General features: G+C 61.2%; 52 protein-coding genes. 27 read left to right on the top strand and 25 right to left on the bottom strand.

Annotated elements, in window-relative coordinates; translation table 11 throughout:
* Positions 1-336: 336 nt before the first annotated feature.
* Genes QP363_RS10185 through QP363_RS10175 form a run of 3 tightly spaced genes read right to left on the bottom strand, consistent with a single transcriptional unit; the run spans position 337 to position 2494 of the window.
* Positions 337-1326 (bottom strand): hypothetical protein, encoded by a 990-nt coding sequence (locus QP363_RS10185; protein ID WP_236659367.1) that lies wholly within the window; start codon positions 1324-1326, stop codon positions 337-339.
* On the bottom strand, positions 1323-2123 hold the full coding sequence (locus QP363_RS10180) for an ATP-binding cassette domain-containing protein (RefSeq protein WP_070711336.1): 801 nt from the start codon (positions 2121-2123) through the stop codon (positions 1323-1325). Before QP363_RS10180 ends, QP363_RS10185 begins: the two co-directional genes overlap by 4 nt.
* A complete protein-coding gene (locus QP363_RS10175) occupies positions 2120-2494 on the bottom strand; it encodes a GntR family transcriptional regulator (RefSeq protein WP_070444724.1) in 375 nt (124 codons plus the stop codon). Before QP363_RS10175 ends, QP363_RS10180 begins: the two co-directional genes overlap by 4 nt.
* A 225-nt stretch (positions 2495-2719) precedes the next feature.
* Here QP363_RS10175 and QP363_RS10170 point away from each other — a divergent pair, with 225 nt between their 5' ends.
* Entirely contained in the window at positions 2720-3937 is a 1218-nt protein-coding gene (locus QP363_RS10170) for an NYN domain-containing protein (RefSeq protein WP_070444722.1), read from the top strand.
* Between the two features lie 107 nt (positions 3938-4044).
* On the opposite strand, the gene QP363_RS10165 is transcribed toward QP363_RS10170, so the two are convergent.
* The gene (locus tag QP363_RS10165) at positions 4045-4860 is read right to left on the bottom strand and encodes a PspA/IM30 family protein (protein ID WP_070444720.1); all 816 of its coding nucleotides are present in this window, start codon (positions 4858-4860) and stop codon (positions 4045-4047) included.
* A gap of 157 nt (positions 4861-5017) precedes the next feature.
* Complete coding sequence (gene trxA / locus QP363_RS10160; RefSeq protein ID WP_070644737.1) at positions 5018-5383, bottom strand: thioredoxin; 366 nt, start codon at positions 5381-5383, stop codon at positions 5018-5020.
* 147 nt (positions 5384-5530) lie between these two features.
* Here trxA and QP363_RS10155 point away from each other — a divergent pair, with 147 nt between their 5' ends.
* From QP363_RS10155 to QP363_RS10140, 4 genes are read left to right on the top strand one after another with little or no spacing between them, the layout of a single operon-like run.
* A complete protein-coding gene (locus QP363_RS10155) occupies positions 5531-5731 on the top strand; it encodes a heavy-metal-associated domain-containing protein (RefSeq protein ID WP_010187886.1) in 201 nt (66 codons plus the stop codon).
* A gap of 5 nt (positions 5732-5736) precedes the next feature.
* Positions 5737-7908, top strand: a complete 2172-nt coding sequence (locus tag QP363_RS10150; RefSeq protein WP_284764447.1) for a cation-translocating P-type ATPase — start codon at positions 5737-5739, stop codon at positions 7906-7908.
* A gap of 11 nt (positions 7909-7919) precedes the next feature.
* On the top strand, positions 7920-9254 hold the full coding sequence (locus tag QP363_RS10145; protein ID WP_284764445.1) for an MFS transporter: 1335 nt from the start codon (positions 7920-7922) through the stop codon (positions 9252-9254).
* A 28-nt stretch (positions 9255-9282) separates the two neighbouring features.
* Entirely contained in the window at positions 9283-9747 is a 465-nt protein-coding gene (locus QP363_RS10140) for a VanZ family protein (RefSeq protein WP_070444714.1), read from the top strand.
* A 1-nt stretch (position 9748) separates the two neighbouring features.
* On the opposite strand, the gene dnaB is transcribed toward QP363_RS10140, so the two are convergent.
* From dnaB to QP363_RS10100, 8 genes are all read right to left on the bottom strand, one after another.
* Positions 9749-11173 carry a replicative DNA helicase gene (gene dnaB, locus QP363_RS10135; RefSeq protein WP_010187892.1) on the bottom strand — a complete coding sequence of 475 codons (1425 nt, stop codon included), beginning with the start codon at positions 11171-11173 and terminating at the stop codon, positions 9749-9751.
* Positions 11174-11816: 643 nt separating this feature from the next.
* Positions 11817-12269 carry a 50S ribosomal protein L9 gene (gene rplI, locus QP363_RS10130; protein ID WP_010187895.1) on the bottom strand — a complete coding sequence of 151 codons (453 nt, stop codon included), beginning with the start codon at positions 12267-12269 and terminating at the stop codon, positions 11817-11819.
* A 46-nt stretch (positions 12270-12315) separates the two neighbouring features.
* Positions 12316-12903, bottom strand: a complete 588-nt coding sequence (locus tag QP363_RS10125; protein WP_070644734.1) for a single-stranded DNA-binding protein — start codon at positions 12901-12903, stop codon at positions 12316-12318.
* Between the two features lie 51 nt (positions 12904-12954).
* The gene (rpsF, locus tag QP363_RS10120; RefSeq protein ID WP_210384564.1) at positions 12955-13245 is read right to left on the bottom strand and encodes a 30S ribosomal protein S6; all 291 of its coding nucleotides are present in this window, start codon (positions 13243-13245) and stop codon (positions 12955-12957) included.
* 147 nt (positions 13246-13392) lie between these two features.
* The gene (locus QP363_RS10115) at positions 13393-13575 is read right to left on the bottom strand and encodes a hypothetical protein (RefSeq protein ID WP_070644733.1); all 183 of its coding nucleotides are present in this window, start codon (positions 13573-13575) and stop codon (positions 13393-13395) included.
* On the bottom strand, positions 13572-14927 hold the full coding sequence (locus tag QP363_RS10110) for a glycosyltransferase family 87 protein (RefSeq protein WP_141750575.1): 1356 nt from the start codon (positions 14925-14927) through the stop codon (positions 13572-13574). The genes QP363_RS10115 and QP363_RS10110 overlap by 4 nt, the downstream gene beginning before the upstream one ends.
* Positions 14928-14990: 63 nt before the next feature.
* Positions 14991-17219: a transglycosylase domain-containing protein gene (locus QP363_RS10105; RefSeq protein ID WP_284764435.1), complete on the bottom strand. Its 2229-nt coding sequence runs from the start codon at positions 17217-17219 to the stop codon at positions 14991-14993.
* Between the two features lie 76 nt (positions 17220-17295).
* Positions 17296-17655, bottom strand: coding sequence for a DUF5318 family protein (locus tag QP363_RS10100; protein ID WP_070644730.1), 360 nt, complete (start codon positions 17653-17655; stop codon positions 17296-17298).
* Positions 17656-17825: 170 nt separating this feature from the next.
* Between QP363_RS10100 and QP363_RS10095 the strand changes: the two genes are divergently transcribed.
* From QP363_RS10095 to QP363_RS10085, 3 genes are all read left to right on the top strand, one after another.
* Positions 17826-18305 carry a MarR family winged helix-turn-helix transcriptional regulator gene (locus tag QP363_RS10095; RefSeq protein ID WP_070644729.1) on the top strand — a complete coding sequence of 160 codons (480 nt, stop codon included), beginning with the start codon at positions 17826-17828 and terminating at the stop codon, positions 18303-18305.
* An 83-nt stretch (positions 18306-18388) separates the two neighbouring features.
* Positions 18389-19372 (top strand): universal stress protein, encoded by a 984-nt coding sequence (locus tag QP363_RS10090; protein WP_070444700.1) that lies wholly within the window; start codon positions 18389-18391, stop codon positions 19370-19372.
* 11 nt (positions 19373-19383) lie between these two features.
* Complete coding sequence (locus QP363_RS10085; protein WP_070444698.1) at positions 19384-19866, top strand: hypothetical protein; 483 nt, start codon at positions 19384-19386, stop codon at positions 19864-19866.
* Here QP363_RS10085 and QP363_RS10080 read toward each other — a convergent pair.
* Together QP363_RS10080 and QP363_RS10075 are read right to left on the bottom strand one after the other, a co-directional pair.
* On the bottom strand, positions 19863-20792 hold the full coding sequence (locus tag QP363_RS10080; RefSeq protein ID WP_070444696.1) for a rhodanese-related sulfurtransferase: 930 nt from the start codon (positions 20790-20792) through the stop codon (positions 19863-19865). The two genes, QP363_RS10085 and QP363_RS10080, sit on opposite strands and share 4 nt — an antisense overlap.
* Before the next feature lie 221 nt (positions 20793-21013).
* Positions 21014-22510 carry a DUF1846 domain-containing protein gene (locus tag QP363_RS10075; protein ID WP_284764433.1) on the bottom strand — a complete coding sequence of 499 codons (1497 nt, stop codon included), beginning with the start codon at positions 22508-22510 and terminating at the stop codon, positions 21014-21016.
* Between the two features lie 77 nt (positions 22511-22587).
* Here QP363_RS10075 and QP363_RS10070 point away from each other — a divergent pair, with 77 nt between their 5' ends.
* Both QP363_RS10070 and QP363_RS10065 read left to right on the top strand, forming a co-directional pair.
* Positions 22588-23403 carry an Fpg/Nei family DNA glycosylase gene (locus QP363_RS10070; RefSeq protein WP_070644727.1) on the top strand — a complete coding sequence of 272 codons (816 nt, stop codon included), beginning with the start codon at positions 22588-22590 and terminating at the stop codon, positions 23401-23403.
* Between the two features lie 10 nt (positions 23404-23413).
* Positions 23414-24994, top strand: a complete 1581-nt coding sequence (locus QP363_RS10065; protein ID WP_070644726.1) for an NAD(P)H-hydrate epimerase — start codon at positions 23414-23416, stop codon at positions 24992-24994.
* 165 nt (positions 24995-25159) lie between these two features.
* Here QP363_RS10065 and QP363_RS10060 read toward each other — a convergent pair whose 3' ends face one another.
* From QP363_RS10060 to QP363_RS10050, 3 genes are all read right to left on the bottom strand, one after another.
* A complete protein-coding gene (locus QP363_RS10060; RefSeq protein WP_284764431.1) occupies positions 25160-25936 on the bottom strand; it encodes a TIGR02206 family membrane protein in 777 nt (258 codons plus the stop codon).
* Between the two features lie 101 nt (positions 25937-26037).
* Positions 26038-26688 (bottom strand): ABC transporter ATP-binding protein, encoded by a 651-nt coding sequence (locus QP363_RS10055; protein ID WP_070444688.1) that lies wholly within the window; start codon positions 26686-26688, stop codon positions 26038-26040.
* Positions 26688-27683, bottom strand: a complete 996-nt coding sequence (locus tag QP363_RS10050; RefSeq protein ID WP_070444686.1) for an ABC transporter permease — start codon at positions 27681-27683, stop codon at positions 26688-26690. The genes QP363_RS10055 and QP363_RS10050 overlap by 1 nt, the downstream gene beginning before the upstream one ends.
* A 115-nt stretch (positions 27684-27798) precedes the next feature.
* Between QP363_RS10050 and QP363_RS10045 the strand changes: the two genes are divergently transcribed.
* From QP363_RS10045 to QP363_RS10035, 3 genes are read left to right on the top strand one after another with little or no spacing between them, the layout of a single operon-like run.
* A complete protein-coding gene (locus tag QP363_RS10045) occupies positions 27799-28965 on the top strand; it encodes a histidine kinase (RefSeq protein ID WP_070444684.1) in 1167 nt (388 codons plus the stop codon).
* Positions 28940-29560: a response regulator transcription factor gene (locus QP363_RS10040; protein ID WP_070444682.1), complete on the top strand. Its 621-nt coding sequence runs from the start codon at positions 28940-28942 to the stop codon at positions 29558-29560. The genes QP363_RS10045 and QP363_RS10040 overlap by 26 nt, the downstream gene beginning before the upstream one ends.
* Positions 29561-30577 carry an NAD(P)-binding domain-containing protein gene (locus tag QP363_RS10035; RefSeq protein WP_070444680.1) on the top strand — a complete coding sequence of 339 codons (1017 nt, stop codon included), beginning with the start codon at positions 29561-29563 and terminating at the stop codon, positions 30575-30577.
* A 3-nt stretch (positions 30578-30580) separates the two neighbouring features.
* Here QP363_RS10035 and QP363_RS10030 read toward each other — a convergent pair whose 3' ends face one another.
* On the bottom strand, positions 30581-31153 hold the full coding sequence (locus QP363_RS10030) for a VanZ family protein (RefSeq protein ID WP_070444679.1): 573 nt from the start codon (positions 31151-31153) through the stop codon (positions 30581-30583).
* An 86-nt stretch (positions 31154-31239) separates the two neighbouring features.
* Here QP363_RS10030 and QP363_RS10025 point away from each other — a divergent pair, with 86 nt between their 5' ends.
* Entirely contained in the window at positions 31240-32205 is a 966-nt protein-coding gene (locus QP363_RS10025) for an MDR family oxidoreductase (protein WP_070444677.1), read from the top strand.
* A gap of 46 nt (positions 32206-32251) precedes the next feature.
* On the opposite strand, the gene metS is transcribed toward QP363_RS10025, so the two are convergent.
* From metS to QP363_RS10000, 5 genes are all read right to left on the bottom strand, one after another.
* The gene (metS, locus tag QP363_RS10020) at positions 32252-32419 is read right to left on the bottom strand and encodes a methionine/alanine import NSS transporter subunit MetS (protein WP_070444675.1); all 168 of its coding nucleotides are present in this window, start codon (positions 32417-32419) and stop codon (positions 32252-32254) included.
* 25 nt (positions 32420-32444) lie between these two features.
* The gene (locus tag QP363_RS10015; RefSeq protein WP_284764426.1) at positions 32445-34064 is read right to left on the bottom strand and encodes a sodium-dependent transporter; all 1620 of its coding nucleotides are present in this window, start codon (positions 34062-34064) and stop codon (positions 32445-32447) included.
* A gap of 279 nt (positions 34065-34343) precedes the next feature.
* Complete coding sequence (locus QP363_RS10010; protein WP_216381851.1) at positions 34344-35669, bottom strand: MFS transporter; 1326 nt, start codon at positions 35667-35669, stop codon at positions 34344-34346.
* Positions 35670-35777: 108 nt separating this feature from the next.
* Positions 35778-37088 (bottom strand): AMP-binding protein, encoded by a 1311-nt coding sequence (locus tag QP363_RS10005; protein ID WP_070444669.1) that lies wholly within the window; start codon positions 37086-37088, stop codon positions 35778-35780.
* A gap of 322 nt (positions 37089-37410) precedes the next feature.
* On the bottom strand, positions 37411-38031 hold the full coding sequence (locus QP363_RS10000) for a TetR/AcrR family transcriptional regulator (protein ID WP_246822960.1): 621 nt from the start codon (positions 38029-38031) through the stop codon (positions 37411-37413).
* A 110-nt stretch (positions 38032-38141) separates the two neighbouring features.
* Between QP363_RS10000 and QP363_RS09995 the strand changes: the two genes are divergently transcribed.
* From QP363_RS09995 to QP363_RS09950, 10 genes are all read left to right on the top strand, one after another.
* On the top strand, positions 38142-38600 hold the full coding sequence (locus QP363_RS09995; protein WP_070444665.1) for a hotdog fold thioesterase: 459 nt from the start codon (positions 38142-38144) through the stop codon (positions 38598-38600).
* A 111-nt stretch (positions 38601-38711) separates the two neighbouring features.
* A complete protein-coding gene (paaA, locus tag QP363_RS09990; protein ID WP_284764423.1) occupies positions 38712-39698 on the top strand; it encodes a 1,2-phenylacetyl-CoA epoxidase subunit PaaA in 987 nt (328 codons plus the stop codon).
* Between the two features lie 48 nt (positions 39699-39746).
* Complete coding sequence (paaB, locus tag QP363_RS09985; protein ID WP_039672784.1) at positions 39747-40034, top strand: 1,2-phenylacetyl-CoA epoxidase subunit PaaB; 288 nt, start codon at positions 39747-39749, stop codon at positions 40032-40034.
* Positions 40031-40867, top strand: a complete 837-nt coding sequence (gene paaC, locus QP363_RS09980; protein ID WP_284764414.1) for a 1,2-phenylacetyl-CoA epoxidase subunit PaaC — start codon at positions 40031-40033, stop codon at positions 40865-40867. Before paaB ends, paaC begins: the two co-directional genes overlap by 4 nt.
* 27 nt (positions 40868-40894) lie before the next feature.
* Complete coding sequence (paaD, locus tag QP363_RS09975; protein WP_070711348.1) at positions 40895-41434, top strand: 1,2-phenylacetyl-CoA epoxidase subunit PaaD; 540 nt, start codon at positions 40895-40897, stop codon at positions 41432-41434.
* The gene (paaE, locus tag QP363_RS09970; RefSeq protein ID WP_070711349.1) at positions 41434-42594 is read left to right on the top strand and encodes a 1,2-phenylacetyl-CoA epoxidase subunit PaaE; all 1161 of its coding nucleotides are present in this window, start codon (positions 41434-41436) and stop codon (positions 42592-42594) included. The genes paaD and paaE overlap by 1 nt, the downstream gene beginning before the upstream one ends.
* A gap of 11 nt (positions 42595-42605) precedes the next feature.
* Positions 42606-43382 carry an enoyl-CoA hydratase/isomerase family protein gene (locus tag QP363_RS09965; protein ID WP_070729687.1) on the top strand — a complete coding sequence of 259 codons (777 nt, stop codon included), beginning with the start codon at positions 42606-42608 and terminating at the stop codon, positions 43380-43382.
* A gap of 56 nt (positions 43383-43438) precedes the next feature.
* Entirely contained in the window at positions 43439-44635 is a 1197-nt protein-coding gene (locus QP363_RS09960; protein WP_070444653.1) for an acetyl-CoA C-acyltransferase, read from the top strand.
* Positions 44636-45403 (top strand): enoyl-CoA hydratase/isomerase family protein, encoded by a 768-nt coding sequence (locus QP363_RS09955; RefSeq protein ID WP_070444651.1) that lies wholly within the window; start codon positions 44636-44638, stop codon positions 45401-45403.
* A gap of 28 nt (positions 45404-45431) precedes the next feature.
* Entirely contained in the window at positions 45432-46283 is an 852-nt protein-coding gene (locus QP363_RS09950; protein ID WP_284764407.1) for a 3-hydroxyacyl-CoA dehydrogenase family protein, read from the top strand.
* Positions 46284-46316: 33 nt separating this feature from the next.
* Here QP363_RS09950 and QP363_RS09945 read toward each other — a convergent pair whose 3' ends face one another.
* Complete coding sequence (locus QP363_RS09945) at positions 46317-46724, bottom strand: PaaI family thioesterase (protein ID WP_070444647.1); 408 nt, start codon at positions 46722-46724, stop codon at positions 46317-46319.
* A 102-nt stretch (positions 46725-46826) separates the two neighbouring features.
* Between QP363_RS09945 and paaZ the strand changes: the two genes are divergently transcribed.
* The 3 genes from paaZ to QP363_RS09930 are packed head-to-tail and all read left to right on the top strand — an operon-like array spanning position 46827 to position 51977.
* Entirely contained in the window at positions 46827-48905 is a 2079-nt protein-coding gene (gene paaZ / locus QP363_RS09940) for a phenylacetic acid degradation bifunctional protein PaaZ (protein ID WP_284764406.1), read from the top strand.
* A 60-nt stretch (positions 48906-48965) separates the two neighbouring features.
* On the top strand, positions 48966-50666 hold the full coding sequence (locus QP363_RS09935) for an FAD-binding dehydrogenase (protein ID WP_284764404.1): 1701 nt from the start codon (positions 48966-48968) through the stop codon (positions 50664-50666).
* Positions 50667-50693: 27 nt separating this feature from the next.
* Positions 50694-51977: a hypothetical protein gene (locus QP363_RS09930; RefSeq protein WP_284764402.1), complete on the top strand. Its 1284-nt coding sequence runs from the start codon at positions 50694-50696 to the stop codon at positions 51975-51977.
* Positions 51978-52372: the final 395 nt, after the last annotated feature.

Raw genomic sequence — 52372 nt, 5'->3', positions numbered from 1 at the left:
ACACATACGGCACAACACGGCCAGAACAAATAAAATCAACCAACAAAAAAGTACATTGGCACACTATTGAGTTCTCAGACATCGTCACCACACAGCCATACGGCCCGCTTTAAGCGAAACGCAGTACTGCGAGTAAGGAAAATATTTGTTGTCAGGGCCTGTTTTCCTACCGCCTCTCTCCAAGAACCTCTGTTCCTGTGGGGCGCTGTCGGTCGCGCTGACTCATATAAAGTTACATACGGCCTTGAAAAAACACAAATATGCACTTCAAAGAAGGTTTTTATCCCTTCTTGAAGTGCACAAAGACAACCGTTTAACGCCGACATTGGTTGGCGCTCAGCGTGACCCAAACCAGCCCATGAGGCCCGGGCTAAACACGTTGGTCTTTTTAGCCATCCGGGGATACGCGGCAACCCACACAACGTAGATGATTGCCATCCCTGTGAACGTCCACCCCATCGCAACGCTGGGATTGATAAGCCACGCTATGAACAGTATGGCGATTGCTCCCGCTAGCGCAGTTGTGTAAAGCCACGTCGGTTTGTCGGTAATGGCGAAACTTAAAAGTAGTGACGTTGTAGCAAGACACACGATGGTGAACCCCGCTGGATTGCCGGTCCACATCATCGCTACCAGATCGGCCACGAGCGATAGGACCACGGGGATTGCCGTGCACAGCACAGTGGCCTTAGCCCAGGCACCGCGCGGCAGCCCAAAGGCCACTGCATCTTTGAGTGAGCTGCGGATTGAATCAGCAACTAGCGGCAGGACAATCAACGTAACAATGACACCCACGATGCCCACGGCGGCATCCCACAGCTTGCTCACCACGATGGTTATCGCTATTGCGATGGCTACACCGATCGCAGTCCACATCCACGCGCGGACCTGGGGACGCAACACAATTTGGGAGACCGGGGACGCTGAGAACCAGCCCGTCGAAGAATCACCATCGCTGCCTACGATGAGGGAGCTCGCGGTCATGCGCGATGGCTCGACGCGCTTGGCCACGCAGAATATCCACGCTGCCGTTGGCGCGATGAGAGTCCACCACGGAAAGGCGAAGGGCGCGCTAACAAGAATGAGCACAAGCGTCAGGGAAGCATTGATTCGCCGGTGCCCATTCCACACCCGGGTGCTCAACCCAAAGGTCAGATAACGCGTGAAATCAGGCTGCGAAAGGTAAACCATAAGGACCATAAAGAGTGAGTAACCAATGGCCCACCCTTGCCCGCGATCCATTCCCAGCACCGGAAGGACAACAATCCACAAGGCAAAAAAGAAGCTGTTCCAGCTCAGCGCCATATGTCTATAGATCTTCATCATGCCTCCCCCAATGCCAACACTGCCTGTTCGAGGGATACCTCGCTGGCACGCAAACCCATTTCCTGGGCCATGTCGAAGACGTTGGTGGTGTGGCTGGGGCGGGCGTCGACAAGCGCGCGGTCTGCCACGGCTGAGGTTTCGCGCTCAAGGACCGGAAGCTGCAGGCGCCCCAGCGCGCGATCGAGGGCTTCGGCAGAGCCGGTGAGTTGGACGACGCCCTCAATGAACTCATCGATGGGTCCGGAGATCGGGCTCTCCCCCATCAAAGCCACGGTATCGAGCAAACCGGATAACTCGTTGAGGTGGTGGGTGGAGACAATGATGGTGCGGCCATGCTCCTCGCGTAAGACTTCGTAGAATACTTCCCGCTTGGAAGCGTCGAGGCCGAGATAGGGTTCGTCGAGAAGCATGTACGGCACCCCCGAAGCCACCGCGACAATGAAGCTCGCCGCCGACTTCTGCCCGCGGGAAAGCCCCGAGTAGTTCTTCATCGGGAGCTCGAAACGCTCCACCAATTCCTCGGCGCGCTCCTTGTTCCAGGTGGGCCAGCGCAGGCTGGCTACGGTGAAGACTTTCTTCACGTTCCAGCCTTCGGGCAAGGGGTTGTCGATACCCATAAGCACAACCTTGTTGAGCACCTTTTCATTGTCATAGGGCTTGTCGCCATCGACCTTGATGCCGGAAGCATTCAGCTGTCCGGCAATCTTGCGTAGCAACGTGGTCTTACCAATACCGTTGGGGCCGACGAGGCCATGTGTGAGGCCGTCGCCGAAGGTGAAGTGTGGGGTGGAAATCATGAGTAGAGTCCTCGGCTTTCTGCGACAAGATCAATGAGGTCATGGAGCTGCTGGCGGGTATAGCCCAGGTGCACGGCTTCGTCGATCAGCGGCGCGGCGTACTCGGCTGCAAATTCTTGGCGACGCCGCGCGCGAATCATTTCGGCTGCACCTGAAGTGACAAACATCCCGATGCCTCGGCGCTTTTCGAGGATCCCCAGATCCACGAGAAGAGAAAGGCCTTTACGGGCGGTGGCGGGATTGATGCTATGGAAGGCGGCCAGCTCGTTCGTGGACGGCGCCTGTGCCCCTTCGGTGAGGGTGCCTTCGATAATGGCGTCCTCAATGAGCACAGCTATCTGACGGAAGAGCGGCTGCGCGGAGTTATCCATGCCGACCCCTTAGCTGGTTGGTTACTCATGTAACTAACCATATAACCATCCTTTAGTCCTGGCAAGACTGCATCGAGCCCTGACTTTGACCTGGGAATTCCCTCAAGGTTATCGACGTTTTGTGACTAATGGGGCACACTGGAACACACCGGCCTTAGGCTGGAAGACCTCACAGAAGTGACCTAAGAAAATTATTTAGAAGAAATAGAACGGAATTTAGGAGCCATGCTTGAACGAACACTTGTCTTCGTCGACACGTCATATCTACTCGCCAGTTTCTATAACTCATGGGAAACGGGTGCCCGAGCCCAGCTAGAGATTGATTTACCCGAAGTAGTCAGCTCCCTTGGTTCCATGATTGAGAACCAGGTTGGAAACCGTATTCACCGCCAATACTGGTATGACGGAATCCCGGATACTGGGCCCCACCGCTACCAGCGAGCGTTGCGCGTCTGCGATGGCGTGCAGCTGCGTACCGGCCAACTCATCGAATGGGGCGAGCGCCGCACCCAAAAAGCGGTGGATACCCGCCTTGTCGCCGACATGATCGTCTCCGCTATGAAGGGCCAAGTCACGGACTTTGTTTTGGTCTCCGGCGACGCCGACATGATCCCCGGAGTGCAGGAAGCCGTCAATAACGGCGTGCGCGTGCACCTCTACGGCTTCGGCTGGGATTCAATGTCCTCCGCTCTGCGCCATGCGTGTGATTCCACCACAATCCTTGATCCGCGCGAGGACTTCGCCGATGCAATGGAGCTCGAGGTTCTCGAAGGCCCGCTACCGCCGACCATCCGCGAACCCCAGAATTCCGAGGACGGCAGCGAGGACGTGAGCGATGCCGCTAGCGAGCTCGCTCCGGAATGCGAAGAACCTACCGAGGCACAAGCTGCTTTCCCCTCCGCACCGAAACCCGGGCCGGCCACTCCTTCTGCCGCGGCACAAGATGTGGCGGCCACGGCCGCTCACCCCGAGTCAGCAGCACCCAGCGTCCCCGCCGAGGACGAGGAGCCCTCCCAGCCTGGAACCGCTGCTCAGGAGCCTGCCGACAAAGAGTCGGAAGCAGGCACCGAAGCCTCGAAGCCTGCTCCCAAGCCGGCCGCGCCAAAGCCGTCGATGATGGCACCGCGCCGCAAGCTACGTTCGAAGTACGTTCCGCTCCCTGAAGAAGTGTGGAGCTCCGCCGGGTTCCAGTCTCCCTTTGATGTGGGACAGCAATATGCCTCGTGGTGGTTCGACAACGCTGCGAGCGCTGATCAACGCGACCAGGCTCACCTGCTATCGGGCGGCGGGCTGCCACCGGAAATCGACCGCCCGCTGCTGCAGTTCGCCTGTGAAACGCTGCACGAGTACACGCTCACCGAAACCCAGCGCGTCAACCTGCGCGATGGCTTCCACTCGGGCATCCGCGGCGTGCTCATCAATATCCGCCGGCAAGATAGCTAAAACACCACAGAGACCTTTGAGAGCATAAGGCGCTGAAACTCCCAGGCCGCGCTACGCGGCCCGCTCTCAAAGGTCCCTTTTCTATGCGGTGATGTGGTCCGCGGTGGCTACTGCTTGCCCTCGGTGGTCTCCGATTCGGAACCAACACCAGCTTCGGTGCCAGTCTCAAGCGCTTGGTCGCTAGCGAAGGGGGAACCTTCGATCTCCTTATTCTTGGCCATCTCGGCGCGAATCTCGTCCAAGCGGGACGCGGCGGCCGTATCGTGACCCGCGGCCGAAATCTCCTGAATCCGGCTGCCACCAGTTGCCTGGTGCAGCTCCTGAGCGCCGAGAGCATCGGCGTAGCGCTTCTCAATCTTGGCGCGTACCGAATCCAACGTTGGCGTGGAATCATCGGGCTTGAGCTCGTTCATAGAGTCCAAGGCCTCAGCGTTCTTCTCCTGCATCGCTGCCTGATCAGCCTGGGACAGCAACTGGTCCACCTGCGCGAGCTGCTCCTTAAGGCGGGCCTCCGACTGCTGCTGCTGGGCCTTCGCCTGCTCGGCAGCTTGGGCGGCGGCCTCGTGCTGGGACTTCAGATTGGCCAACTCATTCTCTACGGCGACCAGCTGGCTCGCCACGACCTCTGCCGCTTGGTTGTACTCGGCGGCCTTCTGCGGATCCTCGGAAGCATCCGCCAGCTCCAGCGCCCGGCGGGTCTGGTCTTGGTAGTCCTTCTGGGACTTCACCAGGCGGTTGAGCTGCATTTCCAGCTGGGTTTTGCGTCCAATAATCTCCGCCGCATGTTCGGAAATCTGGCGATGTTGCTCTTTCGCACCTTCCACGGCCTGCTGGATCTGGACCTTGGGGTCAGCGTTCTCGTCGATCTTCTGATCGAAAGAAGCCATCACATACTTCCAGCCTTTGCTAAATGGATTTGCCATCGCACTCACTCCTTAGTGGTTCCTGCAACAGTATTTAATGCAGCTCTTATTAGTGGCCTATATAAAAAGACGCTTTCCTGCGAGTGTAGCGATACTCACAGGAAAGCGCGCGCGGCGGGCGTACTTGGCCCTCCGCACCAAGGAGAATTCTTCGGGACTATTCCGCCTTCTGGCTCTCCACCTGGGCGCGGACTTCGTCCATGTCGAGGGCCTTAACCTGGCCGATGAGATCCTCCAGTGCTGCCGGCGGCAGGGCGCCAGCCTCACGGAAGACCAGGATGCCATCGCGGAAAACCATCAAGGTAGGGATGGACTGAATCTGCAGCTTCGCAGATAGCTCCTGGTTGGCCTCAGTATCCAGCTTGGCAAACGTAGCATCAGGGTGCTCTTCAGATGCCTTCTCAAAGACCGGGCCGAAGCGCTTGCACGGGCCACACCATTCCGCCCAGGCATCGACGAGCGTGATGCCGTCGGCAGAGATGGTCTCCTGGAACGTGTCCTCAGTAATGTCAATCGTTGCCATGTTGTTCCTATCAGTCTCGGGGATATTTGTCGGTTCTATCAACCCTCAACGGTACACAAGACTCGATTATTCCTTGCGCGTATACCCCAGGTGGGTATATTCTTGGCAGTAGCATTAACCGCTAAGAAGAGAGAAGGATTCATCACCATGAGCACCACAACCTACACCGTTACCGGCATGACCTGTGGCCACTGCGAGCTTTCCGTCAAGGAAGAGATCTCAGAGATCAGTGGCGTAACCGACGTTACTGCCGACCACACCACCGGTGCAGTCACCGTCACCGGGGAGGGTTTTAGCGATGAGCAAGTTGCTGCTGCCGTCGCCGAAGCCGGCTACGAATTGGCCTAAACACCATGACTACCAGCCTCACCCTCGGCATCACTGGGATGACCTGTACGTCGTGCTCCTCCCGCGTCGAGCGCAAACTCAACAAACTCGACAACGTTGAAGCCACGGTCAACTTCGCCACGGAGTCTGCCTCCGTGAGTTATGACCCTGCAACGACGACGCCCGCCGATCTCATCGACGTCGTCGAAGGCGCGGGCTACGGAGCCTTCACCATGGACGGTGAGGGGGAGGAACCAGCAAGCACGGCGGAGGATGCTCGCGAGAGCGAAGCCTCCGACATCCTTCAGCGCACCCTGCTCTCTGCGGCACTCTCCCTACCAGTGATGCTGCTTTCCATGGTCCCGGCCCTGCAGTTTCAGCACTGGCAGTGGGCCTGCTTGATGCTCACGACACTCGTCTACGTCATCGGCGGAGCACCCTTCCACCGCGCTACCTGGGCCAATCTGAAGCATGGCGCTGCCACGATGGATACTCTCATCACACTGGGCACTACCGCCGCTTTCGGTTGGTCCCTCTACGCGCTCTTTTTCGGCGATGCCGGAATGCCCGGTATGACCATGCACATGACGCTACGCTCCAATGACGCGCAGATGGACCACATCTACCTCGAATCCGTCGGCATGGTTATCACCTTCCTGCTGCTTGGACGGTGGTTTGAGCTCAAAGCTAAGGGGCGCTCCTCCGAGGCGCTCACCACGCTGCTGACTATGGGGGCTAAAGAAGCCACCGTGCTTCGCGACGGCACCGAAACCCGCATTCCCGCCAGCGAGCTCCACGTAGGCGATGTTTTTGTGGTCCGTCCCGGCGAGAAGATCGCCACCGATGGCGTGGTTCTCAGCGGTCATTCCGCCGTGGATGAATCCCTGCTCACCGGCGAGTCAATGCCGGTTGAGGTTTCACCCGGCAGCACGGTGACGGGCGCTACCATCAACGCCTCTGGGCGCCTTGAGGTGCGCGCCACCCGCGTTGGCTCCGACACCGTTTTGGCCCAGATGGGCGCGCTGGTCACTGCGGCCCAGACCTCGAAGGCCCCTGTACAACGTCTCGCGGACCGCATCGCCGCCGTCTTTGTCCCGATCGTCATCGGCATCGCTCTCCTCGCCCTCGTGGCACACCTGTTGTTCGGTGGTATCGCCCCAGCCTTCGTGGCCGCCGTCTCCGTCCTCATCATCGCGTGTCCGTGCGCCATGGGCTTGGCGACGCCCACCGCAATCCTCGTGGGCACCGGGCGCGGCGCCGAACTGGGAATCCTCATCAAGGGCCCGGAGATTTTGGAATCGACGCGCCAGATCGACACCATCGTTCTAGATAAAACGGGCACCATCACGGAAGGCCAGATGTCGGTGGGAGCAATCCAATCTACGGCAGGGCACACGCAGCAGGACGTTCTTCGTCTCGCCGCGGCCGCAGAGCAGGGCTCCGAGCACCCCATCGCACGCGCCATCCGCACGGCTTACGACGGCGAGCTCCCCACAGCCGAAGACTTCCACGAGCTTCCCGGCCAAGGCATCGAGGCAACGATTGAGGGCGCGCACGTGCGAGTCGGCCGGCCGCCTGCGGGCTATGAGGGCACCGGGACCCAAGTCGGCGTCTACGTCGATGACACCCTGGCAGGCACCATCGAGCTGCAGGATCGCATCAAGGAATCCTCCGCCGCCGCCATCGCAGCAATGCACAAGCTAGGACTTACACCCCACCTACTCACCGGGGATAACGCCGGCGCGGCGCGTGCAGTGGCGCGAGCCGTTGGCATTGATGATGCCAACGTGACAGCGGAGGTCATGCCCGCAGACAAAGTGGATACTATTGCTCGTCTGCAGGAGCAGGGGCGCACTGTGGCCATGGTGGGCGATGGCGTCAACGACGCCGCAGCGCTCGCGCAGGCGGACCTCGGAATCGCGATGGGCGCGGGAGCAGACGTGGCCATCGAAGCTTCCGATATCACGGTGATGAACAACGACCTGCGCTCCGTTGCCGAGGCAGTGCGACTCGCGCGCAGCACCCTGCGCATCATCAAGGGCAACCTATTTTGGGCCTTCGCCTATAATATTATTCTTCTTCCTGTGGCAGCGTTTGGCCTGCTCAACCCCCTACTGGCGGGGTTGGCAATGGCCCTGAGCTCAGTCTTTGTGGTGACCAATTCTCTGCGGCTGAAAAGCTTTACCCCCGAGGAGTAAGCTTAGCCTGCATGAATCGTCTTGATCATCGCTCTATCTCACGCACGGAGAGGCTCGACCGCCTTCCCGTCACTGGAAAACACAAACGTCTCCTCTTCGGCTCCGGCATCGGCTGGGCGCTCGACGCCATGGACGTGGGCCTCATCTCCTTCATCATGGCCGCTTTGGCCGTGCACTGGGGGATCACACCGACCCAATCCTCCTGGCTGGCGTCCGTGGGCTTCATCGGCATGGCCTTGGGCGCCACCTTCGGCGGCCTCTTGGCCGATAAGTTCGGCCGCCGCCACATTTTTGCTCTGACCCTGCTGGTCTATGGCCTTGCCACGGGCGCTTCTGCCCTGGCAACGGGCCTCACGCTCCTCATCATCCTGCGCTTCTTCATCGGACTTGGCCTCGGCGCTGAGCTGCCGGTGGCCTCCACGCTGATTTCCGAGTTCGCACCGCTCAAGGTGCGCGGGCGCATGGTCGTTCTGCTGGAGGCCTTCTGGGCGGTGGGGTGGATCCTCGCTGCGGTAATTGGAACGTTCGTGGTGGGGGCGTCGGAAAGCGGCTGGCGCTGGGCCCTAGCGCTCGGCATGGTGCCCGCGCTCTACGCTCTCTATGTACGCCTTCACTTGCCTGAATCAGTGCGCTTCCTAGAGTCGAAGGGCCGCCACGAGGAAGCAGAAGAAATCGTCGCTTCCTTTGAGGCCGAGGTAGACGAGGCGGACATTGACCGCACGACCCCGGCACCGACCTACTCCGAGGAAGATGTCACCGCCACCAGCATTTGGTCAAAGTCCTTGCGCGGGCGCACGCTGACGCTGTGGACCATCTGGTTCTGCGTCAACCTCTCCTACTACGGCGCCTTCATTTGGATTCCGTCACTGCTTGTCGCGGATGGCTTCTCCCTGGTGAAGTCCTTCAGCTTCACGCTGATTATCACTCTCGCCCAGCTACCCGGCTACGCCGCAGCCGGCTGGCTCATCGAGGTCTGGGGCCGCCGCTCGACCCTAGCGATATTCCTCGTGGGTTCCGCCCTGTCCGCCGGGTTCTTTGGTTTCGCTAACACTGAAGCCATGATCATCCTGGCCGGTTGCCTGCTCTCCTTCTTCAACCTTGGCGCGTGGGGTGCGCTGTACGCCATCGGCCCGGAGCTCTACCCCACCGCCCTGCGCGGGCGCGGTACCGGTGCGGCAGCTGGCTTCGGCCGACTCGCATCAATCCTGGCACCGCTCATCGTTCCGCCGCTCATCGCGGTGGCAGGAACGGGCTCGCTCTTCGCGCTGTTCGCAGCAGCCTTCGGCCTCGCAGCTGTAGCAGCACTGACACTGCCAGAGTTCAAGGGCAGGACCCTTGCTCAATAGGGTCGCCCTTGGCGCGTGGATCGCGGTCATGGCCGCGCTCACCACGCTTAAGCCCTTCTATCAGATTGGCTACCTCTGGAAGCCGGAGAACCAGCGAGTTCGTGACCTGCGTTTGGTGCCACTTGATGAGTTCTCCGGAGGCACCTGGTTTGGCCCGCTTTTTGAGTATGCGGGCAATACCGCCTTTTTCATTCCTTTCGGCATGCTCGTCTTCAGCATGTGCCGATCAATCAAGGCAACGGCCGCGTGGGGATTCGCGCTGAGTTTGGCACTGGAAACAGTCCAGTATGCCTTCGCGCTAGGACGCACTGATATTGATGACCTCATCTTCAATACGATCGGCGCGCTCATCGGCGCGGCATTCGCCCGGCTTTGTGGCGAGCGCTTCTTCCCGGTGTGGCGATGGCTGGCGCTCGCCGCGGCTGCGGTCTTCTTGGTCTTGGTCATCCTCGGCCCACGGTTGGGTGACCCCAACGCTGTCGTGGACCTGTAATTTAACCGTGCGCCATGTTGACGAACTTGGAGTAGTGCAGCTGGTGCGCCACCTTCACCGTGTCGATCGGGCCGCCACGGTGCTTGGCCAGGATGATATCCGCCTCACCGGCGCGGGGATCATCGCGGTCTTGTGAGTCTGGGCGGTAGAGCAGCATAACCATATCGGCGTCCTGCTCAAGCGAGCCGGATTCACGCAGATCCGCCAGCTGCGGCTTCTTATCGGTACGGGATTCTGGACCACGGTTCAGCTGCGAAATCGCGATGAGCGGAACTTCCAGCTCCTTGGCCAACAGCTTGAGCTGGCGCGAGAACTCCGAAACCTCTTGCTGGCGGGACTCCACCTTTTTGCCTGAAGACATCAGCTGCATATAGTCCAGCACAATGAGGTCTAGACCGTGCTGCTGCTTGAGGCGGCGGGCCTTGGAGCGAATTTCCATCATGGTGAGGTTCGGGGAATCATCGATGAACAGAGGCGCATCCTGGATGCGGTTGAGGGTGTCATCGATCTTGGCCCAATCCTCCGTGGACACGCGGCCACCGCGCATATCCGACAGCTTCACTTCCGCCTCCGCAGACAACAGGCGCATGACGATCTCTGAGGCAGACATCTCCAGGGAGAAGACCACGGAGGTCTTGTTATGCTGCAGTGATGCCGAGCGCATGAAGTCCATGGCCAGCGTGGACTTACCAACGCCAGGGCGGGCGGCGACGATGATCATCTGGCCGGCACGCAGACCATTGGTCAGGTTATCGAGGTCGATGAAACCGGTGGGCACGCCGGACTCCACGCCGTTTTGTTGCAGGGCGGCGAGTTCATCAATGGTGGGATCGATGAGATCACTCAGCGCACGGTAATCCTCGGTCGTTTTCTTCTGCGCGACAGCGAAAACTTCCTGCTGGGCGCGGTCCAGCACGGACTCAATCTCCATGTCTTCGGAGCCTTGGAAGCCGAGTTGGACGACTCTCGTACCGGCGTCCACCAGCTTGCGCAGCACCGCCTTCTCCGCGACAATCTCCGCGTAATAGCGGGCGTTGGCAGCGGTTGGCACCGTGGCCAACAGGGTATGCAGGTAGGGCGCACCGCCAACGCGCTCGAGGTTGTTATATCGATCGAGTCGGGCCGCCACAATCACTGCATCAATGTCGGTGCCTGCGGCATAAAGGTCAATCATGGCCTGGTAGATGAGCGTGTGCGCAGGATAGTAAAAATCCTCCGGCTCCAGCTCTTCAATGACCTCCATGACCGTGTTCGGGCTCAGGAGCATAGCACCAAGGACGCCTTGTTCTGCCTCACGGTCCGCGGGCGGCTGACGGAATTCGCCGTAACGCTTAGGCTCCTCCTGCCGGTAGGAGCGGCGGGGTTCCTCCTCTACCGGCTCCGGTGGTGGTGGAACCTGGTCATCATCAAAACTGGCATTAGTCATTGCTCATTAATCCCACCGTTCATTAATCCCACCCTGGCCGTGTGCCTGAAATCCTCACTCTTCTCCGCGCCGGACGGCCAGGCTTCGATGCAGTGCCGAGCGGCAACCGCGCGTTGTACACAACAGTCTAGCTGAGGGTCAAGACACTACCCCTTGGGCATAACTCCCATAGTTATCCACAGAGACCTGTGGAATTCCCAGGTCAGCAAAGACACGGTGTGCAAAGACAGAGGTCAGGGCTGTGGATAACTTTGCAGCGCTGTGACCTGCGATGATTATTTCCACTGGTCAGGATAGGTTTTTCCTAGTGTGAAAATCCGCACAAAACCGGTGGAAAAGTAGGCCCCCATCTGAATATCGCCCCTACCAGCGGGTTAACACCGTGCGCCGTGAGTAAATTCACCGTTAACTCACCACCGAGTTATCCACAGATAGTGCGAGTTATCCACAGTTTGAGTCTTTCCCCAAATCTCTATCCCCAAAAGCCCACAAAACGGCCTGAGGCCGTGCTTCCTCTCACCACCTCACATAGTGGGAGGAGCACGGCCTCAAGCCTTGCTGTTGTCTTAAGGTCACGTCCTGCGTACCGGCGCCGCGCCTCACACGCGGGCGGACGGAGGGTGACCGTCGTGCGCCTTAGTTCTTAGGCAGCGACGACCGAGAAGTTCACCTTGCCGATAACGTCAGCGTGCAGCTTCAGCTCGACTTGGTAGTTGCCGGTCTTCTTGACCAGGCCCTTGGGAAGCACAACAATGCGCTTGTCCAGCTTCGGGCCGCCAGCGGCGGCAACGGCGTTCACGATGTCCTCTGCGGACACGGAGCCGAAGAGCTTGCCGGACTCGGAGGTCTTCACCGGGACGTTAACGTCCTTGAGCTCCTCCAGCTGGGTACGGATCTCGCGTGCATGGTCCAGGTCGCGGATTGCGCGAGCTTCCTGGGCGCGCTTGATGCCCTCGATCTGCTTCTCAGCACCGCGGGTGGCAACGATAGCCAGGCCGCGCGGAAGCAGGTAGTTACGTCCGTAGCCGTCCTTAACCTCTACAATTTCGCCGGGGGCGCCGAGGTTCTCAACGGCAGCGGTGAGGATCAGCTTCATGATCCCTGCCTTTCAATTGAGTTAAATGAATACTTGCGTGACAGTTTTAGAACGGGGGTTCTGCATCCGCACCACCAAAGCTTCCTGCTTGGGGTGCCGAATTCCACGGATCGTTGCTCGGAGCCGACTGCTGGGACTGCTGCGGGGCAGAGGACTGGGACTGGTTTCCAGAGAAACCACCCTGGTTTCCGGAGAAACCGCCTTGGTTGCCACCGCTGTAGTTAGCACCACCCTGCTGCTGGCCGCCATAGTTGCCGCCGCCGTTGCCGGACTTGCGGTTAACCTGAGCGGTTGCATAACGCAGGGACGGGCCGACCTCATCGACCTCAATCTCAAAAACAGTGCGGTTCTCGCCCTCACGCGTCTGGTAAGAGCGCTGGCGCAAACGGCCAGTAACGATAACGCGCATGCCCTTGGTCAGGGTCTCCGCAACGTTTTCTGCGGCTTGGCGCCACACGTTGCAGGTGAGGAACATGGCCTCGCCATCCTCCCACTGGGAAGTCTGCTGATTATAGCGACGCGGGGTGGAGGCAACACGGAAATTCGCTACTGCGGCACCCGCCGGGGTGAAGCGCAGTTCCGGGTCAGCAACGATATTGCCGACAACCGTGATGTTGGTATCTCCCTGAGCCATGTCTTTACTCCTTAATATCGGTTACGTGGATTGCTCGAAACCCAGTATCCGCTATTTGCTGTCGGTGCGCAGAACCTTGGTACGCAGGATGGAGTCGTTCAGGTTCAGACGGCGATCGAACTCGAGAACGGAGTGGGATTCACACTCCAGCTCCACGACTGCGTAGATGCCCTCTTCCTTCTTGTTGATCGGGTATGCAAGACGGCGCTTGCCCCACACGTCAACCTTTTCGACTTTGCCGCCATCCTTGCGGATTGCCTCGAGGAACTTGTCTAGGGACGGGGTTACGGTGCGCTCATCCTGATTAGGATCCAGAATGATCATGACTTCGTAGTGACGCACGGACCTCATCACCTCCTATGGTCTAGTAATTGGTATCGGCCATATCACCTTTGCGGATATGACAGGAGGGTCTGTTGCGTCAAGCAACCCTCACACAGTACCGCACTGACCGGCGGAAAAGGAAATCCCCTATCTCCTCGGCCGCATCTAGTGTGTCGCCGCGACAAAGATCGCCGCACCAGCAGGAATCACAGTGAGGAACAAGAGAGCCAGCAGCCCCAGCACAATGGGCCAGGTGCGGTCTTGAGAGCGTTGAAACAGGTAATAGGCGCTCAACACGCAGATAAAACCCAGCGTGATGGAGATGATGCCCAGGATCGTCATAGTCATAGCGCAAAATCCCCCGCCAATGGATCCCTACCGCCGTGCGCCGCACGGACCTTATCTTCCGCTTTGCCCCACATCTGACGGATGATCAGCACACCGATGGCAATGATGAAGCCATCACGAGTAATCACGGCGATATCCAGCATCTCGTGCGGCAGGCCCTTATTCTCAGCCCCAAGCATGTGCCAGGTAAGGATGGGCCAGAGGAGGGCGTCGGCAAGCGCCCAGCTAAAGATGAGGCGCCAACGTGGCAGGGCCAAGAGTGCCGGTACGACGAGCCACAGTGAGTACTGCGGCGACCACACTTTGTTGAAGATCAGGAAGGCCATGATGATGAGATAGATCATCTCAGCTACCCGTGGCGCACGCGGCGTAGTAAGCCCCATAATGGCGATGGCAGCGCAGCACGCTAGGAAGGCCACGAGGGAGAAGGTGTTGAGGAATTCGGCTTCGAAGCCCACGCCCGTCACGCGACTCAACAGCGCATAGATCGTGGTCCACTCCGCACCGCGCTCTTGATTGAGCCTGAAGAACTCGCCCCACGCTTCGGGGTAGGCCAGTGCCACGGGAAGGTTCACCACGAGCCACGTCACAGCGGTTGCCACGATCATCTTGAAGAAAGGTGCCCACCGTTTATGGCGGATGGCCAACACTAAAAACGCACCCAGGATAAACAGGGGCCACAATTTAAAGGCCGTGCCAAGGCCGATGAGGATACCGGCAAGCCAATTCTTGCGCTTCGTCACTGCGAGTAGCGCACCCACCATGAAGGCCACCGACGGAATGTCCCAGTTTGTAAAAGCGTGAATAACCACGAGCGGGCTGGCCGCCATGAGGATGGTGTCCCATGCCCGGTTCCCCGTGAGCTGAAAAACCATCACCACGGTGCCGACCCACACGAGAGACATGATGAACGCGGTCAGTCCGAAGTACCAGCTGACATCTGCCATCCCAAGCCACTCGACGGCCGGATAGGTGGTGCGCGCCAGCCACCCGACGGCTCCCTGGAAGAGGCCGGCCAGTACTGGGTACTCCATGTAGCGGGTGAGATCGCCCTCAACCCAGGAATAGGCATAGGGGAAGCCCGGCTGATCGAGTCCGCGCCCACCATAGAGAGGGACGATGTCGTTATAGCAAAAGGCCGTGTATTGGCGGTTGCCATCCCAGTTCAGGCTGATGAGGCCATCCTCGCCCCGGCGACTACCCGCACAGGTTGCCTTACTCAAAAACCCAAACGCCAAAAACGTCCACGCCAGGGTGATAACCACGCGCAAGGGTGTCCACCACCCAGCATAAGCCGAACGAGCAAAGCGCCCCGTCGGCCCACCCAGGGCGTCGACCGCGTTATGGGTCATAGACTCAGATGAGAGAGACACGATCCGCGAAGTAGTGTGATAGCTCACCGGGCGATCAATCTCCTATTGACCAAGTAATTGGTCGAGTCCATCTCCGTTGAGAATGTCATCAAGTGAAGGGACCTCGGGCTCTGCGGGTTCGGCCGGTTGCTCAGGCTGGGCCGGCTGCGCCGGGGCATCACCATGCCCCTCGTCATGGTGTTGGCCTTCCTCTGGTTTTGCCTCGCCCTCGCCCTCAGCGGCTTCGCCCTCCGGGCTTGCCGGGGTCTGGTCCCACGTGGTGCTCTGGCTCGGGTCATAGACATAGCCCGAACCCCAACTGCCGACGCCGTAGTTGATCGGATAGGCCTGCGGGAAGGTCTGCTGCTCGACGTTAGCCAGAGAAGTGTCCAAGATGGACTTCCAGATCTTCGTCGGTGCGTCCGAGCCGTACATGATGCCGCCCCACTGATTGAAAATCGCGGAGGTGTTGTCGGCCGTGCCTACCCACACTGCTGTAGCCAGCTGGGGCGTGGAACCGACCATCCACGCATCTTTGTTCTGACCGGTGTCACCCAGCTGCGTGGTACCAGTCTTAGACGCAGACGGGCGCCCGCCAGCTAGCGCGCCATTCGACCATGCGGCAATTGGCTGCATCGCGGAGATCACGTTGTTGGCCACGTTGGCGGAGACACGGCGTTCACCGCCGTCGGTCGGGTTCTCGTAGAGGACTTCGCCGGCAGCGTTTTCTACCTTTTCCACGAAGTGCGGCTGATGCCATATGCCTTGGTTGGTCAAGGTGGCCATTGCCGTCGCTATATCGAGCGGACGCGACTGGTACTGGCCCAGCACGATGCCCTCGTACGGCGTTCCACCATTTTCAGTGAGGGTCTTTTCAATCCCCGGAAGACTGCGCGGCACGCCCAACGCATGCGCCATATCCGCGGTGTCCTGCGTCTTGTTTTCCAAGTCATCCTGGAGGCGCAGGAAGGACGTGTTATAAGAATTCTTCATTGCCTCAGCGATGGAGCAGCTACCGCAGCCGGCACCCACGTCGTTGGTCACGAGCTGCGATCCAGGCAGCTGGTAGGGCGCCGAGGAGTAATAAGTATTGAGATCGATGCCCTGCTGGAGCGCTGCGGCCAGGGTCATAATCTTGAAGGTTGAACCTGTCTGCAGCGGGGAATTGGCATAATCCCAGCCGCCAGAATCATCGCCGCCATAGTAGCCGCGCACGGCACCCGTAGCCGGGTCAATGGTGACCGCCGCTGCACGTGCATCTTCCTGCAGCACTCCCAGCTCTGCATGAGCAGCATCCGTCGACGCATTCTGGACGGTCATATCAATGGTTGTCGTCACCTTCAGGCCACCAGTGGCCAGCTGATCCTCGGTGATGCCCACACGGGACAGCTCATCGATGACCTGGTTCTTGATGTGGCCATAAGCGCCTGGCGCTTCGGTGTAAGCGGAATACTCAGACGGATCGCGAGTTTCCGGGAAGACCAACTGATCGCGTTCAGCCTGATCCAGGTCACCCATCTCAACGAGGCCATCCATGACGTAGTCCCAACGAGCATGAGAACGTTCCTCATCTACCCACGGATCAAGGACAGACGGTGACTGGATAACGCCCGCGAGCAGCGCGCCTTCTTCCTTCGTGAGGTCCTTGGCGTCCTTATTGAAGTAGGCATTGGAGGCAGCCTCGATGCCGTAGGCATTGCGGCCGAAATAGACGGTGTTGAGGTAGGCGTTCAGGATGTCCTCTTTGGCCCACTCATTGGTCATCTTCACCGAATAGATGAGCTCACGGATCTTGCGGACGTAGGAATACTCGTCACCAACTAGGGTGTTTTTCACGTATTGCTGGGTGATGGTGGAACCACCACCGGCGGTGCTATCACCCGTGAGCTTGCCCAAGACGGCGCGGCCCAGACCAGTAAAGGAGAAGCCCGAGTTGGTCCAGAACTCACGGTCCTCGGCAGCGAGGACCGAGTCCTCCACATAATCCGGGATCTCTTCCAACGTCACCTGACGGCGGTTGCCTTCCGGCGGAACGAGCTTGGCCAGTTGAGTTTCACCATCGCCGGCGACGATGGTGGAGATCTGGCTCGGCTGCAGCTCCTTGGGCCCGGGGACGTCGTATTGCGTATACGCGTAGCCGAAGAGCAGGGCAGGAATGCCCACTAGTACAAACAAAACAGCCAGCACGATCCACGGCCAGCGGCGTTTAGAGCTGGATGAATGTCGTGCGCTGCGCGAGGGGCTCTTCCGACGTTTACCGGCCTTTCGCCCAGAGGTTTCCTTCTCGGTCACTGATCCGTGTCCTCATCAATCCTGTACAGAAACTGTAAATATATGCAGCTTACCGGCGCGAACTGGGAAGCCAAAACTACCCTAGAGCATAGACCGTGGCGGCTCGAAGCAGATGATTCCAGCGGCACGCCGGACACACTTCCACGAAGTGCACGGTAAATTCCAGCCCTTCTGCGGCCATGTCCGCAATTTCCGCAGCGCTCCGCGCACTTCCCGCCCGGCGTTTTAAAGCATCTCCATAAACCCAACGGGTCAGTCGCATGTCTGATTCACACACCGGGCACGGCTTGCGCATGTCGACGCCATGGTGTTCCGCCGCCGCGCGAAGGAGAAAGTCGGCATCGCATAGCTCTTCGCGCGTCACCTTTCCCGCGCGAAGCTCACGCAGATGCTGTGCACGCTCCCATTCATAAGAGACTTCGTTGCGGTAGGCCACTTCTGGCCTTGTCTTTGCAGACTCTGCCTTTGACGGAGAATTCACGCCGGACAGTGTAGTGCCGGCGGCGTCAACAATCTAGGCCCTTTCATAGTGCTTCGCGGTGGGAAACCAAATTTTTTAATCGGCTAACTACCGCTCCGCGAAATTACTAGCTACACTTATTTTCCATGAGTGAAGAAACTATCGAATCCCCCATCCCTTACGAGGATGCCCTGGAAGTCGCCCGCCAGATCCAGCCCGCGCTCAACAAACTCATGCTCATTTTCCAGCGCACGACAGAAGGCACATCCCTCACCACGTCGCAGGTCTCCATCATGAACCAGCTGCGCATGCGCGGCCCTTCGCGCGTGAGCACCATCGCCCAGGCAGAGCTCATCCGGATGCCTACCGCCTCCAATGCGCTGTACCAATTGGAGCGTCAAGGCTTCGTGGAACGACACCGCGATGAAAAAGACCGCCGCGGCGTACTTGTCGCCCTTACCCAGCTTGGGGAATCCGAGCTGACAATCGTCTCCCGCCAGCGCGCGGCGGCTTTGGCTGAGATCCTACGCTGGCTCGACCCAGAGGATATCAAGGACGCTGACGCTTTGGTCAATCTCATCTCCAAGCTTGCCGATGTCTACCGTCCAATCATGGAAGGGAAATAGACCAAAAAGTGCCGGTAGAGCGGATTTTATTTTCCGGCATGAAGGGTCGATAATGAAGAAAACGACCCCGAACTTTTTATTGAATGGCTAAGAATTCTTCACACCCTGCGGAAGGGCCATGCTCCCCGGACGACCAGCTCCCTCCGCTCCGCGTCCTCGTGTCGTGGAGTCCTAGCTCCACCGGCACGGAGGCCATCGAGTTTGCCGCGTGGCTCGCACGTTCCACCTCCGTTCGGATTCGCGTGGTTTCAACCATTTCGCAGCCCCTCACCGTGACGTCGCTCAGCAAGCTCAGCGGTTCCTACAAGAAGTGGTTCAAGAAGGAACGCGCGACCTGCGAACGCGCTGTCAAGCAGGCCTTGAACGAAGCCGGGGTGGACAAGGAGCAGCTCGATAAGAATGTCTCCGTTCTCTTGGCAGGGCCCTCTCGCCCCCAGCTCTTGGAACAGGCGGCTAAGGACTTCAAGGCGAGCGTCATCCTCCTTGGAGCCAATCAATCCGCGCCGAAGGGCCGTTTCTTCTCGGGATCTACTGCCGACGCGCTTCTACACTACTCGCCCCTCCCCGTGGGGCTCATCCCGCGTGGTATCAAGCTGTCCAAGCACGGCGTCACCCGCATCAATTTCGCCTTTACGGACTTGGGCAATGCCGACGACCCCGCCCTGCTGCATGCCGCATGCATTGCGCAGCGCGGCGGAATCCCCCTGCGTATCCTGGCGTTTTCCGCCAAGGGGCTGGTCGACGTCCCCCTCGAATATTCTCCGACCTTTCCCCCCGATGCACCGAATTGGCGTGAGCACTCGCTCTCACTGTTGGACCGCGCCCACGATCTCATCGCGGAGACCTACCCGGAGGTATCGGTCACGACGGCCATCGGCAGTGGCCATGGCTGGTCCGGCGCGGTGGATTCACTGAAGTGGAAGAAGGGCGACCTGCTCTGCTTGGGTTCCGCTCCCATGGGGCCCATCGAACGCGTCTTCATTGGCAGCACCGCCACCGAGTTGCTTCCCCACTTGGGCGTTCCAGTACTGGTCTGTCCCAGTACCTACGATAAAGAAGCACGTTAGACTGACAAACCATGGCAGCCGAGCACCCCGAAAACGATCTCACGTCCGACGCGGACTATACGAACCTGCCTCGCCCAGAGCCCCGCAGCTTTGACGAGCTTGCCGACGAACCCGATCCCCTCACCGTCGCCGAGGCCAACCGCCGTTCCTCGCGCCAAGCGCTGTGGTTTATGATTTTCATCCTCGTCGGTTCGGCGCTCTATGCGCTTCTCCTCGCGGGCCTCTTCAAGGTCGCCGGGACCACAACCAATTGCCTCCAGGCCGAATACGCCGCTTGGCTCTGCACGAGGACCCAGCGCACCGTGTTCGCCACGACGACGCTAATCATCCCGTTCATTGGCATGATCGGCTGCGCAGTCATCATGGTGCGCAAGCTCAAAGCCTACGTGCGCTGGCGCGGCTGGATGGCCATCTTCTGGGTCATGGCCGGCAACTTCATGATCTGGTGCATCAACGATATCCAGATCCTGCTGGCCCCGGTGCTCGAAAACTAACCCTGCGCTTGGGCGGCAGCCACCTCGGCGCAATCCGGCCGGCCGCAGTGCTGCGTTTCCACGTGCTGGATGCAGTCATCGCAGATGAGCACCTGCTTGCGGCACGTGTCCTCATTAATACAGTTATGGAAGGTATTCGTCCCCTTCCCACAATGCACGCAGTGGCCGAGCTGAATAAAGCCCGGATCCTCTAAGCCCTGGCCAAACTCGTGATGCATGCGCTTGTCAAAGACGTACATCGAGCCTTCCCACAGGCCATCGTTGCCGTACTTCTCGCCATAGCGGACGATGCCGCCGTCAATTTGATAAACCTCGTTAAAGCCTCGGTTCTTCATTAAGGCGGAGAGGATCTCGCAACGAATGCCACCCGTGCAGTAGGAAACCACGGGCTTATCCTTCATCCAGTCATATTTGCCGGATTCAAGTTCAGCAATGAAGTCGTGGGTCGTGCGCACGTCCGGCACCACGGCATTCTTGAATTTGCCGATTTCCGCCTCCATGGCGTTGCGCCCGTCGAAGAAGACGACCTCCTCGCCGCGCTCCTCCACCAGCTTGTTGACCTCTTCGGGCTTGAGGTGGACACCACCACCGATGACGCCGTTTTCATCCACTTTGAGCTCGCCCGGCGCGCCGAAGGCCACGATTTCATCGCGGACCTTGACCGAGAGGCGCGGAAAGTCTTCCGCGCTACCCTCGGACCACTTGAACTCCATCTTCTTAAATCCCGGGTACTCACGGGTTTCGCGCACATAGCGCTTGCACGCATCCATGTCCCCGCCCACGGTGCCGTTAATACCGTGCTCCGAGATGAGGATGCGGCCCTTGAGCCCGAGCTTCTCGCACAGGGATCGCTGCCACAGCATGATCGCGGTGGGGTCCTCGATGGGAGTAAAGCAGTAGTAGAGGAGAATCTTGCCAATAGTCACGCCCGCAAGTCTAGGCCTGCTAGTGGCAAGATCCCCAATCTTTTGGGCCCAGCACTACAACCGCTTTTAAGCCAAAGCCCCAGACCTCGATCCCGAAACTCCCAGGTGGGCAGGTGGGCGTCGGCAAGCGCTTGGCGACGCCCACCTGCAGGTTGCGGGTTTTAGGTCTGGGGAAATGCCTTACGTGGTGGCGCTTTCAGTCAACGTCCGGCGAGTGGGATTTAACGCTTCTGGTACAGCGCGCTCTTGCGGGCAAAGACCGGATCGGAGGTCACCAGGACGCCCAGGTTGCGGAAGATGCCCTCATCCACCGAACCCAAGATGGTGGTGGTGTGAACATCGCAGCCCTGAAGCTCCTTCAGTGCATCGAGCGCGCGGCGGGCATTCTCGTCCTTCGCCGCGGATACCGACAGCGCGATGAGCACCTCGTCGGTGTGCAGGCGCGGGTTCTGTGAACCCAGGTGCTTTGTCTTCAACGTCTGGATGGGCTCGATGGATTCCGGGGACAACAAGTGCAGGTCATCATCAATGCCAGCGAGGTGCTTGAGTGCATTGAGCAGCGCGGCTGCGGAGCAGCCCAGCAACGGGGAGGTGCGGCCGGTGATGATGGTGCCGTCGTGAAGCTGCAGCGCGGCTGCCGGGCCGTCGGTCTCCTCCGCTTTCTCACGCGCTGGGAGCACAACCGGACGGTCGGTGGACTTGATGCCGGCCTTCGCCATGACTACGGCCGCGCGCTCAGACTGCGTGGTGTCGAGGCCGTTGCGGGCTTCCTCCACCAAAGTCTTGAAGTAGCGGCGGATGATCTCCTGCTGGGAGGCTTCGCGGCAGACTTCGTCATTGGTGATGCAAAAGCCCACCATGTTCACACCCATGTCCGTCGGGGACTGGTAGGGCACGGTGCCGGTCAGTCGCTCCAGCAGGGACTTGAGCAGCGGGAAAGCCTCGACATCACGGTTGTAGTTCACCGTGGATTCGCCGTGCGCGGAGAGGTGGAAGTGGTCGATGACGTTGGCGTCGTTAAGGTCCACGGTGGCGGCCTCGTATGCCAGGTTCACCGGGTGATCCAGCGGGAGGTTCCAGATGGGGAAGGTCTCGAACTTGGCATAGCCTGCTGGCACGCCGCGCAGATTCTCGTGGTAGACCTGCGAGAGCGCGGTAGCCAGCTTGCCGGAGCCCGGCCCCGGCGCGGTGACCACCACGAGATCACGGGTGGTCTCCACGTAGTCGTTCTTGCCCAGGCCATCCTCGGAGACGATGAGGTCGATGTTGGCGGGATAACCCGGGATGATGCGGTGACGCGCCACGGTCAGTCCCAGGCGCTCGAGGCGCTCGATGAAAGCCTCCGCCTGGCTATTGCCGTCCTCGAGCTGGGTCATGACAATGTTATTGACCAGGAAGCCGCGGTCCCGGAAGACGTCGACAAGCCGCAGCACATCATCTTCGTAGAGGATACCCAGGTCACCGCGCATCTTCTGGCGCTCGATGTCCTTGGCGTTGATGCAGACGAGGATTTCTACGTCATCCTTGATGCGCTCGAGCATCGCAATCTTGTTATCCGGGGTGAAACCGGGCAGCACGCGGGAGGCGTGCATGTCATCGAAAAGCTTGCCGCCCATCTCAAGGTAGAGCTTCCCGCCGATTTCTTTGCGCCGAGCGTTAATATGCTCCGACTGCAGTTCAATATATTTTTCACGATCAAAACCGAGCGCGCGCCCCATAGTATTTAGGCCCTTCCGTTCAACGGGTAGTACCCGAAAAGTCTACAGCAGCATAGCCCCCGCGTAGACTTCCTGACATGCCTGAGGGACACGTTATTCACCGCCTTGCCCGCACACTCAATGCGGATTTCCGTAACAAGCCGCTAGCCGTGAGCAGCCCCCAAGGCCGGTTCGCTGCGGAGGCCGCGCTTGTCAGCGCCTCACCCCTCTTACTCGCCGAAGCCTTTGGCAAGCATCTCTTTCTCCACTTCGATGCGGATAACCCGCGCCACGTTATCTATATCCATTTAGGCCTCATTGGCTCCCTGCGCTTTGAGCCTTCTGCCGATGTCTGGGGGCAGATCCGTCTGCGCATTGATAACGGAACAACAGCCGCGAACCTGCGCGGCCCGCAGTTCTGCACGCTCATCACGGAGGATGAGTACCAGGCCAAGGTGGCGAAGGTGGGCCAGGATCCACTCCGGAAGGACGCCGACCCTGATGCCTTGTGGTCCCGGGTCCATGCCTCGAAACGCAGCATCGGTGCACAGCTCATGGACCAAGGTCTCTTTGCTGGCGTGGGCAATATCTACCGCGCAGAAGCCCTTTTCCGCCAAGGGCTCTCCCCCTTCATTCCTGGCAAGCAGCTCGACCGCGCGGAGTTTGACGCCATCTGGTCTGACCTGGTCGATCTCATGGACTACGGCGTCGAGCACGGCCGCATCGACACCGTCCGCGAAGCCCATACCCCGGAGGCCATGGGCCGCGAGCCCCGCAAAGATGACCATGGCGGTGAGGTCTACGTCTACCGCCGCGCCGGGCAACCCTGCCACGTGTGCGGCACCGAGATCCGGGAGCAGGTCATGCAGGGCCGCAACCTCTTTTGGTGCCCCACCTGCCAACCCGCGCGCTAGGGTGTGGGTTATGCGCCCTGCTTATACCGTTACCACTGTTCGTGCCGCTGAGAACCGACTGCTGGAACAGCAGTCTCATGAGGATCAGCTCATGAAGCTGGCCGCCGCGGCGGTGGCAGAAACCGCGTGGGTGATGCTGGAGCAACAGCCTGGGGCAGTACTTGTTCTCGCTGGCTCCGGCGGCAACGGTGGGGATGGGCTTTATGCTGGCGCGGAGCTGGCTGCGCGCGGGGTGAGCGTCCACGCACTGATACCTGAGTGCTGCCACGAGGAGGCCCTCGCCGCGTTCCGAGCAGCCGGCGGCACGGTCCTTCCTTCCGACAGCGCGCTGCCGTCAGGCAGCACGCCATTAGGAAGCGCGCTGCTTATTGACGCCATCGCTGGCCTCGGCTCCGCCCGGGGCTTAAGCGGCACCGCGCTCTCGCTCTACCGCAAGGCCACCGCTGCCGGGGCCGTAGTCTTGGCCGTCGACATGCCCACCGGCGTCGATGCCGACACGGGAGTCTGCGCCGCAGATGCCGTTAACGCCGATGTCACTGTCACCTTCGGCTCGCCGCGTCTCGGCCACGCGCTGGCCGCCGAATGCGGGCAGGTTGTGGTCTCCGATCTCTTCTTGCCCGGCGCGCCCTCCTTTGCCGAGACCCTCTCCGAACTGGATGAACCAGCAGGCTTCATCGCGCACGAACCTTCCGTGCCGACACCTTATGCGTGGCAACCGGGCGAACTCGATCTGCCGGGCGGGCGCGCTTCCCGCCCCTGGCCGGTTGGCTGCACCGGCCCCATCGTTGATCCCACACCAGGCGCGCGCTCGGATAAGTATTCCGGGGGCGTCGTTGCCCTGGCTGCCGGCAGCGATACCTACCCAGGTGCGGGGATCCTCTGCGCCACCGCAGCGGTACGTGCCACGCCCTCGATGGTGCGCTTCATCGGCGATAACTCGATTACTTCCCTTCTCCCCGAGCTGGTCTGCCATCCCGATGTGGCCTCCGCCGGACAGGCCCAAGCCTGGGTCGTGGGCCCCGGCCGCGGTACCGATGCAGCGGCGGCCACCGAACTGCGAAAGGTACTGGCGCAGGGACTTCCCACCATCCTCGACGCCGACGCCCTCACGCTGCTGGCGCGCAACACCTCCTTGCGCCAGAAAGTCACCGAACACCCGCTGACCATCCTCACCCCGCATGAAGGCGAGTTCCGCCGCCTCTACGAGGCCGCTTTCGGCTCTGCTCCCGATGGGGCTACCGGCTGGAGCCGCGCCCTCCACGAGCTAGCCGAAGAGCTAAACAGCATCATTCTGCTCAAAGGCCGCCTGACTCGAGTCACCGCGCCGGGCCAGCCTTTGTATTCCTTCAACGCCGGTCACTCCTTTGCCGCGACCCCAGGCTCCGGGGACGTGCTTTCCGGCATTCTGGGCGCGGTCATGGCCCAGCTCTCCGCCGAAACCATCCCCGAGGTTCTCCACGCCGGCGCCATCCACGCCCACGCAGCGGCCATCGCGGCCGAGACGCCCGAGGGCTTCGCGCCCTGTTCTGCCTCCCAGATCGCGGCGGCCATCCCGCAGGCCATCGCGCGGCTCCTCAACGCCGAGCGCTAGCTCCTTGGCTTGGCGCTAGCTCCGCTACTAAGTACGTTTCGATCAAGTAGCACCCCAAAAATCCGCCCGAAGTTTTGGGGTCTTATTTGATCGATCCGTACCTGGCCGCCGCCGTCTTGGTACGTTTTCGCAACGAAGCCCTAGAATTTTGCGATTTGCGGGCCACTATTTACGAAAACGTACCGTGGCCCGGCGCAGGATCCCGGACGCAGTACCGACGGACTTGCGCATGAGCCCGCGCGGGCCGACCGCCACCGTGCCGCGGCGCAGCGAGGTGCTTTCCCACGGCCACGTCATCCCCGCCCATGCTGCCGCGACGGCAAGGGTCTCCACCACGATGTAACCGGGCCATGGGCCGAATAGGTTGATGATGGAGGGACTGCCCGGCGCGTGGTTAAGGAAACCATAGTTCCCGTCGGTCTTCGCATTGACCGCCATGGCCAGTGCCATCCACACGGGCGTGACCTTGACGGCGAAGCGGTACCCCTTCCAGGTGGGGCGGTAACCAAGACCAAAGGTTAGTGCCAGGGGCGCGGCAAGTGCCACGATGTGGAAAAACCAGTAGGTGGCAAACCGCAGCCAGCGCGGGGAAAAGTAGTAGATGACATCCGGGGTGATGATGGCCTGCGGGTTGAGGATGATGCCCCAGAAGTAGGTCAAGGTCAGGGCATGCTCGTTGCCAGTAATGAGGCCCAGCGCCAGGATCGGACGCAGCACGTCACACAGGTGCAAAGGCAAAGACTCACGGATATCGAATTGCTTCGGGTCCAGGGAGATTATCGTCCACGCAGTACCCGCCACCAGCAAGGCCCAGCCCACCATCCGGCGGATAAAGGTCTCGCGGGAGGTTCCCTTAATTCTGCGAGCAGCGACGATAAAGACCCCGCAGGCCACCACGGTAATGCTCAACATGAGCGCATGCAGCGCAGTCCACTGCTGCATGCGCGGGTAGTCAGTTGGGCTTACTCGGGGCTTGCGGGGTCGAATCATAACGGGGTATTAATTTACCCCTTTGTATGAACATGTGAGAGATGAGGAGGTTCCTAGGCTGCTAGCTCGGAGTATTCGGAAAGCTTTCCGTCCTTGACTTCGACCACAGTGTCGGCATAGTCGAGCAAGCTGCGGTCGTGGGTAATGAACAGGGTTGCGGTATCGAAGTCCTCGGTAACACCGCGCAGGAGCTTGGCAATGTCGCGCGAGAGCTTGGAATCGAGGGCGGAGGTGGGCTCATCCGCAAGCAACACGGAAGGCTGGCCCATGAGAGCACGGGCAATGTTGACGCGCTGGCGCTGGCCGCCAGAAAGCTGGTTCATGCGGCGGTTCCCAAAGCCCTCCAAGCCCACGAAGCTGAGCAGCTCATCAGCACGATCCTGGCGCGGCTTGCGGCCCTCCATGTGGTCAATGATGAGCAGCTGTTCGCGCGCCGTCAGGGCGGCTAGCAGGTTTGCTTGCTGGAAGATGAGCCCTCGGGAGCCAGTTCGCTCCACGGTGCCGGAGTCCGGCTCGATGAGGCCGGCGGCTACGGAAAGCAGGGTCGACTTGCCGGACCCAGACTCACCGATGACGGCGGTGAGCTCGCCCGGCTTGACGTCGAGGCTGACATTATCCAGCGCCGTGACGCGGGACTCACCATCCGGGTAGGTCACCACGACATCGCGAAGGGACAGTGCAGGGGAAGAAGCGGTGGTAGTCATTAGGCGTTGCCTCCTAGGGCGTCAAGCGGATTGATTTTGGATACGCGGCGGGTGGCAAGAAAGGCACCGGCAATGCCGAGCAGCCAGATACCGAGTGCGGGGACGATGACGGTCACGGCGGAGACCTCGAAGGGCACAGCGCCCTGGGCGGCAAGGCCCAGCAGCCAGCCGACGAGCGCGCCGACCCCCACGCCAATCGCCAGGATGATGGCGGCCTGCGCGATGGCATCCTTGAGCAGGTACTTCACGCTGGCGCCAAGGGCACGCAGGATGGACAGGTCACGGGTGCGCTGGATGGTCCAGATGCTCAGGAAAGCGATAGTGACCAGCGCGGAAATACCGTAGAGGAAGGCTTGCATGGTCAGCAGCGAACCGCGCTCCGAGCTATAAGCCGGAAGACCGGACAGGGCCTTGCCCATAGACACGGAGGTGTCGGTCGGCTCCGGGGACAGCACGGCTACGCCCACCATGTCCTCAGGAGAATGGGAGACCTGCTGCCAGGTTTCGGTAGAGACCCACACCACCGGGGAGTGGGAGTAGTACTCATCCTCAACCACCGCGGTGACGTCCAAATCCACACCGCCGAGGGTGCCCCGGGAGGGCGCGTTCATCTCTTCATCGATGGATTGGCTCAAGACCATGCCTTCCTCCGGAATCACGGTGCTGGAGCCAGGAATCTGGGTACCTTCGGGCAGGCCGAAGACCGCCACGCCGCCGTGGCCCTCCAGCTTGGTCTGCGAAGTACCCAGCGGAATACCAGAGGCAGGCACATCCTCGGCAAAGATCTCCGACTCGGTGAAGGAGGGATCTTCCGTCGAAAAGGTCACGTTCGGAGTCTGCTCCCCGAGTGCCTCAAGGGCGGAAGTATTCTGCTTGGACAGGCCTTGGGTCAGGCCGGACAACATAACGAGCAACAACGTAATTAGAGCCACGACGCCGCCGATCAGGAAGAACCGACCGCGGGCGGTGACTATCTCTCTTAATGCCAGGAACATACTATTAATCCTGCGTGTGCGTGCGCTGAAAGTAATCGGGTAGCCAGTTGAACCTCCACTCAACCAGTTGGTTGATTCGCCCTCGACCAGCCAGCGGATAAGCTGGACTGCCGTGATGATGAGCAACAAACTGTGGACCGTGGGACTGCACACCATGTTCGGTTTTCTCCTCGTGTTTGGAGTGCTGCGCGCATGGGCCGATGGCCGTCTCGACGCCCGCGCCCTCGGCCTCTCCATCGCACTCGCAGTGGTCTACACGGGGTTTGCCATCTTCGGCTCTCGCACCATCACCCGCCCCGTCCCCACCACGCTGTGGCTCGCCGCCCTGTGCCTGCTGTGGATCGGGCTTATGGTGCACGCCCAAGACTTCATGTGGCTCGAGTTCCCGCTGGTCTTCGTCTTTATCCATGCGCTTCCCTTCTGGCCAGGAATCGTCGCCAGCGTGGTGCTGTGGGCCGTCGCCGCCTTCGTCCCCGCGTGGATCCACCCGCAATTCTGGACCGCGGCCGCGGCCATCGGGCCGTTCATTGGCACCTGTTTCGCCGTGGCCGTCTACCACGCCGCCCGCCGGGTTCAGGCGGAGGCGGCGCACCACGCGGCCGTCGCCAAGCAGCTGCGTGAGACCCAGGAGGAGCTGGCGGCCAGCGAGCACCAAGCCGGGCGCCTTGAGGAACGGGAGCGGCTCTCCCGCGAAATCCACGACACCGTGGCACAGGGGCTGTCCTCCATCGTCCTGCTCAGCCGCGCCGCCAAGAACACATCCGCGCAACAGGACGTGACCGAGCAGCTCGCACTCATTGAAAAGGTGGCCCAGGATAATCTGGCCGAGGCCCGGCGCTTCGTCAAAGAGCTCGCAGCCCCTGCCTCCTCCCTCGACGCGGAACTGCGCTCCCTCGTGGATGAGCTCCAAGCCCAAGCTAAGGGCCTGGGGCTGCGCACCCGCTTCGGGCTCAAGCTCACCGGCAGCGCCGACGTCCCCACCGAGTTTTCCCACGTCATCTTGCGCGCCGCGCGGGAAGGGCTGACCAACGTCATGAAACACGCCGATGCCGACAAGGCCGTTGTCACCCTCGGCTCTTTCGAGGATGGAATCATCCTCGATGTGGTCGACGACGGCCGCGGCATCGAAGGGCCACGTGGCTTCGGGCTGACCGGCCTGGAGCAGCGTGTTCGCAGCGTCGGCGGCAGCGTCCAGGTAGAATCTTCACCCGCCGGCACCGCGCTCGCGGTGCGAATCCCAACAGGAAGCAGCAGCAATGGTCAACGTGATGCTCATCGATGATCACCCCGTGGTCCGCGCCGGGCTGCGCGCGATTCTTAACGCCTTCCCCGACATCGAGGTGGTACTGGAAGGCTCCGACGGCTCGACCGTCGAGCAGCTGACGGATGCTGATGTTCCCCACATCGATGTGGTTGTCTGCGATATTCAGATGCCAGACGTCGATGGCATCGCCGCCACCCGGCGCGTGCGCGAGCTCGATGGGCCACCGGTGCTCATCCTCACCACCTATGACACACAGGCGGATATTCTGGCCGCCGTGGAGGCCGGCGCATTAGGCTATCTGCTCAAGGACGCCCCCGAAGAAACGCTTCACACCGCGGTGCTCGACACGGCCGCGGGCAAGCGCACCTTGGCCCCTGAGGTCACCAACCTCCTAGCGGAGCGCTTGGCGCAACCGGAGACCGCGCTGTCCGCGCGCGAGCTGGAGATCCTGCAGGCGCTGTCCACAGGCGCTTCCAACAAGCAAATTGCCCAGCAGCTCTTCATCTCCGAGGCCACGGTCAAGACCCACTTGATCCACGTCTATCAAAAGCTGGGCGTAGAAACCCGCACGGCGGCCGTCTCCGCTGCCCGCGAACGAAAGCTCATCCAATAAATGTGTACTTACGATTGCATCGTGGTGGGTGGCGGCCAATCTGGCCTGGCCACGGGCTACTACTTGCGCCGTCAGAAGCTCGATTTCCTCATCCTCGATGCCAACTCCTCCCCCGGCGGGGCCTGGCAGCACGTGTGGGACTCACTCACGCTCTTTAGCGATGCCCAATCCTCCACGCTGCCCGGCTGGCCCATGCCTTCTTACCCGGGTTTCCCGCCGGCTTCCCACGTGGTGAACTACCTCACCCGCTATGAGCAGCGCTATGACCTACCGGTCCGGCACGGGGTGGCGGTGGAGCGCGTGCTTGACGACGACCCCTTCTTCCGCCTTCTCACCACTCACGGTGAGTTCCGCTCCCGCACCGTCGTGGCCGCGACGGGCACGTGGTCCGCGCCGTTCATCCCCTTCTACCCCGGTGAGTTTCAAGGGCGCCAGTGGCACACGGCAAGCTACCCCGGCCCTGCGCCGTTTCTCCCCGGAACGCAGCCAGAAACCCAGCGCGTCGCCGTCGTGGGCGCAGGCAACTCGGGAGCCCAAATCGCCGCCGAGCTTGCCTTGAAAGGCGTGGACACCACGTGGTTTACCACGCATCCGCCGCGGTGGATGCCGGATGACGTGGATGGCCGCGTGCTCTTTAGCCGCAACCGGCAGCGTATGCTCGCCTTAGCAAAGGGGGAGCCCGATCCCGGATCGGAGTCGGAGCTCGGCGATATCGTCATGGTTCCGCCCGTCCTCAAGGCCCGGGATAGCGGGCTGTTGGGCACTACCCCGATGTTCGATTCCCTCGATGAACTCACCGAGCAGGGCTTCAGCGACCTCATCTGGGCCACCGGCTTCCGCCCAGCGCTACGCCCGTTCCCTGGGCTGTTGGCAGAAGGAAAGCCCACGGTGGAAGGTTTCTTCCCCGTGGGCTATGGCTCGTGGACTGGTCCGGGCTCAGCCACGATTACTGGTGTGTCACCCTATGCGCGGCAGGTAGCAGGGGACGTCGCCAAGCTCGTTCGCTCTACCCACTAGGCGCTACAACGCCACCATGGCGAGGAGCACCACCGCTGCCAGCGCAAGGAGAAAACCTAGGCGGCGCAGGATCTTCATCTGTTCTTCGCGCCCCATACGCGCCATGAGTGCGGCGCCGAAAACAGAGCCCACGGTGTTGTAGAGAAGGTCATCGACATCGCTAAAGCCCAGGGCAAAGATGTACTGGGCGCTTTCAATGCAGAGGCTGACTACGAGGCCGATCAGCATCGCCCCGCCCAGGCCCCAGCGAATCCTGGCACGGTCGCGCCCGGCCACGTAGATCGCCGCGCCCAGCGGCATGAAAAGAGCGATGTTTCCTATCAGATCGGTCCACGCGCCGTACCACACGGAGGCGTTCTCAAAACCACCAAAGAGCTGTGTATTAACCTGGCGTACCGCATGTGCGGAACCATCCACCACGCCGGGGATATCCATAAAGGGTTTGCCCACCGTCGCCAACATCACGACCACCAAGGACAGGGCCGTGACCAGGAAGGAATCACGACGCAGGTGCGGATATGAATCCGGCGCGGGCCGCAGCCTATTGCGCGGGTGTTGAGCTTCTATCCCAGTCATGCGCTTCACCCTAACTATGTTCTCTGGAAGCCAGCTGAAGCAAAAGCCAGAAAACGCTGCTTCACATCCTCTGTACGATAGTGCCCATGAGCACACTCATTGTCACCCGCGCGGATTCCGGAGTAACCCATTCCTTCCAAGAACAGCCCCTGCTCGGGGAAGGCGACACGGTCGTGGATGTGCAGTTTTCTTCCCTCAATTACAAGGACGCCATGGCCTTGGAGGGCGATAAAGGGGTCATGCGCATCAATCCCCTCGTCCCCGGCATCGATGTCGTGGGCACTGTGTCGGAGACTTCTGATTCTCGCCTGGACCCCGGCCAGCTTGTCGTCTCCTGCGGCGATGGCTTGGGCGAATTCCGCCATGGCGGCTACACCACCCGCCAGCGCGTCAACGCTGAAGCCACCATCCCCGTGCCCCAACGCTTCAGCGCTCACGATGCCGCCGCCATCGGCACGGCCGGATACACCGCCGCTATCTGCGTGAACCAGCTGCGCACGCACGGCACCACGCAGGGCCATGTCTTGGTGACCGGCGCCACCGGAGGCGTGGGCTCCATCGCGGTCCAGCTGCTCAAGTCTTCCGGCTACGAGGTCACCGCCGTCACCGGCCGCGTGGAATCCCAGTCGGACTACCTCACCTCACTCGGCGCGGATCACGTGCTCGACCGCGCAGCGCTGTCTGAGACCGGCCGTCCGCTGCAGAAGGCGCTGTACGACGGCGCCATTGACACCGCCGGCTCCACCGTCCTAGCGAATGTGCTGGCGCAGGTGCGTTGGGGTGGTGTGGTTGCGGCCACCGGCATGGCAGCCGGCCCGGACCTTCCCGCTTCGGTGCTGCCGTTCATTTTGCGCGGCATCGTGCTGGCCGGCGGCAATTCGGTCGACGCGCCCCGCGAGGTGCGCGAGGAGGCCTGGCAGCTTCTCGACGAACACCTCGACCTCGACATGCTGAACTCTATTACCGAAACGGTTCCGCTGGCTGATGTTGCCACCGCCGCTCAAGAGCTCCGCGCGGGCTCCCGACATGGGCGCACGGTGGTCGAGATATAGGCTGGGACAGATTTAAGCTGGGCAGCGGTGTGCCGCCCGCTCCCTTTTAGTGGTGTACGCGGTGCGACAGGGATTCGTCGTCAGTGCCGGGGGTATCACCCAGCTCGCCCGTGGTGTTATCGTCGCTGCGGGCCAGCCAGATGGAAGACACCACCAGTCCGCCCCAGATGACGACGACGAAGAGAATGAAGAGCAGGATTGCGCTTGTAGTCATTGTCGTTCTCCTTTCTTAATAGCCGTTACTTGTCGTCCGTGATCGGTGCGGCAGGCTTACCCGTGGCAAGCGGGTTCGGTGTGCCGGCCGGGCGGCCGCCCACAGGAACGCCGTAGTCCGAGGTCTCCATTCCGTCCAGGTACTTGTTGCCGCGGAAGGCCACCAGCGGCATGACGAAGCTGGCGAGCAGGATGACGCCCAGCGCTGCCCAGCCGAAGAGCCCAATCTGGGTGGAGGAGTAGCCCTCATAGCCCTCGCGGGCAATCGTGATGATCTCGTTGACCAAGAAGTAGACGAGCAGCAGCGGGGTGGCGATGAAGGTCAGGAACTGCCAGAAGCCACCGACCTTGAAGTGCGAGACGGCGTTGAGGTGCTGCTGGATCTCGCGGCGGCGACCGGTGACCCAGCCGACGACCACTAGGGCACAGATGGCGCCGAAGACGATGCCCAGGTTGTTGGTGAACTTATCCATGATGTCCAGGGTGACCAGGCCCGAGGAGGTGGAGAACAGGAAGCAGGACACGACCGCCATGGTGCCGCCAACGGTGATGGCAGAAACGCGGCGAGAGACGTTGAACTTATCTGCCACAGCAGAGACGACGACCTCCATGATAGAAATCAACGAGGTCACACCAGCCAGGAAGAGGGAGCCGAAGAAGAGGACACCAAACAGTCCGCCGAGCGGCATGAGGTTGATGATCGTCGGGAAAGCGATGAAGGCCAGGCCGATACCGGAGGACACCACCTCATCCACGGCCACGCCCTGCTGGGCAGCCATGTAGCCCAGGGTGGCGAAAACACCGATGCCGGCGAGAACCTCGAAGGAGGAGTTTGCAAAGGCGGTAACCAGACCCGTATTGGTGAGGTTGGTGCGCGGCTTGAGGTAGGAGGCGTAGGTGATCATGATGCCGAAACCAATGGACAGGGAGAAGAAAATCTGCCCATAGGCGGCGATCCACACCGATGGGTTGCTCAGCACGGACCAATCCGGAGTGAGGAAGGCGTTGAGACCCTCGGCGGCGCCGTCGAGGAAGAAGGCGCGGATCACCAGAATGATGAACATGACGGCCAGGACCGGCAGGAAAATGGAGGTCAGCTTACCGATGCCCTTGTTGATGCTCGTGGCCAACGTGGCGATGCAGACGATCCACACGAGGATCATGACGCCGAGAATGGCGGGGACGACGTGGCCCGAGTAGGTTGCCTCCGGGTTTGCTTGGAGGAAGTCGCTCATAAAGTACGTTGATGGATCCTCGCCCCACGCCTGGTTCACAGACTTGATGGTGTAGAGCGCCGCCCAGGCAATGATGGCGGCGTAGTAGATGGCGATGAAGAAGTTCACGCCGACCTTGAACCAGCCGATTCCCTCCCAGCGGCTGCTGATACGGCGAAATGCCAGCGGTGCAGAACCGCGGAAGCGGTGGCCAATGGCCAAGTCGAACCACAGGATAGGAATACCGGCGGTGAGCAAGGCAACCATGTACGGGATGAGGAAGGCGCCGCCACCGTTGTCATAAGCAACGTAGGGGAAGCGCCAGATATTACCTAGGCCAACGGCGGATCCGATGGCGGCCATGAGGAAGACAAAGCGCGTATTAAAAGTATCGCGTGTCGAGCGAGTCTTATGCGGGGTTGATGTGGTCATGAGAGAACTTTCTTCTTGAGCAAATATCGCGCACGGCGAGACCCTAGGAATTGTTTATACGGGCCGCGTACGACGAGTATTAGCGAGAAGCATAGCCTAACTGCCAACCTATAGGTACCGTTTTGAATACTTATTTCTAGTTCTTTATCCCTGCCGAAACCCCATGGCTAGGACCTCAAAACCACTACTACCCCTCAACGCCTAGCACCTGTCCGCAACGATGAATCCGGAAGGAGGCTGAGCGATGAAGGGTAAAGGGCAGAAAAGGATGTGACGCGACTAGACGTGCAGATCGCGGTTCTGAATCCCCTTGGGAACGGCGAGCACACCAATGAGGGAGACGATAGAAATCACAATGCCATAAGCAGCGATGGCCATGGAAGTCTCGAACTTGGAGTAGAGCATCTCCGCAATCATTGGGGCGAAGGCGCCACCGATAATGGAACCGAAGGCATAGCCGATGGACACGCCCGACAGGCGCACTTTAACCGGGAACATCTCCGCGTACATCGCCGATTGCGGGCCGTAGCTCGCACCCAAGATGACGCCCAGCAGGAACACAGCTGCACCGAAAAGCATGACGTTGCCCGAATCTACCGCCAAGAACACCGGGGTGATGTACAGCGCCAAGACAGCGTAGCCGCCAATAAACGTCGTGCGGCGCCCAACCTTGTCGGAGAAGTGGCCAAAGTACAGCGTTCCAATGAACCAGCCGATCGACGCAACCAAGGCTACCGCGAGGGCCTGAGGGCGTGTATAACCCACCACCTTCGTGCCATAAGCGGTGAAGTAGGCGATGACGAAGTAACCAATAGCGTTGTTGGCGGCAAAGATGAGCGCACACTTAATGACGGTTCCCAGGTGCCCCTTGAACAGGACCGCGAGCGGTGCGGTGGACTTTTCCTTCAGCTCCTCCATTTCCGCGAAGGCCGGGGACTCTTCCACCGCCCGGCGGATCAGGTAGCCCAGAAGAATGAGCACGACGGAGGACAGGAACGGGATACGCCAGCCCCATGCGAGGAACTGCTCCGAGGTCAGGACGGCGGAGAGCACCAGCATAAAGATGGTGGCTAGGAACATGCCGAGGGGCACTCCTACCTGCGGGAAAGCACCAAACAGTCCGCGCTTGCCCTGCGGGGCGTGCTCAACGGCCAGCATCGCCGCACCACCCCATTCGCCGCCGGCGGAAAGGCCCTGAAGGATGCGCAAGACCACTAACAAGATAGGCGCTGCCATGCCAATGGAGGCGTAGGTGGGCAGCACGCCCATCAGCATGGTGGCCAGGCCCATGCCGACCAACGTGACGACGAGGACCGGCTTGCGCCCGAGCCTGTCACCCAAGTGACCGGCCAGGATGGCGCCGAGGGGGCGGAAGAGGAAGGAGATACCCAGTGACGCCCAGGAAATGATCTGCGCGAGCGAAGCGCTTTCATTGGAGACCGGATCGAAGTACTGGGTGGCAAAGATCAGGCCGGCGGCCTGGGCATAGATGAAGAAGTCGAACCACTCAATGGTGGTGCCGACCATCGATCCGGCGAGCACGCGCTTGTGCTCTGTGGTAATTCCCGGCCCTTGGGCAGGCTGTTGGGTGACTGGTGCAGACATAGTGGAAGTCTTTTCTCTATGGGTGCAGAAGCACGGCGGATACAGTTAAAGCCAGTGAACTAAGGAGACAAATAGTGAGCTGGGCACGCCCGAAAAACCGAGAGCGGTCTATTGATCGCGGTTGTCGACGATCCTCTTGGCCTTGCCCTCACCGCAATCAACGTGGTCAGTAATCTCGACGCCAACGCTGATGCCGATGCGCTCCTTAATCTGTTTCTTCAACCACTGGGCAGAAGCGTCGATCTGATCGGGGGTCGCGTCCGAGGAGTGCTCAACCACTAGGGTGAGGTGGTCCATGCGGCCGCGCTTGCTCAGCACGCACTGGTAGCGCGGACGAAGCAGACGGTCCTCGGTGATGATCTCCTCGAACTGCGACGGGAAGCAGTTCACGCCGCGCAGGATGATCATGTCATCGTTACGGGCGGAGATGCGGTCGATGCGGCGCATCGACCGCGCGGTGCCTGGGAGCAGGCGGGTGATGTCATGGGTGCGGTAGCGGATGATCGGGAAGGCTTCCTTGGTCAGGGAGGAGATAACCAGCTCACCGTACTCACCGTCCGGAACCGGCTGCATGGTCTCCGGATCGATGATCTCTGGGTAGAAGTGGTCCTCCCAGACGGTCAGGCCATCCTTGGTCTCCACGCATTCTTGGGCCACACCCGGACCCATCACCTCGGAGAGACCGTAGATATCGGTGGCCGTAATACCAAAGCCTTCCTCTAGCTCGCGGCGCATACCCTCACTCCAGGGCTCGGCGCCAAAGACACCAGCGCGCAGGGAGGATTCGCGCGGGTCCAGGCCTTCCTTGCGCATACGGTCAAGGAGGTTGAGCACGTAAGACGGCGTACCCAGGATTGCGTCCGGCTGGAAGTCCTGCATGATCTGGATCTGGCGTTCCGTCTGACCACCGGAGGTCGGAATCGCCGTGGCTCCTAGGGCCTCGACACCATAGTGGGCACCCAGGCCGCCGGTAAAGAGGCCATAGCCGAAGGTGATCTGGACCTTATCGCTCTTGCGCAGGCCGCCTGCCCGCAGCGAGCGGGCGACGAGCTCGGCCCAAATACGCACGTCATTCTCGGTGTATCCCACGACGGTCGGGCGACCCGTGGTGCCGGAAGAAGCGTGGATACGGGAGATTTGGTTCTGGCCTACGGCAAACATTCCGAAGGGGTACTCCGCACGAAGGGTTTCCTTGTCGGTGAACGGGAACAACGCAAAGTCCGAGAGTTCCTTGAAGTCATCCGGGTGAACGCCCTTCTCATCAAACGCGCGGCGGTAGTGCGGGACGTTGTAGTACGCGTGGCGAAGCTCGTTCTTCGCGCGCGCGGTCTGCAGCGCGATGATCTCATCGCGAGAGGCGTACTCAATGCCCATCTGCGGGCCGTGGTGGTCAGAGAAAATGTCAAACGTTGCGGTCACGTCATTTGCCTTTCATTTCGAGGAGAGGGAAATTCCACACCCCTCAAGCTCCATCGAAAGTGCTGCAAGAAGTTGGTTAGCTGGGACAACGCACAACATGTGCGAAACTTACTTACCGTTCGGTTGGGTAAGTCTTGTGACGTACACTACAGGCCAGTGTGGTGATAGACAACACAATTAGGCTAAGTTTTTGATGCGCGACACATCATCGCAGGCCACGGCGGTTTCACAGCCAAAAGAAGCCCCCACCCCCATATGGAGCCCCAACGGCGGAGCGAAACGCTCGCCTCCGACTAGCCGATCAGTTACTCGCCCATCGCGACTAGCCCATCGCTTGCGGAGCTAGGCCGCCAAAAACAACACGCTCAAAGGTGCTGGCCAGCTCCTCGGCATCAAGCCGCCCCTCCGGCTCATACCAATCGGACGTGGAGTTGATCATTCCGAAAATCATGCGGGTCAACAGCGGAGCTTCAATGTCGGAGCGGATAGCCCCCTCCTCCTGAGCAGCCTCCACCAGCGGAACCACGGAACGCGTCAGCGTACGGCGGCGCTCCAACGCACTCCGCTCCACCTCGGAGTTTCCACGCAAACGGAGCAAGAGCGCGACAGACTTCGGGTCGGAGCACAGCACCTCAATCGAGCCACGCAATAGCCCGCGGACCCTCTCCCCCGCCGACACATCGGCCGCGGCCATCTCTTCCGCGACCGCCTCCAAACGGCTGAGCGCCTGCACTACCGTCAGTTCCAAGATCTCTTCTTTCGACGAGATGTGGTGATACAGCGCAGACTTGGAAATCCCCAATTCGCTCGCCACGTTATCCATCGACGTGGCGTCGTAGCCGCGGGCAGTAAAAGCACGAACGGCTGCACGAATGACATCTTCACGGGAGTAGCCGGGGCGGCCACGGGCCGCGCCCTGGACAGCGGATTTCTCATTCTTCACGCAGTCCATTCAAGCAGAGAGCCCCGAGCACCGTTAGACTAGTGAGCCACCACACCCCTTTTCGCTCCCTCGGCAGCACTGCGGAAGACCCTTCCCAAGGAGGATTTCCCATGAGCACCGAGCACCCCATCCTCGCCCCCGGCGTCGCCGAAGGCCCCGAGTTCACCCACGTACGCGCCATGTTCGATGACGACCGCGCCACTGCGGAAATTGGTGCGAAAATTACCGCGCTGGACCTCGGCAGGTGTGAAGGCCACTTCACCATCCGCCCTGAAATGTGCAATGGGCACGGTACGGCACAAGGCGGCTATTTGTACATGTTCGCCGATTCCATCTTCGCCGGCACCTGCAATTCCGGTGGCGACTTGGCCGTTGCCGCGCACAACTCAATCCACTACATCGCCCCCGCCTTCGAAGGTGACGTCGTTGACGGGGTTGGGGTGACCCGCCAAGCCTGGGGCCGCAACGGCGTCGTCGATGTCACCCTCAGCATCAAGGGAAAGCCCATCGCCGAATTCCGCGGCACATTCCGCGTGCTGCCCGCCAAGCCCCAGAATCGCAACAAGTAGGGCGCAGCTCACAAATATGGTTGACATAGCTCACACCTGCGCCATATACTGACCAACCAGTCAGTAAGTATTATTAAGCCGACACTGAGCAGAGAGGGAACGATTCCTCCCATGACCCCATCAGAGAAAACACTCGCCGCCGTCCCGGCTGCGGATGAAGCACAAGCACAGCAACGCTTCGACGAGCTCATCGCGGAAGATTCCCGCATCGAGCCCAACGACTGGATGCCAGCTGCCTACCGCAAGACCTTGACGCGTCAGATTTCCCAGCACGCGCACTCCGAAATCATCGGCATGCAGCCGGAGGCCAACTGGATCACCCGCGCACCTTCGCTCAAGCGCAAAGCCATCCTCATGGCCAAGGTGCAGGATGAGGCTGGCCACGGCCTTTACCTCTACTCCGCTGCGGAGACCTTGGGCACCTCCCGCGACGAGCTGGTACAGCAGCTGCTCGACGGCACCGCCAAGTACTCCTCGATCTTCAACTACCCGGCGCGCACGTGGGCCGACATCGGAGCCATCGGCTGGTTGGTGGATGGTGCTGCCATCTGCAACCAAGTGCCGCTCTGCCGCGCCTCCTACGCTCCCTACGGCCGAGCCATGGTGCGCATCTGTAAGGAAGAGTCCTTCCACCAGCGTCAAGGCTGGGAGATCCTCTACGAGCTGTCCCACGGAACCCCCGAGCAGAAGCAGATGGCGCAGGAAGCCATCAACCGTTTCTACGGCCCGGCACTGCAGATGTTCGGCCCGCCGGATGATGACTCACCCAACTCCAAGCAGTCCATGGCATGGAACATCAAGCGCTTCTCCAACGATGAGCTGCGCCAGCGCTTCGTGGACATGATCGTTCCACAGGCCGAGGCCCTTGGCCTGCACTTCGAGGACCCAGACCTGAAGTGGAACGAGGAGCGCGGCCACTATGACTTTGGTGAGCTTGACTGGTCCGAGTTCAAGGCCGTCATTAAGGGCGAGGGTCCCTGCAACGTGCAGAGGATGCAGCGTCGCCGCCAAGCGCATGCCGATGGCGCCTGGGTCCGTGAGGCTGCCGCAGCCTACGCCGAGAAGCACCACTCGGCTGATAGCTCGCTCATTGCTTAACGCCTAAGCACACTGCCCAACCAGTTTCGAGACCTTAAGGAAGATTCCATGTCTAGCTCTAACTGGCCCATGTGGGAGGTCTTCGTACGTTCCTCCCGCGGCCTTTCTCACGTCCACGCCGGCTCGCTCCACGCACCGGATGCCACGATGGCCCTGCGCAACGCCCGTGACCTCTACACCCGCCGCAACGAAGGCACCTCCGTCTGGGTCGTACCCAGCGAGGCCATTGCCTCTTCCGACCCTGATTCCAAGGGCGGATTCTTCGAGTCCCCGCAAGGTAAGAGCTACCGCCACGCCACGTACTACGACAAGTCGGAAGGAGTGCCGCACCTGTGACCGGATTTGCAGCCGCCGATTCTGCGACCAAGCAATCGCAGGGCAACGGCATCACCGCAGAAGACATCGCCGCCTCCGGCGCAGTCGCACCCGAGGACACGGCGCGCTATGCGCTCACGTTGGGCGATGACGCCCTCATCCTGGCCCAGCGCCTGGGCTGGTGGATTTCGCGGGCACCGGAGATGGAGGAGGATATCGCCCTGGGCAATATCGCTCTCGATCTCATTGGACATGCCCGCTTCCTTCTCACCTATGCCGGCACCGCGTGGGACAAGACCGAGGATGACTTGGCCTACTTCCGCAATGAGGAGGAGTTCCGCTCCGCCCGCCTGGTCGAGCAGGAGAACGGCGACTTCGGCTACACCATCGCCCGCCAGCTGCTCTTTTCCTATTACCAATACGGGCTCTACACCGCCCTGCTGGAGTCCACGGATGAGACCCTGGCGGCTATCGCGGCCAAGGCCATCAAGGAAGTCGAGTATCACGTCGACCACGCCAACCAGTGGGTCCTTCGTCTTGGCCTCGGCACCGAGGAGTCTCACCGCCGTATCACGGAGGGCCTGATGTACATGTGGCCCTACCTTGACGAGCTCTTCGAGGATCTCCCGCTCCACGAGAAGCTGGCGGCAGAAGGCATCGCTGATCTGCCCTCGAGCCTGCGCGCGCAGTTCGATGAGCGCATCGCCTACGTCCTCGACAAGGCAGGTCTGGCTATCCCGGAGGTCAAGCAAGCCCGCTCCGGGCAGCGCACCGGGCGCTTTTCCGAGCACCGCGGTTTCATCCTCGCGGAGATGCAGTCCTTGGCGCGCCAACACCCCGGCGCGACCTGGTAGAGAAAAGGAAAGGACCAAGGTTTCATCGTGTCCATCACAGATAAGTCCCACCCGCTGCGCCCCACGCAGCCTGACGACGCCCACGTGTGGGACGTCGCCGCCGAGGTGCCCGATCCGGAAATCCCCGTTATTTCCATCGCTGACCTTGGTATTCTCCGAGATGCACGCCTGGAAGGCGATACTGCGGTGGTCACGATTACCCCAACCTATTCCGGCTGCCCCGCCATGGAGCACATCACGACGGACATCACCACAGCGCTGACCGACGCCGGCTACGCCAAGGTGCGTGTCGACCTCGTTCTCCACCCGGCGTGGACCACCGATTGGATGACGGAGACCGGCCGGCAAAACCTCAAGGACTACGGCATTGCCCCGCCCAGCGGTACAACCCGGGCCACGCCGGAAGGTCCTATCCCGCTCACGCTCGAACCGCCGCCGGCCATCGAATGCCCCCACTGTGGCTCCCGCCGCACACGTAAGCTTGCCCAATTCGGTTCCACCTCCTGCAAAGCTCTCTATAACTGCCAGGACTGCTTGGAACCCTTCGACTACTTCAAGGTGCACTAATGACCACGACCCCGTCTGCCCCCGCAAAGAAGAAGGCCACGTTCAACACCCTGACCGTGTCCGAGGTGCGCGCCCTGACTTCAGACTCCGTGGAGGTTTCCTTCGCTATTCCTCCGGAGCTCCAGGACGACTATGACTACATCCCCGGCCAGTACGTTGCGCTGCGGGCAACTATCGACGGCCAAGAAGTCCGCCGCTCCTATTCCATCTGCGATGTGCCTCGCGACGGCGTGCTGCGCGTCGCCATCAAGCGCGACCGCGGTGGCGTGTTCTCCACGTGGGCCAACGACACTCTGCAGCCCGGCGACACCATGGATGTCATGAATCCGCAGGGCGCATTCACCTCGAAGACCCACCTGACCGGTCTGAACAATCCTGAGGCTGTCCGCGAGGAGCTGGAGAAGCTCGAGAATCCGCACCTCGTGGCCATCGCTGCGGGATCCGGCATCACGCCGATCATGGCGATTGCGCAGACGGTGCTCCACAGCTCCCCCGACACCACTTTTGAGCTCATCTTCGCCAACAAAGGCGGCGGTGACGTCATGTTCGCCGAAGAGATCGGTGACCTCAAGGACAAGTTCCCCACGCGTTTTGCCGTGCACCACGTCCTCTCCCGCGAGCAGCGCGTCAATCCGCTATTCTCCGGGCGCATCGACGCTGAAAAACTTCAGACCCTGCTGGATAACGTGGTGCGCACCGACAACGTCGACGAGTGGTTCCTCTGCGGACCCTTCGACTTGGTGCAGCTGGTACGCGATGAGCTGGCCAGCCGTGATGTCGGTGAGAAGGATGTGCGCTACGAGCTGTTCACCACCGGCAAGCCCTCCGGAGACCAGAACCAGGCTGGGCGCCACGTCGAGGTGGATCCGGAAGGCGATAACGTCAGCATTAATTTCCAGCTCGATGGCCTCTCCGGCTCCGTTGAGTCCCCGGTCTCTGCCAACGAATCCCTGCTCAACGCCGCCCTGCGCGTGCGCTCCGACGTCCCCTTCGCCTGCGCCGGCGGCGTGTGCGGCACCTGCCGCGCCAAGCTGGTGGAGGGTGAGGTCGACATGGCGGAGAACTACGCCTTAGAGGCCGACGAGGTCGAGGCCGGCTACATCCTGACCTGCCAGTCGCGCCCCACCACCCCGAACATCGTCCTCGACTTCGACGCCTAGGAGAAACACACATGATCGACCTGCACCACGACGCCGAAGCCGGAGTCGTCGAACTCGTACTCAACAACCCGAAGGCCCTGAACTCCCTCGCGGAGGAGGACCTTGCCGAGCTCTCCCGCACCCTCGATGAAGCCGCAGAGCTTAGCCCCCGCGCGCTCATCCTGCGCGGTGAGGGCAAAGGCTTTTGCGCCGGCCGTAACATCAAGGGGCTCAACCCGCGTGAGGACGATGCCACTGCCTACCTCGCGGACGTTGTCACTCCCGTGCTCAAGAAGATCGACAACTTTCCTGCCCCCACCTTCGCCGCCGTGCACGGTCCATGCCTGGGTGTCGGCCTCGGTCTCGCTTTGGCCTGTGACGTCGTCTACGTCGCCGAAGACGCCAAGTTCGGCTCCCCGTTTGCCAACCTGGGCGCCACTCTCGATTCAGGTGGGCACTCCCTCTTCGTCGAGCGCCTAGGAACGCACCGCGCGATGGACCTCATCATCACTGGTGACCTCATCTCCGGCGCGGAGGCAGTGCGCGCGGGGCTCTTCTCCCGCGCAGTACCTGCGGAGGAGCTGCTGGAGTTTACCCAGGGCGTCGCCCAGCGCGTAGCCCACGGCGCCACCCAAGCTTTCCTCACCAGCCGCACCCTGGTCCAGGACATCCGCGATAACGGCACCGGTTTGTGGGCCAGCGTCGATGCCGAGAACATCGCTCAGGGAAAGCTCTGCGATACCGAGGACTACTACGAAGGCTTCGCCGCTTTCAACGAGAAGCGCCCGCCGGTCTTCCACGGCCGCTAAAACCTCCAGACCTTCTAGAACACACGACAGCTAACCCACCACAGCTAAGGAATCACATGACTGCATACCTGGTATCCGGCTTCCGCACCCCCGTGGGCCGCTACGGCGGCACACTATCCTCGGTTCGCCCAGATGACCTCATGGCCACCGCAATCAAGAAGACGGTGGAGGAGGCCGGACTCGACCCCTCCGCGGTGGATGAAGTCATCATCGGCAACGCTAACGGCGCCGGCGAAGAGAACCGCAACGTTGCTCGCATGTCCTGGCTGCTCGCCGGGTTCCCGGACACCGTACCGGGCATCACGGTCAACCGCCTGTGCGCTTCGGGCATGTCCTCGATTGCCCTGGCCACCGCCCTCGTGGAGTCCGGCCAGGCGGATATTGTCATCGCCGGTGGCGTCGAATCCATGTCCCGCGCCCCCTGGGTCATGGAGAAGCCAAACAAGCCTTTTGCTAAGCCAGGCCAGGTTTTTGATACCTCCATTGGCTGGCGCTTTGCCAACCCGAAGTTCGCGGAGCAGGAGAAGATGACCTACTCCATGCCGGAGACCGCCGAGGAGGTGGCCAACGTCTTCGGTATTAGCCGCGAGGACGCCGATTCCTTCGCAGTGCGTTCCCAGGAGCGCGCGCTCGCTGCCATCGAGGCCGGCAAGTTTGCCAGGGAAATCGTGCCCATCGAGGTCACCGACCGCAAGGGCAACGTCACCGTCGTCGACACCGACGAAGGCCCCCGCCCGGGCACCACGATGGAGGTCTTGGCCAAGCTGCGCCCGGTGACCTCCCTGGGTGACGTCACCACAGCAGGTAACGCCTCTTCGCTGAACGACGGCGCCTCCTGCGTCATTGTCGCCTCCGACGAGGCCCTCAAGAAGCACAACCTGACCGCCCGCGCCCGCGTGGTGGCCAACTCCGCACGCGGTGTGCGCCCAGAGATCATGGGCACCGGCCCCATCCCGGCTACCCGCGACGTGCTGGAGCGCGCCGGCTGGGAGCTGGACAGCGTGGATGCCGTCGAACTCAACGAAGCTTTTGCCTCCCAGTCCATCGCTTGCATCCGCGAGCTGGGCTTGGATGAGAACAAGGTTAATACCTGGGGCGGCGCCATCGCGCTGGGCCACCCGCTGGGTTCTTCCGGTTCCCGTATCACCTTGACCCTGCTCAACCGCCTGGAAACGGACGGGTTGAGCCGCGGCATCGCCACCATGTGCGTGGGTGTGGGCCAGGGCACCGCAATTGCGATTGAGAGGGTCTAAATGACTACTGCCATTGAGATTTCGACGCGCGGTGAGAATGACGAGATTGTCCTCGCCAAGCTCAACCGCCCCGCCGTCCGCAATGCCATCGATGAGCAGATGGTGGCGGAGTTCCACGAACTCTGCGCGCAGCTCGAGTCCGATCCCCGCATCCTCATCATCACCGGCTGCACCGTGGATACCCCGAAGGGCCCCCGCGGGATCTTCGCCTCCGGGGCGGACATCGCGCAGCTTCGTGAGCGCCGCCGCGAGGACGCCCTCCGCGGCATCAATTCCGGCATCTTCCACCGCATCGCCTCGCTGCCCGCCCCCGTCATCGCAGCGGTGGATGGCTACGCCCTCGGCGGCGGATTGGAGCTGGCCTTAGCCGCCGACTTCCGCGTGTCCACTCCTTTTGCCAAGTTTGGCCAGCCTGAAGCCGGCCTGGGTATCGCTGCCGCCGCGGGTGCCACCTGGCGCCTCAAGGAGTGCGTGGGCACCCCGCTGGCGAAGGAGATTCTGCTGGCCGGGCGCATCCTCAACGGCGAGGAGGCGCTGGCCAATCACCTGGTCAGCGAGCTGCACGAGCCGGATGCGCTGGTCGACGGCGCCCTGGCACTAGCCGAGCGCATCGCCCAGCAAGATCCACTGGCCGTGCGTTTGACTAAGCAGCTCATCTCTATGCCTGATGCAGCGCACCCGGCGGTGGACAACATCGCCCAGGCCGTGCTTTTTGAGTCCCCCGCCAAGTTTGAGCGGATGCAGGCCTTCCTGGACCGCAAGAAATAAACCTTCCACCCACAAGGAGAATCAACTCATGTCCTCAGAACTGCAGGTTCCTGCCAAGGTCGGCGTTCTCGGCGGCGGCCGTATGGGCGCGGGCATCGCGCACGCCTTTCTCGCCGCCGGCGCGTCCGTGACCGTAGTGGATATCAACGACGACGCCGTGGCCGCCGCTCGCGAGCGCGTGCACAAGGCCATCCGCGGCTCCCTCGACCGCGGGGCGGACGGCACCTTCGAATCCTGGGATCAGCGTCTCAGCTTTTCCACCACCGCCTCCGCCTTCGCCGGCTTCGACCTCGTGGTTGAGGCAGTTCCAGAATCGATGGATCTCAAGGTGGCCGCCTTCCGGGATATCGCCGAAGCGGCCCCAGAGGCTGTCGTCGCCACCAATACCTCCTCACTGTCGGTATCGCAGCTGGCAGAAAGCATCCCCAACGACGTCATTGGTCTGCACTTCTTCAACCCGGTCCCAGCTTCCAAACTGGTGGAAGTGGTTGTTGCCGAGTCCACGCCGGAGGCGCTCGTGGACACCGCCAAGGACTGGGTCGAGAGCTTGGGCAAGACCGCGGTGGTGGTCAAGGATGCCCCCGGCTTCGCTTCCTCCCGCCTCGGCGTGGCCATCGCGCTGGAGGCCATCCGCATGGTGGAGGAAGGCGTGGCCTCACCGCGCGATATCGACAACGCCATGGTGCTGGGCTACAAGTTCCCCATCGGCCCGCTGGAGCTGACCGATATCGTAGGCCTTGATGTGCGCCTCGGCATCGCCGAATACCTCGAATCCCAGCTAGGTGAGCGTTTTAGCCCGCCGCAGCTCATGCGCGACATGGTCGCCCGCGGGGAGCTGGGCCGCAAGTCCGGCAAGGGCTTCTACGACTACTCCGAATAAGCCGCACTCCCCCTCCACTTTTTCCTAGCGCTCCTACTTCTTGTCCTTCGACGCCACGAGCGCGTTAGTGATGCGCGCCGTACACAGCCTCCTCCCCTCGTCATCTGTAATGATGATCTCGTGGGAGCACAGCGTCTTGCCCAGCTTGATGGCGGTGGCCGTCGCCGTGACCAGACCCGCGCGCCCGGAAGCGTGGTGCGTTGCGTTGATGTCCACGCCGACGGCGACCTTGCCCAGCGTCGAAGCGTGAATCACCGCCGCCCAGCTACCAACGGCCTCCGCTAGGCACGCCATGGCCCCACCGTGGAGTAGCCCGAAGGACTGGGTATTGCCCTCGACCGGCATGGTGGCCACCACTCGCTGGGCCGACTCTTCCAGGATTTCAACACCCATCTTCTTGTCCAGCTCACCCAACTGAATCTTCCATACCTCTGCGGTCATGCCGTACTCCTTACTTAATCCTAGAAATGTGACGCAGACTATACTAGCCTGTATTTACTGACCAACCGTTCGGAAACTAATGGAAAGGCCAAACTTTTCGCTATGACTGAAGCCCTCGTCCCCAGCTACCTCTCCGGCCAGTGGCTCACCCCGGACAACCCCTCACGCGTCGCTGACGTGCACGATGCTTCCACTGGAGAAGTCATCGCTCGAGTCAGCGCCGAAGGCCTCGACATCGCCGGCGCCATCGACTACGCCCGCAGCACCGGGCGCGAAGGCCTCCAGAAGCTCACCTTCCACGAGCGCGCCCTCAAACTCAAGGAGCTGGCGATCTACCTCCAGGATCACCGCGAAGAGCTCTACGAACTGGCCAACAAGGCCGGCGCCAACAAGCGCGATAATTTCGTCGATATCGACGGCGGCATTTCCACCATGTTCACCTTCTCCTCGAAGGGCCGCCGCGAGATGCCTAATTCCACCGTCATGCCGGACGGCGAGGCAGAGGTCTTTTCCAAGGACGGCTCCTTCATCGGCCGCCACATCTACACCTCCATCCCTGGCGTAGCCGTACAGATCAACGCCTTCAACTTCCCCGTCTGGGGCATGCTGGAGAAATTTGCCCCGGCCTTCATCGCGGGCGTGCCCTCGATTGTTAAGCCCGCTACGCCGACCGGCTACATCACCGCGGCTTGTGTTCGCCTCATGATCGATTCCGGGATCCTGCCGGAAGGCAGCCTGCAGCTCATCTCCGGCTCCGCCCGCGACATGTTGGATCACCTGGACTACCGCGATCACGTGGCCTTTACCGGCTCTGCCGATACCGCGAATACCCTGCGCGCACACCACAACGTCATCGAGGGCGGCATCCAGTTCAGCGCGGAGGCTGACTCCCTCAACGCTGCCATTCTGGGTACCGATGTCACCGCGGACTCCCCGGAGTTCGAGGCCTTCGTCAAGGCAGTCTTCGGGGAGATGACCTCGAAGGCGGGTCAGAAGTGTACCGCCATCCGCCGCGCCATCGTCCCGCATGCGCTTGTCGACGCCACCATTGAAGCCCTCAGCGCACGCCTGCGCGACAAGGTCGTCGTGGGCGATCCGCGCGATGCCTCCGCCACCATGGGTCCGTTGGTCTCCGCGGATCAGAAGCAGGACGTCGCGGAGGCCGTCGAGAAGCTCAAGGCCGGCGGCGGCGAGGTAGTCTACGGCGGCGAGGAGGCCGAGGGCGCGTTCTTCAACCCCACTATCCTGCGCTTTGCCGATAATCGCACCCCAGCGGTCCACGACACCGAAGCCTTCGGCCCCGTCGTCTCCTTCCTGGGTTACGACTCCCCCGCCGAGGCCATCGAGCTCGCCGCCCTGGGCTCTGGTTCGCTGGTTGCCTCCGTTATTACGCATGACCCGCAGCTGGCACGCGAGTACGCACTCGGCATTGCTGCCCACCACGGCCGCCTGCATTTCCTTGACCGTGATGATGCGAAGACCTCGACCGGCCACGGCTCTCCCCTCCCGCACCTCGTCCACGGCGGACCGGGGCGCGCCGGCGGCGGCGAAGAACTGGGTGGTGTGCGTGGCATCCTGCACTACATGCAGCGCACCGCTATTCAGGGCACCCCGGATCACCTCACCGCCATCACGGGCCAGTGGCACCGCGGCGCGGCCGTGCAGCGCGTGACCCGCGCCGACATGGAGAATGGCCAGGGCACCCACCCCTTCCGCAAGGACCTGGCTACGCTACAGATCGGTGACCAGTTCGCCTCCGACCTGCGCCACGTCTCCCTCGAGGAAATCCTCGAGTTCGCGGAGAAGACCGGCGATACCTTCTACGCCCACACTGACGAGGAGGCCGCAACGGCCAATCCCTTCTTCCCGCGCCGCGTCGCACACGGTTACCTGCTGGTCTCCTGGGCTGCGGGCCTCTTCGTGGAGCCTGCGCCGGGCCCGGTCCTGGCCAACTATGGCCTGGAGAACCTGCGCTTCATTACGCCGGTCACCTATGACGATTCCATCCGCGTGGAACTGACCGCCAAACGCATCACCCCGCGCGTGACCGATGACTACGGCGAGGTCTGCTGGGATGCCGTGCTCTACAACCAGGAGGATGAGATTGTGGCGACCTACGATGTGTTGACCCTCGTGGAGAAGGTGAACACGACCTACGCCGAGGGCACAGCCTCGGCGTAAAGATGATAATGTGCGAGCCAAGTCACACAATCGAGTCCGGTTTCTTTTATCATTACTGTCATGAAAGAAACTAACTTGGTCACTGGCTCCGTCATCATCGTCGGCAGCGGCCTCGCCGGCATGGTCGCCGGCTATGAGGCCCTCAAGGGCGGAAAGCACGTCATCTTCCTCGAACAAGAAAACCGCAATAACCTCGGCGGCCAGGCCTTCTGGTCCCTCGGCGGGCTGTTTTATGTCGACTCCCCCGAGCAGAAGATGATGCGGGTCAAGGACTCCGAAGAATTGGCCTGGCGCGACTGGGCCAACTCTGCCGACTATGACCCAGTGACCGAGGATGACCGGCACGATTTTTGGGGCGCGAAATGGGGCCGCGAATACGTACGCTTTGCCGCTAATGAGAAACGCACGTACCTCAAAGGCCTAGGCCTCAACGTCCTACCCACCATCGGCTGGGCCGAGCGCGGTTCGGGCGATGCCTCCGGCCACGGCAACTCCGTCCCGCGTTTCCACCTCACCTGGGGCACGGGCCCGGAGGTCGTGCGCGTCTTCCGCGAGCCGCTCCTTAAAGCAGAAGAACAAGGCCAGGTCGAATTCCATTTCCGCCACCGCGTGGACGAGCTCGTCGTCGAAAACGACGACGCTGGCAGCCCGCGCGTCGTCGGCGTGCGCGGCAGCGTCCTCTCCCCCACCAGCCAGCCACGCGGTGAGGCGAGCTCGAGAGAAGTGGTCAAGCACTTCGAGCTGCGCGGCTCTGCTGTCGTCATCGCCACCGGCGGCATCGGCGGCAACCTGGACAAGGTCCGCCGCATGTGGCCGACGCAGCGCTGGGGCGAATGCCCGGAGGAACTGGTCACGGGCGTTCCCGCGCATGTCGACGGCCGTGGCATAGACATCGCCCAGCAGGCGGGCGCCTCCATGGTCAACACGGACCGCATGTGGGCCTACACCGAGGGCATGACCAACTGGAATTCCATCTGGCCCGGCCACGGCATCCGCATCATCCCCGGTCCGTCAGCGCTGTGGCTCGACGCCGAAGGCAACCGACTGCCTACCAACCTTTTCCCCGGCACCGATAACCTTGCGGCCTTGGCCCACATTGGCCAGACCGGGCACGGTTACTCCTGGTTCGTGCTCAACCAGACCATCGTGGACAAGGAGTTCATCTTCTCCGGCTCGGAGCAGAACCCGGACCTGACGGACAAGGAATTCAAGAAGCTCGCCGGCAAGCTCGGCCCCGGCACACACGTGGCAGTCAAAGCTTTCATGGAGAACGGAATCGATTGGGTCGTAGAAGATAACCTGGAGGATCTCGTTGCCGGAATGAACCGCATTGCGCCTGAGGGCTCCCCCACCATTGAGGTACCCCAACTTAGAAAAATCCTGGAAAATCGCGATTCCCAGCTGGATAATGCCTTCAGCAAAGACGCCCAAGTCAACTACCTCCGCGTTGCCCGCGGATTCTTAGGCGATAAGCTCATTCGCGTTGCTCCCCCGCACCGCATCCTGGATGAAACCAAGGGCCCACTCATCGCGGTGCGCCTGAAGTTCCTCACCCGCAAGACGCTCGGCGGCCTGGAGACCAACTTGGATGGCCAGTGCCTGAACCCCGATGGCACAGTTCTTCCTGGGCTGTACGCCTGCGGCGAGGCCTCTGGTTTTGGCGGCGGCGGTATGCACGGAAAGAACGCATTAGAGGGCACCTTCCTTGGTGGCTGCATCCACTCGGGCAAGCGCGTGGGCGAAGCGTTGGCGCGCGAATAGCACGGTTTTCTAATACTGTCGGGCACTATGAACCTCGCTAGGAACGTCCGCATCGACGTGGAGAATCCCTTCTTCACCACGTCCCGCTTCGTCGCCGCCCCCGCGGAACTCACCGTGGGCGAGATGATGATCATCGTCCACGCCGCGCTCGGCCTCGAGCCCTCCCATCCGGGAATCCTCGTGGGTGAAGAAGGCACGCCGATCGACGTCCTCACCATCATCGACCAGGACTTTTTCGAAACATTCCGGGAAGTAGCGCACTACCACCCCTCGGACGGCGCCTGGAATATCAGCATCAGCGTGGCCGATAGTTCGCACGTCGTCATGGGTCTGCCGGCCCTCATCGCCGGTGAAGGCCCCGATCTTATGAGTGAACTGGGCAGTGCCGAGGCGATGTTCAAGGTGGTCCTCGATGTCCAGGCGACCATGGCCTACATGGCCGTGCCCACGGAGAGCATGGAGCGCATCTTCGCGCTCTTCCCCAACTACACACTGGACCAAATCCATCAGCGCCTCACCACGTTCTTCCCGCCGGCAGTAGCACAGCGCCTGGCCACCATGGGCACGGAGGCCGCCAACCTGGAAGGCGGCACCAAGCCCGCGCTGCCCGGGGATCTCCCCCTTGATCCTTTCCGCTCCACTCCCTTCGAGGACATCCCGGTGCCGTCCTCGGAGATGCTGGAGGAATGGCGCGCGGAAATCCACGAGGCCTACCCGGAGCTGCGTCCCGACTATGAGCTGCCGGCGCTTGACGACGCCATCGCCGCCCACGTAGGCCAACGCGTGCGCGAATACCTCGAGGTCATCGAAGAATTTCCGCGCCTCACCGGGGCCGGCTACCTGAAGCAGGCGGCTGTCGCCCGCCTCAAGGAAGGCCTGAACAGCCCCAATGATTTTGATGATGTTAAGCGCGAGGACTACCACCAGCCGCTGCTGAACCTGCGCGGATTCCTCACGGACCTGGATTGGCTCAAGACCACAACGACGCAGATCAAGCTCACCAAATATGGCCGCAAGGCCATGAACGATCCGCTCTGGGCAACGCAGGTCATCATGCACAACATCCCTTATGCCTACGCCGAACCGGAGGGCATTCCTCAGCTCTCCTTCGAACTAGTCCATTTATTCCGTGGAGAGTGGGAGTTCAACCCGGAATACGACTACACACACGCCATCACCCGCGACCTGCTGTTCACGCTGGGTGTCATCGAGGATGACTCCACATTCCCCATCATCACCGATGGCTGCGAGGGCTTCCTCGGAGAAATCATCACCAAGGTGCGCGAGGAGCTGAACCAAGAGCTGGATTAGCCCTGGTTCAGCCCCCTCCAGGCCGCATGCCGCTGCCTACAACTACCGCGAACAACTCACAACAACCTCGAAACAACTACAAACAACCAGCAACAACCTATCTGACCTGCTTTTTCACAACAAAGGGGAGCTCTAAACTAGACACAGTTGTTGGCAAAGTTGTTTCAGAGTTGTTTTTCACGACACTCAAGCCTCAGAAAAACAACTTCCTGGGAAATGGATATCGAAGAGAGGTGAACCAGGCAAGGGATTTTTTGAAAATTCACGCTCGAGGGAATGCGCACGTCCATGTTTTGGACTCAAAGAAGGAGCGCCAACTGTCAGATGCGAGTTTTTGGTACCGGTGTTCTGGGGACTCGGTACTGTCGTGTTCCGGGTAGTTGGTACCGGGCCGA

This window comes from Corynebacterium sp. UMB6689, assembly GCF_030215295.1.
GTDB classification, from domain to species: domain Bacteria; phylum Actinomycetota; class Actinomycetes; order Mycobacteriales; family Mycobacteriaceae; genus Corynebacterium; species Corynebacterium aurimucosum.
The sequence above is the reverse complement of the archived record's forward strand: the minus strand, read 5'-3'. Positions and strand labels throughout refer to the sequence as shown.

Bases quoted from the DNA above. Each gene is read 5' to 3' on its own strand.
- QP363_RS10040 (WP_070444682.1), top strand. From the start codon at position 28,940: ATGGTCAACGTGATGCTCATCGATGATCACCCCGTGGTCCGCGCCGGG.
- paaE (WP_070711349.1), top strand. From the start codon at position 41,434: ATGACCACGACCCCGTCTGCCCCCGCAAAGAAGAAGGCCACGTTCAAC.
- QP363_RS09935 (WP_284764404.1), top strand. From the start codon at position 48,966: ATGAAAGAAACTAACTTGGTCACTGGCTCCGTCATCATCGTCGGCAGC.
- QP363_RS10025 (WP_070444677.1), top strand. From the start codon at position 31,240: ATGAGCACACTCATTGTCACCCGCGCGGATTCCGGAGTAACCCATTCC.
- QP363_RS09960 (WP_070444653.1), top strand. From the start codon at position 43,439: ATGACTGCATACCTGGTATCCGGCTTCCGCACCCCCGTGGGCCGCTAC.
- QP363_RS10050 (WP_070444686.1), bottom strand. From the start codon at position 27,683: ATGTTCCTGGCATTAAGAGAGATAGTCACCGCCCGCGGTCGGTTCTTC.
- QP363_RS10045 (WP_070444684.1), top strand. From the start codon at position 27,799: ATGATGAGCAACAAACTGTGGACCGTGGGACTGCACACCATGTTCGGT.
- QP363_RS09955 (WP_070444651.1), top strand. From the start codon at position 44,636: ATGACTACTGCCATTGAGATTTCGACGCGCGGTGAGAATGACGAGATT.
- QP363_RS10075 (WP_284764433.1), bottom strand. From the start codon at position 22,510: ATGGGGCGCGCGCTCGGTTTTGATCGTGAAAAATATATTGAACTGCAG.
- QP363_RS10180 (WP_070711336.1), bottom strand. From the start codon at position 2,123: ATGATTTCCACCCCACACTTCACCTTCGGCGACGGCCTCACACATGGC.
- QP363_RS10055 (WP_070444688.1), bottom strand. From the start codon at position 26,688: ATGACTACCACCGCTTCTTCCCCTGCACTGTCCCTTCGCGATGTCGTG.
- QP363_RS10170 (WP_070444722.1), top strand. From the start codon at position 2,720: ATGCTTGAACGAACACTTGTCTTCGTCGACACGTCATATCTACTCGCC.
- QP363_RS10090 (WP_070444700.1), top strand. From the start codon at position 18,389: ATGGCTAAGAATTCTTCACACCCTGCGGAAGGGCCATGCTCCCCGGAC.
- QP363_RS10115 (WP_070644733.1), bottom strand. From the start codon at position 13,575: ATGACTATGACGATCCTGGGCATCATCTCCATCACGCTGGGTTTTATC.
- dnaB (WP_010187892.1), bottom strand. From the start codon at position 11,173: ATGACTAATGCCAGTTTTGATGATGACCAGGTTCCACCACCACCGGAG.
- QP363_RS10125 (WP_070644734.1), bottom strand. From the start codon at position 12,903: ATGGCTCAGGGAGATACCAACATCACGGTTGTCGGCAATATCGTTGCT.
- paaZ (WP_284764406.1), top strand. From the start codon at position 46,827: ATGACTGAAGCCCTCGTCCCCAGCTACCTCTCCGGCCAGTGGCTCACC.
- trxA (WP_070644737.1), bottom strand. From the start codon at position 5,383: ATGGCAACGATTGACATTACTGAGGACACGTTCCAGGAGACCATCTCT.
- QP363_RS09965 (WP_070729687.1), top strand. From the start codon at position 42,606: ATGATCGACCTGCACCACGACGCCGAAGCCGGAGTCGTCGAACTCGTA.
- QP363_RS10140 (WP_070444714.1), top strand. From the start codon at position 9,283: ATGGCCGCGCTCACCACGCTTAAGCCCTTCTATCAGATTGGCTACCTC.
- QP363_RS10095 (WP_070644729.1), top strand. From the start codon at position 17,826: ATGAGTGAAGAAACTATCGAATCCCCCATCCCTTACGAGGATGCCCTG.
- QP363_RS10150 (WP_284764447.1), top strand. From the start codon at position 5,737: ATGACTACCAGCCTCACCCTCGGCATCACTGGGATGACCTGTACGTCG.
- QP363_RS10070 (WP_070644727.1), top strand. From the start codon at position 22,588: ATGCCTGAGGGACACGTTATTCACCGCCTTGCCCGCACACTCAATGCG.
- QP363_RS10065 (WP_070644726.1), top strand. From the start codon at position 23,414: ATGCGCCCTGCTTATACCGTTACCACTGTTCGTGCCGCTGAGAACCGA.
- QP363_RS09950 (WP_284764407.1), top strand. From the start codon at position 45,432: ATGTCCTCAGAACTGCAGGTTCCTGCCAAGGTCGGCGTTCTCGGCGGC.
- QP363_RS09945 (WP_070444647.1), bottom strand. From the start codon at position 46,724: ATGACCGCAGAGGTATGGAAGATTCAGTTGGGTGAGCTGGACAAGAAG.
- paaA (WP_284764423.1), top strand. From the start codon at position 38,712: ATGACCCCATCAGAGAAAACACTCGCCGCCGTCCCGGCTGCGGATGAA.
- metS (WP_070444675.1), bottom strand. From the start codon at position 32,419: ATGACTACAAGCGCAATCCTGCTCTTCATTCTCTTCGTCGTCGTCATC.
- QP363_RS10185 (WP_236659367.1), bottom strand. From the start codon at position 1,326: ATGATGAAGATCTATAGACATATGGCGCTGAGCTGGAACAGCTTCTTT.
- QP363_RS10060 (WP_284764431.1), bottom strand. From the start codon at position 25,936: ATGCAGCAGTGGACTGCGCTGCATGCGCTCATGTTGAGCATTACCGTG.
- QP363_RS10010 (WP_216381851.1), bottom strand. From the start codon at position 35,669: ATGTCTGCACCAGTCACCCAACAGCCTGCCCAAGGGCCGGGAATTACC.
- QP363_RS10085 (WP_070444698.1), top strand. From the start codon at position 19,384: ATGGCAGCCGAGCACCCCGAAAACGATCTCACGTCCGACGCGGACTAT.
- QP363_RS10175 (WP_070444724.1), bottom strand. From the start codon at position 2,494: ATGGATAACTCCGCGCAGCCGCTCTTCCGTCAGATAGCTGTGCTCATT.
- QP363_RS10035 (WP_070444680.1), top strand. From the start codon at position 29,561: ATGTGTACTTACGATTGCATCGTGGTGGGTGGCGGCCAATCTGGCCTG.
- QP363_RS10145 (WP_284764445.1), top strand. From the start codon at position 7,920: ATGAATCGTCTTGATCATCGCTCTATCTCACGCACGGAGAGGCTCGAC.
- QP363_RS10015 (WP_284764426.1), bottom strand. From the start codon at position 34,064: ATGACCACATCAACCCCGCATAAGACTCGCTCGACACGCGATACTTTT.
- paaB (WP_039672784.1), top strand. From the start codon at position 39,747: ATGTCTAGCTCTAACTGGCCCATGTGGGAGGTCTTCGTACGTTCCTCC.
- QP363_RS10165 (WP_070444720.1), bottom strand. From the start codon at position 4,860: ATGGCAAATCCATTTAGCAAAGGCTGGAAGTATGTGATGGCTTCTTTC.
- QP363_RS10155 (WP_010187886.1), top strand. From the start codon at position 5,531: ATGAGCACCACAACCTACACCGTTACCGGCATGACCTGTGGCCACTGC.
- QP363_RS09995 (WP_070444665.1), top strand. From the start codon at position 38,142: ATGAGCACCGAGCACCCCATCCTCGCCCCCGGCGTCGCCGAAGGCCCC.
- QP363_RS09930 (WP_284764402.1), top strand. From the start codon at position 50,694: ATGAACCTCGCTAGGAACGTCCGCATCGACGTGGAGAATCCCTTCTTC.
- QP363_RS10030 (WP_070444679.1), bottom strand. From the start codon at position 31,153: ATGACTGGGATAGAAGCTCAACACCCGCGCAATAGGCTGCGGCCCGCG.
- QP363_RS10110 (WP_141750575.1), bottom strand. From the start codon at position 14,927: ATGACCCATAACGCGGTCGACGCCCTGGGTGGGCCGACGGGGCGCTTT.
- rplI (WP_010187895.1), bottom strand. From the start codon at position 12,269: ATGAAGCTGATCCTCACCGCTGCCGTTGAGAACCTCGGCGCCCCCGGC.